This is a genomic window from Amycolatopsis sp. NPDC005961, from assembly GCF_040629235.1.
Taxonomy (GTDB): domain Bacteria; phylum Actinomycetota; class Actinomycetes; order Mycobacteriales; family Pseudonocardiaceae; genus Amycolatopsis; species Amycolatopsis camponoti.
Genome location: NZ_JBEXVF010000004.1, coordinates 221,596 through 265,497, shown reverse-complemented (window position 1 = coordinate 265,497; position 43,902 = coordinate 221,596). Strand labels below are relative to the sequence as shown.

General features: G+C 71.2%; 43 protein-coding genes, 1 tRNA gene and 1 other RNA gene (1 of these 45 only partly in view). 17 read left to right on the top strand and 28 right to left on the bottom strand.

Going from position 1 to position 43,902, the window contains the following annotated elements; all coding sequences use genetic code 11:
• On the bottom strand, positions 1-955 hold a 955-nt coding region (locus tag ABZ342_RS06075), incomplete at its 3' end, for an ALF repeat-containing protein (protein ID WP_360469214.1).
• 55 nt (positions 956-1,010) lie between these two features.
• Between ABZ342_RS06075 and ABZ342_RS06070 the strand changes: the two genes are divergently transcribed.
• A complete protein-coding gene (locus tag ABZ342_RS06070; protein ID WP_360469211.1) occupies positions 1,011-1,886 on the top strand; it encodes a fused MFS/spermidine synthase in 876 nt (291 codons plus the stop codon).
• Positions 1,887-1,990: 104 nt separating this feature from the next.
• Here ABZ342_RS06070 and ffs read toward each other — a convergent pair.
• From ffs to ABZ342_RS06015, 11 genes are all read right to left on the bottom strand, one after another.
• Positions 1,991-2,085: signal recognition particle sRNA small type (ffs, locus tag ABZ342_RS06065), an RNA gene on the bottom strand.
• 21 nt (positions 2,086-2,106) lie between these two features.
• Positions 2,107-2,706: an ATP/GTP-binding protein gene (locus ABZ342_RS06060; protein WP_155547891.1), complete on the bottom strand. Its 600-nt coding sequence runs from the start codon at positions 2,704-2,706 to the stop codon at positions 2,107-2,109.
• On the bottom strand, positions 2,684-3,037 hold the full coding sequence (locus ABZ342_RS06055) for a DUF742 domain-containing protein (protein WP_155549344.1): 354 nt from the start codon (positions 3,035-3,037) through the stop codon (positions 2,684-2,686). The genes ABZ342_RS06060 and ABZ342_RS06055 overlap by 23 nt, the downstream gene beginning before the upstream one ends.
• A complete protein-coding gene (locus tag ABZ342_RS06050) occupies positions 3,037-3,471 on the bottom strand; it encodes a roadblock/LC7 domain-containing protein (RefSeq protein WP_155547892.1) in 435 nt (144 codons plus the stop codon). The genes ABZ342_RS06055 and ABZ342_RS06050 overlap by 1 nt, the downstream gene beginning before the upstream one ends.
• The gene (locus ABZ342_RS06045; protein WP_360469207.1) at positions 3,468-6,128 is read right to left on the bottom strand and encodes a nitrate- and nitrite sensing domain-containing protein; all 2,661 of its coding nucleotides are present in this window, start codon (positions 6,126-6,128) and stop codon (positions 3,468-3,470) included. The genes ABZ342_RS06050 and ABZ342_RS06045 overlap by 4 nt, the downstream gene beginning before the upstream one ends.
• A gap of 25 nt (positions 6,129-6,153) precedes the next feature.
• Positions 6,154-6,942 (bottom strand): ABC transporter ATP-binding protein, encoded by a 789-nt coding sequence (locus ABZ342_RS06040; RefSeq protein ID WP_360469204.1) that lies wholly within the window; start codon positions 6,940-6,942, stop codon positions 6,154-6,156.
• On the bottom strand, positions 6,939-7,877 hold the full coding sequence (locus ABZ342_RS06035; protein ID WP_360469201.1) for an ABC transporter permease: 939 nt from the start codon (positions 7,875-7,877) through the stop codon (positions 6,939-6,941). Before ABZ342_RS06035 ends, ABZ342_RS06040 begins: the two co-directional genes overlap by 4 nt.
• Complete coding sequence (locus ABZ342_RS06030) at positions 7,874-8,842, bottom strand: ABC transporter substrate-binding protein (RefSeq protein WP_155549345.1); 969 nt, start codon at positions 8,840-8,842, stop codon at positions 7,874-7,876. The genes ABZ342_RS06035 and ABZ342_RS06030 overlap by 4 nt, the downstream gene beginning before the upstream one ends.
• A gap of 594 nt (positions 8,843-9,436) precedes the next feature.
• On the bottom strand, positions 9,437-11,299 hold the full coding sequence (locus ABZ342_RS06025; RefSeq protein WP_360469199.1) for a glycosyltransferase family 39 protein: 1,863 nt from the start codon (positions 11,297-11,299) through the stop codon (positions 9,437-9,439).
• Between the two features lie 86 nt (positions 11,300-11,385).
• Positions 11,386-12,897 carry a HAMP domain-containing sensor histidine kinase gene (locus ABZ342_RS06020; protein WP_360469196.1) on the bottom strand — a complete coding sequence of 504 codons (1,512 nt, stop codon included), beginning with the start codon at positions 12,895-12,897 and terminating at the stop codon, positions 11,386-11,388.
• Complete coding sequence (locus ABZ342_RS06015) at positions 12,875-13,624, bottom strand: response regulator transcription factor (protein WP_043776006.1); 750 nt, start codon at positions 13,622-13,624, stop codon at positions 12,875-12,877. Before ABZ342_RS06015 ends, ABZ342_RS06020 begins: the two co-directional genes overlap by 23 nt.
• Positions 13,625-13,799: 175 nt before the next feature.
• Between ABZ342_RS06015 and ABZ342_RS06010 the strand changes: the two genes are divergently transcribed.
• The 4 genes from ABZ342_RS06010 (at position 13,800) to ABZ342_RS05995 (ending at position 16,675) form a co-directional block, all read left to right on the top strand.
• On the top strand, positions 13,800-14,429 hold the full coding sequence (locus tag ABZ342_RS06010; RefSeq protein WP_360469193.1) for a hypothetical protein: 630 nt from the start codon (positions 13,800-13,802) through the stop codon (positions 14,427-14,429).
• A gap of 213 nt (positions 14,430-14,642) precedes the next feature.
• Positions 14,643-15,803, top strand: coding sequence for a histidine kinase (locus tag ABZ342_RS06005; RefSeq protein ID WP_360469190.1), 1,161 nt, complete (start codon positions 14,643-14,645; stop codon positions 15,801-15,803).
• Positions 15,800-16,465, top strand: a complete 666-nt coding sequence (locus ABZ342_RS06000) for a response regulator transcription factor (protein WP_155547899.1) — start codon at positions 15,800-15,802, stop codon at positions 16,463-16,465. The genes ABZ342_RS06005 and ABZ342_RS06000 overlap by 4 nt, the downstream gene beginning before the upstream one ends.
• 9 nt (positions 16,466-16,474) lie before the next feature.
• Positions 16,475-16,675, top strand: a complete 201-nt coding sequence (locus ABZ342_RS05995; RefSeq protein WP_155547900.1) for a hypothetical protein — start codon at positions 16,475-16,477, stop codon at positions 16,673-16,675.
• On the opposite strand, the gene ABZ342_RS05990 is transcribed toward ABZ342_RS05995, so the two are convergent.
• Positions 16,665-17,111: a nitroreductase family deazaflavin-dependent oxidoreductase gene (locus ABZ342_RS05990; protein WP_155547901.1), complete on the bottom strand. Its 447-nt coding sequence runs from the start codon at positions 17,109-17,111 to the stop codon at positions 16,665-16,667. The genes ABZ342_RS05995 and ABZ342_RS05990 overlap by 11 nt on opposite strands.
• Before the next feature lie 126 nt (positions 17,112-17,237).
• Between ABZ342_RS05990 and ABZ342_RS05985 the strand changes: the two genes are divergently transcribed.
• Positions 17,238-17,909, top strand: coding sequence for a TetR/AcrR family transcriptional regulator (locus ABZ342_RS05985; RefSeq protein WP_155547902.1), 672 nt, complete (start codon positions 17,238-17,240; stop codon positions 17,907-17,909).
• Here the strand turns inward: ABZ342_RS05985 and ABZ342_RS05980 are convergent.
• On the bottom strand, positions 17,906-18,391 hold the full coding sequence (locus ABZ342_RS05980) for a TetR family transcriptional regulator (protein WP_360469185.1): 486 nt from the start codon (positions 18,389-18,391) through the stop codon (positions 17,906-17,908). The two genes, ABZ342_RS05985 and ABZ342_RS05980, sit on opposite strands and share 4 nt — an antisense overlap.
• 52 nt (positions 18,392-18,443) lie before the next feature.
• On the opposite strand from ABZ342_RS05980, the gene ABZ342_RS05975 reads away from it, so the two are divergent.
• Positions 18,444-19,961: a 3-hydroxyacyl-CoA dehydrogenase gene (locus ABZ342_RS05975; RefSeq protein ID WP_360469183.1), complete on the top strand. Its 1,518-nt coding sequence runs from the start codon at positions 18,444-18,446 to the stop codon at positions 19,959-19,961.
• A 71-nt stretch (positions 19,962-20,032) separates the two neighbouring features.
• Here ABZ342_RS05975 and ABZ342_RS05970 read toward each other — a convergent pair whose 3' ends face one another.
• Together ABZ342_RS05970 and ABZ342_RS05965 are read right to left on the bottom strand one after the other, a co-directional pair.
• Positions 20,033-22,864 carry a PQQ-dependent sugar dehydrogenase gene (locus tag ABZ342_RS05970; RefSeq protein WP_360469181.1) on the bottom strand — a complete coding sequence of 944 codons (2,832 nt, stop codon included), beginning with the start codon at positions 22,862-22,864 and terminating at the stop codon, positions 20,033-20,035.
• A 111-nt stretch (positions 22,865-22,975) separates the two neighbouring features.
• Positions 22,976-23,623 (bottom strand): L,D-transpeptidase, encoded by a 648-nt coding sequence (locus tag ABZ342_RS05965; protein ID WP_360469179.1) that lies wholly within the window; start codon positions 23,621-23,623, stop codon positions 22,976-22,978.
• A 224-nt stretch (positions 23,624-23,847) separates the two neighbouring features.
• On the opposite strand from ABZ342_RS05965, the gene ABZ342_RS05960 reads away from it, so the two are divergent.
• Positions 23,848-24,357, top strand: coding sequence for a hypothetical protein (locus ABZ342_RS05960; RefSeq protein ID WP_360469176.1), 510 nt, complete (start codon positions 23,848-23,850; stop codon positions 24,355-24,357).
• Here ABZ342_RS05960 and ABZ342_RS05955 read toward each other — a convergent pair.
• Positions 24,347-25,237, bottom strand: coding sequence for a serine/threonine-protein kinase (locus tag ABZ342_RS05955; protein WP_360469174.1), 891 nt, complete (start codon positions 25,235-25,237; stop codon positions 24,347-24,349). The two genes, ABZ342_RS05960 and ABZ342_RS05955, sit on opposite strands and share 11 nt — an antisense overlap.
• Positions 25,238-25,245: 8 nt before the next feature.
• Positions 25,246-26,937 carry an N-6 DNA methylase gene (locus tag ABZ342_RS05950; RefSeq protein WP_360469171.1) on the bottom strand — a complete coding sequence of 564 codons (1,692 nt, stop codon included), beginning with the start codon at positions 26,935-26,937 and terminating at the stop codon, positions 25,246-25,248.
• Positions 26,938-27,014: 77 nt separating this feature from the next.
• Here ABZ342_RS05950 and ABZ342_RS05945 point away from each other — a divergent pair, with 77 nt between their 5' ends.
• Together ABZ342_RS05945 and ABZ342_RS05940 are read left to right on the top strand one after the other, a co-directional pair.
• Positions 27,015-27,779, top strand: coding sequence for a protein phosphatase 2C domain-containing protein (locus ABZ342_RS05945; RefSeq protein ID WP_360469169.1), 765 nt, complete (start codon positions 27,015-27,017; stop codon positions 27,777-27,779).
• Between the two features lie 46 nt (positions 27,780-27,825).
• A tRNA-Ser gene (locus ABZ342_RS05940) sits at positions 27,826-27,910 on the top strand.
• 284 nt (positions 27,911-28,194) lie between these two features.
• Here the strand turns inward: ABZ342_RS05940 and ABZ342_RS05935 are convergent.
• Positions 28,195-28,980 (bottom strand): hypothetical protein, encoded by a 786-nt coding sequence (locus ABZ342_RS05935; protein ID WP_360469166.1) that lies wholly within the window; start codon positions 28,978-28,980, stop codon positions 28,195-28,197.
• The gene (locus ABZ342_RS05930; RefSeq protein WP_360469163.1) at positions 28,977-29,882 is read right to left on the bottom strand and encodes a DNA-processing protein DprA; all 906 of its coding nucleotides are present in this window, start codon (positions 29,880-29,882) and stop codon (positions 28,977-28,979) included. Before ABZ342_RS05930 ends, ABZ342_RS05935 begins: the two co-directional genes overlap by 4 nt.
• A 1,087-nt stretch (positions 29,883-30,969) precedes the next feature.
• Between ABZ342_RS05930 and ABZ342_RS05925 the strand changes: the two genes are divergently transcribed.
• From ABZ342_RS05925 to ABZ342_RS05910, 4 genes are read left to right on the top strand one after another with little or no spacing between them, the layout of a single operon-like run.
• Positions 30,970-31,230 (top strand): hypothetical protein, encoded by a 261-nt coding sequence (locus ABZ342_RS05925; protein ID WP_155547915.1) that lies wholly within the window; start codon positions 30,970-30,972, stop codon positions 31,228-31,230.
• Positions 31,231-31,234: 4 nt separating this feature from the next.
• Positions 31,235-31,480 (top strand): hypothetical protein, encoded by a 246-nt coding sequence (locus ABZ342_RS05920; RefSeq protein WP_155547916.1) that lies wholly within the window; start codon positions 31,235-31,237, stop codon positions 31,478-31,480.
• A gap of 33 nt (positions 31,481-31,513) precedes the next feature.
• The gene (locus tag ABZ342_RS05915; RefSeq protein ID WP_360469159.1) at positions 31,514-34,243 is read left to right on the top strand and encodes an FtsK/SpoIIIE domain-containing protein; all 2,730 of its coding nucleotides are present in this window, start codon (positions 31,514-31,516) and stop codon (positions 34,241-34,243) included.
• Positions 34,240-34,644 carry a hypothetical protein gene (locus tag ABZ342_RS05910; protein ID WP_155547918.1) on the top strand — a complete coding sequence of 135 codons (405 nt, stop codon included), beginning with the start codon at positions 34,240-34,242 and terminating at the stop codon, positions 34,642-34,644. Before ABZ342_RS05915 ends, ABZ342_RS05910 begins: the two co-directional genes overlap by 4 nt.
• Here the strand turns inward: ABZ342_RS05910 and ABZ342_RS05905 are convergent.
• The 5 genes from ABZ342_RS05905 to ABZ342_RS05885 all read right to left on the bottom strand — a co-directional run bounded on the left by ABZ342_RS05905 (position 34,641) and on the right by ABZ342_RS05885 (position 40,149).
• Positions 34,641-35,009 carry a YbaB/EbfC family nucleoid-associated protein gene (locus tag ABZ342_RS05905; protein ID WP_360469156.1) on the bottom strand — a complete coding sequence of 123 codons (369 nt, stop codon included), beginning with the start codon at positions 35,007-35,009 and terminating at the stop codon, positions 34,641-34,643. The genes ABZ342_RS05910 and ABZ342_RS05905 overlap by 4 nt on opposite strands.
• Positions 35,006-35,575: a hypothetical protein gene (locus tag ABZ342_RS05900; RefSeq protein WP_360469154.1), complete on the bottom strand. Its 570-nt coding sequence runs from the start codon at positions 35,573-35,575 to the stop codon at positions 35,006-35,008. The genes ABZ342_RS05905 and ABZ342_RS05900 overlap by 4 nt, the downstream gene beginning before the upstream one ends.
• Positions 35,575-36,777, bottom strand: coding sequence for a putative T7SS-secreted protein (locus tag ABZ342_RS05895; RefSeq protein WP_360469151.1), 1,203 nt, complete (start codon positions 36,775-36,777; stop codon positions 35,575-35,577). Before ABZ342_RS05895 ends, ABZ342_RS05900 begins: the two co-directional genes overlap by 1 nt.
• On the bottom strand, positions 36,774-37,535 hold the full coding sequence (locus ABZ342_RS05890) for a hypothetical protein (RefSeq protein WP_360469149.1): 762 nt from the start codon (positions 37,533-37,535) through the stop codon (positions 36,774-36,776). The genes ABZ342_RS05895 and ABZ342_RS05890 overlap by 4 nt, the downstream gene beginning before the upstream one ends.
• A gap of 136 nt (positions 37,536-37,671) precedes the next feature.
• The gene (locus ABZ342_RS05885) at positions 37,672-40,149 is read right to left on the bottom strand and encodes an endonuclease/exonuclease/phosphatase family protein (RefSeq protein ID WP_360469146.1); all 2,478 of its coding nucleotides are present in this window, start codon (positions 40,147-40,149) and stop codon (positions 37,672-37,674) included.
• A gap of 126 nt (positions 40,150-40,275) precedes the next feature.
• On the opposite strand from ABZ342_RS05885, the gene ABZ342_RS05880 reads away from it, so the two are divergent.
• Complete coding sequence (locus tag ABZ342_RS05880; protein WP_360469143.1) at positions 40,276-41,214, top strand: CapA family protein; 939 nt, start codon at positions 40,276-40,278, stop codon at positions 41,212-41,214.
• A gap of 292 nt (positions 41,215-41,506) precedes the next feature.
• On the opposite strand, the gene ABZ342_RS05875 is transcribed toward ABZ342_RS05880, so the two are convergent.
• From ABZ342_RS05875 to ABZ342_RS05865, 3 genes are read right to left on the bottom strand one after another with little or no spacing between them, the layout of a single operon-like run.
• Positions 41,507-41,953, bottom strand: coding sequence for a limonene-1,2-epoxide hydrolase family protein (locus tag ABZ342_RS05875; protein WP_360469140.1), 447 nt, complete (start codon positions 41,951-41,953; stop codon positions 41,507-41,509).
• Between the two features lie 16 nt (positions 41,954-41,969).
• Entirely contained in the window at positions 41,970-42,890 is a 921-nt protein-coding gene (locus ABZ342_RS05870; RefSeq protein WP_360469137.1) for a TauD/TfdA family dioxygenase, read from the bottom strand.
• A 47-nt stretch (positions 42,891-42,937) separates the two neighbouring features.
• Positions 42,938-43,060 carry a hypothetical protein gene (locus ABZ342_RS05865; RefSeq protein ID WP_360469134.1) on the bottom strand — a complete coding sequence of 41 codons (123 nt, stop codon included), beginning with the start codon at positions 43,058-43,060 and terminating at the stop codon, positions 42,938-42,940.
• Between the two features lie 154 nt (positions 43,061-43,214).
• Between ABZ342_RS05865 and ABZ342_RS05860 the strand changes: the two genes are divergently transcribed.
• On the top strand, positions 43,215-43,634 hold the full coding sequence (locus ABZ342_RS05860) for a hypothetical protein (RefSeq protein ID WP_155547928.1): 420 nt from the start codon (positions 43,215-43,217) through the stop codon (positions 43,632-43,634).
• Positions 43,631-43,902, top strand: the start of a protein-coding gene (locus ABZ342_RS05855) for a hypothetical protein (RefSeq protein ID WP_155547929.1). It continues 301 nt past the right edge of the window; only the first 272 of its 573 coding nucleotides appear in the window; its start codon is at positions 43,631-43,633; its stop codon lies off the right edge, out of view. The genes ABZ342_RS05860 and ABZ342_RS05855 overlap by 4 nt, the downstream gene beginning before the upstream one ends.

The following is a 43,902-nucleotide window of genomic DNA, read 5'->3' as shown; positions in this document are numbered from 1 at the left end:
GGTCGGTGTCCTTCGCGACGGTCACCGAGATGCTGGTGTTCGTCCCGCCCCCGAAGCCGAACGCGCCCCCGCCGCCGACCTGCGCCGCGCGGGCGGCGGCGTCACGGGCCTGCTGCGCGGCGCCGGCGGCCGCGCCGGCCGCGACCTGGGCGTCGTGCTGGGCGGCGGCCTGCTGCGCGGCGAGCCGGTCGGTGTTCGCCTTCCGGGCGTCGGCGGCGATCTGCGTGGCCCGCTCCGCGGCGAGCCTCACCACGAGCGGGCGGTGGTTGGCCGCCGCCACCTTGGCCCCGTCGAGCTGGGCCTGGACCGCGGCGACCTCGGCGTCCCCGTCCGCGGCGACCTGCCGCCAGCGGGAAAGGAAGTACCGGACGTCGTCCGGGGTGCCGTCGAGCGCCGTCTGCGCGGCGGCCTGAACTTCCGGACCGCCGGCGGCCAGCGCCTGGTTCGCCGTGATCCGCTCGTCGGTGTCCCTGGCCTGCTGCAAGCCGGTCTCGAGGAACGCCCGCACGTCGGCGGGAGTGCCGTCGAGCGCCTTCTGGGCCCGGGCGTTGACGACCGGGCCGCCGGTGCTCATCGCCTGCCCGACCGCGATCCGGTCGTCGGCGACCCGGGCCTGGGCCTGGCCGGTGGCCAAGAAGGCGCGGACGTCCTCGATGGTGCCGTCGAGCGCCTGCTGGGCGGCGCGCTTGGTGACCGGGCCGCCGGTCGTGAGTGCCTGGGTGACCAGGACCCGGTCGTCGTCGTCACGGGCCCGCTGGCGGCCCGTCGCCAGGAAGTCCTGCAGGTCGGCCGGAGTGCCGAGCAAGGCCGCTTCGGCGGCTCTGGCGACGCCGGGGCCACCGGTTTCCAGGTACCCCACGGCCTGGGCCCGGTCGGGCAGGACGTCCGCGGCCGCCGGCGTCGCGAAGACACCGGCGGCGAGAGCCGCGGCGACGATTACTGCGTTCGCACGCAAGGAAAACCCCCTCGATCGATGATCGTTCCGCTCCCTTATCGCCGGGGCGGTCGGAATGTTTCCGATAGCCTCGGATTTCGTGAGTCGCACGCGAAAGCCCGGCCCGGTGGCCGGGCGGTACCCGGTCCGGTTCGGGACGGCGGAGCTCCTCCGCGACGCCGACCGGGCCAACGCCTGGCTGGTGTCGGTGGACGGGGTCGCCCAGTCGCACGTCGACCTCGACGACCCGGCCGACCTGGAGTTCGACTACATCCGGCGGTTCGCCGACGTCGTGGACCAGCTGCCGCCGGGCCCGCTGGAGGCGTTGCACATCGGCGGGGCGGCGTGCACGCTGCCGCGGTACGTGGCGGCGTCGCGCCCGGGGTCGCGGCAGCTGGTGTTCGACGCCGACGGCGAGCTGGTCGAGCTGGTCCGCGCCCAGCTGGGGCTGCGGGTGCCGGGCCTGCGCGTCCGGGTGACGGACGGCCGCGAAGGCCTCACGACGAGACGCGAGGACACGGCGGACCTGCTGGTGGTCGACGCGTTCGAGCGCGCGACCCTGGCCGGCGGCCTGGCGACCCTGGAGGCGACGCGCTCGATCGCGGCGATCCTGCGGCCCCCGGGCATCTACCTGGCCAACATCACGGACGGCGCGGGGCTCCCGTTCGCCCGCCGCTTCCTGGCGACGCTGCGCGAGGTGTTCCCCGAGGTCCTGCTACTGGCGGACCCGGCGGTGCTGAAGGGCCGCCGCTTCGGCAACCTGGTGTTCACGGCCTCGGCCTCACCGCTACCGACGGCGGAAATCGCCCGCCGAACGGCCTCGGCAGCATTCCCGACGAGGTGCGTGGAGGGCGCAGAGCTACGCAAGCTGGCAGGGAGAGCAACCCCCATCACGGACGAAAACCGCCCGGCATCACCCGAACCCCCAGCCGACATCCTGGGCCTGTTCTGAGCGGCAGACCGGCAAAGCCGCGAGCGAGGCACCGTGGGGGTCCGGGGGCTCGGCCCCCGGGAACAACGACGGAGTCGAGCGAAGGGCGAAGCCCGAAGCAGAGACGAAGGGGACCCCGCGCACCCGTCAGAGCCTGCTTATCCTTGCTGCCTTCCGGCCCTGGGGAGGTTCACAGGGTGGACGCCGCGCGGGGTCCGTGGATCAGTGTAGCGGGCCTGGCTCAAGCCCCCGCACCAGCCTGCGCACGGGCCTTCTTGAACGTGTTGTGCAGGACCGCCAGCAGCGCGTCCCGCACCGAAAGCTTCTGCCGCGCGTCGAACGTGATCAGCGGGACGTCCTCGCTGACCGCCAAGGCCCACCGCACGTCGTCGAGGTTGTGGCCCAGTGACCCGTCGAACATGTTCACCGCCACCACGAACGGCAGGCCCGCGTTCTCGAAGTAGTCGACCGCCGGGTAGCAGTCGTCCATGCGGCGGGTGTCCACGATCACCAGCGCGCCCAGTGCGCCGTGGACCAGGTCCTGCCACATGAAGCCGAAGCGGTCCTGGCCGGGCGTGCCGAACAGGTACAGCTTCACCTCGTCGTCGATGGTGATGCAGCCGAAGTCCAGCGCCACCGTCGTGGTGGTCTTGCGCGGGACGTGGCCGGTGCGGTCCACCGCGGCCGCCACCGACGTGATCGCGGCCTCCGTGGTCAGCGGCTTGATCTCCGAGATGGACGACACGGCCGTCGTCTTGCCCACGCCGAAGCCGCCCGCGATGACGATCTTGACCGGGGCCGGCGGGCGGGCCGCCGGTTCAGTGAATGGCTTCGAGTCCACGAATGACCCTTTCGATCATGCCGAGGTCGTGCGAGTTGGTGTTCGCCGGCCGGCGGACGACGACGTAGCCCTGCTCGGCGAGGTCGGCCACCAGCACCCGGGCGACGCCGATGTGCAGGCCGAGCACGGCGGCCACCTCGGCGACCGAAACGGTGCTCCGGCAGAGGGAGACGATCTCCTGCCGTTCGAACGTGAGCTTCGGGTGTGAAGCCGCCCCCAGGCGGGACGTCATGACCTGCGCCTCGATCTCGAGGCTCTGGTCGACCGGCTGGGCGCGCCCCGAGGTCATCAGGTACGGCCGCAGCAACGAGGTGTCCGGTTCCTCGGTCATCACGAACCTACGGTGTTCTTGAGCTCCTCGATCAGGCCCGGCGTCAGGACTTCGGTGGCGCGGTTGGCGAACATGGCCATCTCGTAGGCGATCGTGCCCAGGCCGGCCTGCTTGTTGGCCAGCACGCCCAGCGAGCAGCCGATGCTGATGGTGCAGACCAGCAGGTACCCGTGCTCCAGCTCGATGATCACCTTGTCGGGCGAGCCGAGCGGGTGGCTTTCGGAGACGCCGTGGGCGAGACCGAGCATGGCGGAGGAGATCGCGGCGAGGCGGTCGGCGTTGGATCGCTCGAGCTCCGAGGACACCGCGATCAGCAGGCCGTCGGCCGAGACCGCGATGGCGGCGATCGCGCCCGCGGTGTGCTGCGCGAAGCGGCTCACCAGCCAGTTGAAGTTCTGGGCCTCGACGCTGACGCCGGCTGCGGGGATGCTCATTTCCTGCTCTCTTCTCCTCGTTCCATCACACGACCGGCGGCCACGCCCCATGGCGGGCTGTCCGCCGTCACCACGTCCGCATTGGCCAGGCCGGCGGCGAACGAGTCGAACGCCGCCCGCTCGGCCGCCGGGTCCCGCCGGCCGCGGTTCGCGGCGGCTCTCGGGGCCGGCCTGCCCGTGACGGTCGGCGGACGCAGGCCGGGGGCGAGCTGGGCGCCGGGGACGCGGCGGACCAGGCCGTCCCGGGCCGCCGGGGCCTCGGCGACCGGTGTCTGCCCGAAGCTGTCGCTTTCGCGGAAAAGCGACACTTCCGAGGCGGCGGTTTCCCGGAGAGGTGGCGCTTCCGTCCCTCCGGCGGCCCGGGCGAAGGCGTCCTGGAACCCGTCCATCGCGGCCTTGGTCGCCTCCGGGTCGTGCCGCGGCTCGGGCGAAACCGGCGCGGTGGTGCCCGGGCTCGGCAGCTGGGCGCCGCGCACGCGCCGCTTGAGCCCGGCCCGGCTCTCCGGCTCGCGCTCGGCCGGGACGTCCGGTTCGGCGTCCGGCCACACCGGTTCCCGCTGGTCGAACCAGAGGAAGCCGTTGCGGGAACCGAGGAGCGCCGGGATCGCCGGCGCGGGCAGCTCGACCGGACGCGGCAAGTCCGAAGTGGACACAGTGGCCGCCACCGCGACGGCTTCCGCGGGACGCGCCTCGGGCACGGCCTGGGCCGGGATCGCCGGCGCGGGTTTCACGCGGACGTTCACGCGGTGGCTGAACAGCGACGGCGGGATCGTCAGCCGCGCGGTCACGCCACCGGTGGTCGGCGTCGCGAGCAGCTCGACGCCCAGGTCGTGGCGCCGCGCCAGGCGGCCGACCACGAACAGGCCGAGCACGCTGGTCGGCGCCAGCTCGAGCCGTTCGCGCTCCACGAGCCGCCGGTTCTCCTCGGCGACCTTCTGCGCGGTCATGCCGATGCCGTGGTCGACGATGCTCACCAGGCAGGAGCCGTCGGTGAGGAGCATCGTGTCGACCTCGACCATCGAACCCGGGGGCGAGAACGACGTCGCGTTCTCCAGCAGCTCGGCGAACACGAGCACCAGGTCGGCGCCGAAGGACGACGACAGCAGGATCTCCGCGACGACCCCGAGCTTGACGCGCTGGTAGTCCTCGATCTCGGCGAGCGCGGAGCGCAGCGCCGTGGACAGCTCGATCGGGCCGGCGATGCGCGTCTCGTCGCGGGTGCCGGACACGACGAGCAGGTTGTCGGCGTTGCGGCGCAGGCGGGTGGAGAGGTGGTCGAGCCGGTAGAGGCTGGCCAGCAGCCGGGTGTCCTGCTCGTTGCGCTCGACCTCGTCGATCAGCGCGAGCTGGCGGCCGACGAGGTTCTGCGTGCGCTTGGCGACGTTCGCGAACATCAGGCTGGTGTTGCGCCGGGTGAGCGCCTGCCGCTCGACCAGCTCGGCCGCGGTGGTCTGGACCCGGTTGAAGGCGGCCGCCAGCTCGCCGAGCTCGTCGTCCGAGACGACGTCGATCGTGGCCAGCCGCGGGACCTGCTCCTCGGCCTCCTCGGTGTCGGTGACGCGGACGAGCTCGGTGCCGGCGAGGTCGGCGACCGAGGTCGCCGCGGTGGTGAGCCGCCGCAGCGGCCGGGCGATCGAGCGGGACACCGAGACGGCCAGGAACGCGACCAGCAGGAACAGCAGGCCCGCGCCGACGCCGACCAGCCACGCCAGCCGCGTGCCGGCGGCCGCCCGGTCGTTCGCCGCGTCGGCGATCTCGCCGGTGACCCGCTCCTGGACCAGCTTCCGCTGTCCCGCTTGGCTTTCCGACGCGGTGAGGACGTCGGTGACGTACCGGCTGGTCGCGGCCGCGTCCCGCGGGTTGCCGATCTGGGCCGCGAGCTCGTCGATCCGGCGGCCCGCGTCGCTCTGCTCGACGTTGACGACCAGCGCGGACTGGTCGCGGTCGGTCTCGTCGTCGGCCTGCTGGACGAACCGGTCGGTGAAGATCGGCGCCTGCTGGGTCGCGTCGTCCAGGATGGACCGGCCGGCGTCGGGCGACACCGCTGTCACGATCAACGCCATGCCGCGCAACGAGTTCTCCTCGTTCGCGCGCAGCAACGCCTCCAGCGCGGTCAGCTCCCGCGTGCCCTCGGCGTCACTGGTGAGCTGCGGGACCAGCCGCAGTGAATCGATTACCGCGCCGATGACCGCGTGGTAGGTGCGCGCGACGCTGTCGAGCGCGACGCCGCGGCGCTGCGCGTTCTGCCGCAGCTCGTCGAGCGAACCGATCCGGGTCAGCGCCGCGGAAAGCTCGTCGGGCGCGTCGGCGCCGAGCGACGACCGGACGTCCTCGACCGCCGCGCTCACCGTCTTCTGCTGCTGCAGCATCTGGTCGGCGGGCATCGACGGCGTCGCGACGTACGCGCCGGTCAGCAGCCGTTCGCGCTGCAGCTGCCAGACCAGGCCGCCGAGCTGCTGGGCGTGCCGCGCCACCGTCGCCGACTGCGTCGCGGCCACGGCGCTGTTCGCCTGCGTCAGCACGAACGGCACCGACACCAGCACCACCGCGACCAGCGGGGGCAGGAGCAGCAGGTTCAGCTTGCCGCGAATGCCGAGCCGGGACAGGATCGCCCCGCCGCCGCCGGCCCGGTCCGCGGTCGCCTTGCCGTGCCTCATTCCCGCACCTCTCCGTCTTCCGTTCTCACCCGTCCGCGGCCACCCGGCCGACGTGGCCGCGGTGCTGCTCCCGGACGAGGTCCTCGATCCGGGCGCGCAGCGCGAGGAACCGCGGTTCGCGCTTCACCGCCAGGTCCCGCTCGGCGGGCAGCGTCACCTCGACGTCGGCGGCGATCCGGCCCGGGTCGGAGGCGAGCACCACCACCCGGCCGCCCAGGAAGACCGCTTCCTCGACGTCGTGGGTGACCATCAGCACCGTGGTGCCCGTGTCGGCCCAGATCTGGCGGATGAGCACCTGCATGTCCTCTTTGGTCTGGACGTCCAAGGCGCCGAAGGGTTCGTCCAGCAGCAGCACGTCCGGTTCGCAGGCGAGCGCCCGCGCGATCGCGACGCGCTGCTTCTGGCCGCCGGAAAGCTGCTTCGGCAACGACTTGCGCACGGAGTGGAGCCCCGTCTCGGCGAGGTACCAGTCCACGCGCTTGGCGCGCTCGCCCGCGTCGACCGCGAGCAGCTCGAGTCCGAACGCGACGTTCTTTTCGACGCTGCGCCACGGGTACAGCGCGCCGGCCTGGAAGACGAGCCCGCGGTCCGGGCCGGGGCCGGTCACCGGGACGCCGTCGAGCACGATCTCGCCCTCGGTCGGCCGGCTGAGCCCGGCGACCAGCGACAGCAGCGTCGACTTGCCCGACCCGCTCGCGCCGACGACGCAGACGAACTCGCCGCGCCGCACCTCGAGGTCGACGCCGTCGAGCGCGCGGGTCACCTTGCCGCGCACGGTGTAGTCCTTCGCGACGTTCCGCAGCTCCAGCGTCATGCCGCCCACTTCCCGACCCGCGTGCGCAGCAGGCGCAGCAGGACGTCGATGAGGAGCCCCGCGACGCCGATGACCACCAGCACCGCGAAGATCTTGTCGGTCTGCAGGAACCGCTGCGCCCGGACGATCCGGTAGCCGAGGCCCGCCGACGAGTTGATCAGCTCGGCGACGACCACGAAGTTCCACGCCGCGGCGGCGTTGACGCGGATCGCGTCGATCACGCCGGGCAGCGAGTGCGGCACGACGACCTTGCGCAGCACCTCACCCCGGCGCGCGCCGAGGGTGTAGGAGACGTCGAGGAGCGCGCCCGGGACGCCGCGGACGACGTCGGCGGTCATCAACGTGTTGAAGAAGACCGTCCCGATGAAGAGGATGGCGATCTTCGACGGCTCGCCGAGGCCGAGCCAGATGATCAACAGCGGGATGAATGCGCTCGCCGGCAGGTAGCGCAGCAGCCCGATCAGCGGCTCGAAGAACGCCTGCCCCGCGCTGAAGCCGCCCATCAGGATGCCGAGCGGCACCGACACCAGAATGGCGAGGCCGAAGCCTTCGAGCACCCGCTGGGTCGTCGCCCAGAGGTCGTCGAAGAGCTCACCGGTGCTCGCCATGTCGACGCCGGCCCGGACCACCGCGACCGGGGACGGCAGGAACGTCGGGTTGACGACCCCGCTGACGCTCAGCAGGACCCACGCGAGGAACGGGATCGCGAACGACAGCACCGCCAGCTTCCAGCGCGCCGACGCGGAAAGGGGCGTGCGCAGGGAAAGCAGCGCCGAGGTGGCCTTCGGCGCGGCCCGGCGCGGCAGCGGCGCCCAGGCCGGGCGGCCCCGGCCGGACTCCTGCGCTTCGGCGAGCCGCTGCTCGGCTTCCGACGCCTCGGCGGCCCGCTCGTCGGCCGTGACCGCCGGGGTGGTGCGCTGGGTCGGACCCGTCACTGCGGCGCGGCCTTCACGAACTGGTCGTCGAACAACCCGTCCAGCGACGGCCGCTGCTGGGCGAGCCCGGTGCCGACGATGAAGTCGACGATCTTGTTCGCCTGGAAGTCGAGGTGCTGCGCGGTGACGCCCGGGGTGAACGCGTCGAGGTTCTGCTGGCGCGTGAAGATCGTGGTGCCGGCGTCGTAGGACCGGTAGTCCGCATCTGACACACCGCCGCGCTTGGCCATGATCCCGACGGCCGCGTCCTTGTTGTTCTTGATCCAGGTCAGGGTCTCGAACCACGTGTTGACCAGTGCCTGGACGTCCTTCGGGTGCTCCTTGACGAGCTTCTGCGACGTGACGAGGTGGTCCGGGATGGCACCGGGGAACTCCGTCGACGTCGAGATCGCGCGGCTGCCCGGGCGCTCGAGGGCCTTCGAGGTGAACGGCGCGAACGCGCCCACCGCGTCGACCTGGCCGCCGACGAACGCGGCCGCGGCGGCGTCGGTCGGCAGGTTGACCAGCTCGATGTCCTTTTCCGTCAGCTTCGCCTCCTGCAGCGCGAGCAGCAGCAGGTAGTGGTCGACCGTCCCCTGCTCGACCGCGACCTTCTTGCCCTTCAGGTCGGCGATGGCGTTGATCCCGTCCCGCGCGATGATCTTGTCGTTGCCGGTGGAGTTGTCGTTCACCAGCACGATCGACAGCTTCGCGCCGCCGGAAGCCGAGGAGAGCGTGTCGTTGAGGGTCTGGCTGTTCGCGTCGATGGCCCCGCTGGAGAGCGCGTTGATGCTGTCGGTGTAGTTGTCGAAGTACTTCAGGTCGACGTTCACGCCGTTCTTGGCGAACAGGCCCTGCTCCTGCGCCACCTGCCAGGGGAACCAGCCCGGCCAGGCGCTGAACCCGAGCGTGATCTTGTCGCCGGAGCCGGTGGCGGAGCTGTCACCGCAGCCGGAAAGCGCGGTGACCCCGGCGAGGGTCAGCAAGGTCAGGAGCACCGTCAGCAGACGGGGGCGGGAAGTCACAGCGAAACTCCAAAAGGCGGGGAAAGTGGAGTGTTGCGGCGTCGAAAGCGCACAGTCATCGCTGTCCTCTTCCAGACGCACCTGATCGGGTCGCGGATGAGAGAAAGCGGACAAGGATCACCCACACTCAGTGATATCCGGCCCCTCAGCGCACCGGATCGGCTACCCCTTGTCCCTCACCCGGCGGGCAGCCTAGCGAGTGGCACAAGATCACCACAATGCCCGGAGGATGCGGCCGAACGAGTGATCCGCGCCGGGGCCAACCAGCGTCATCGACGCTTTCGACGACCCCTGCCGACCGGCTTTCTGTCGGCCGCCCGGCCAAGATCGCGGCCGGGCGGCCGTGCAGCCGCACGGGCTGTAGTCCCTAGTCGTTACCGCGCGCCTTGATCATCACCGAGCGCTACCCGGCTCCGGCGAACAATCGTTCGGATTGTGTCGTTCACCGAGGCGGGAATCGAACAGGTGTGCGCCCTCGCCGATATCGCACGAAGCCGGGATCCGGGAATGATTCCTCGACTGTTAACACGCCTGAAACAATCGGACGAATTTCGATCACGCGACAGATTTCGTGAGGTCGTAAATCGTCGTGCCGCCGACGGTCTCCGGCGTGAAGTTCTGCTCGACCCAGGCCTGGATCTCACCCGAGGTGCCGCGGCCGCCACCGAAGCCGCCGCGACCGCCGGCGACGAAGTAGCGGATGTCGCCGGCGGCGACGTACTCCTGGAACCGCGCGAGCGTCGGCGCGGGGTCGCTGCCGCTGAAGCCGCCGATCGCGAGCACCGGCCGTCCGCTCGCCAGCGCCAGCCCGGCCGACTGCATCGCACCGCTCTGCGCCGCGGCCCACTTCGTCGTGGTGTTCTTCAGCAGGTCGATCACCGCGGTGTCGGTCCGGCCTTCGCCGAAGCCGCCCCGCGCGCCGAACCCGCGTCCACTCGCGACCGCCGGTCCGGACGACGGCGTGCCGCCGGAGTGCGCGGTCGCCGCCGTGGCCAGGGTGAACGACGCGGTCCCGAGCAGCGCGCCACAGAGGCCGAGCGCGGCCACGACCGGGCCGAAGCGCCGGACCCGGTCGGCGCCGAAGAGCAGCGCCAGCACCCCGGCCGCGCCGAGCACGAGCAGCGCGTAGCGGATCCACGGCTGCCAGTCCGGCGTACGCGCGAGAAGCACGAAGCCCCAGACCGCGGTGACCGCGAGCAGCACGGCCAGCACCGTGCGGGCCGCGAAGTTCGACCGGCCGCGCCACAGCTCGCGCGCGGAGATCCCCAGCGTGGCCGCGATCCCTGGGGCCAGCGCGACCGTGTAGTACGGGTGGATGATGCCGCTCATGTAGCTGAACACGAGCGTCGTGACGACCAGCCAGCCGCCCCACAGCAGCAGTGCCGCGCGAGTCCGGTCGGTGCGGGGCGCGCGGCGGGTGAACCACAGCCCGGCGACCAGGCCGAGAACCGCGGCGGGCAGCAGCCACGACGCTTCCCCGCCGAACTCGCCGCCGAACAACCGCGTCAGGCCGGTTTCGCCGCCGAAGCCGCCGCCGAAACCACCCCCGGCCCCACCCGGCGGCGCCCCGCTGCCGCCCCGGCCCTCACCGAAGATCCGGCCGAGGCCGTTGTAGCCGAACGCCAGCTCCAGCACGGTGTTGTCGGTCGAGCCGCTGATGTAGGGCCGGTCCGCCACCGGCCAGAGCGCGACGACCACGATCCACCAGCCCGCGGAGACGAGCACCGCCCCGGCCGCGGCGAAGAGCTGGCCGATCCGGCGGCCGAGCGACGTCGGCGCCGCGACGGCGTACGCCAGCACGAACGCGGGCAGGACGAGGAAGGCCTGCAGCATCTTGTCGAGGAAGCCGAACCCGACGGCGACCCCGGCGAGCAGCAGCCACTTCGTGCCGGCGTGTTCCAGCGCGCGCACGACGCAGTAGGCGCCGGCGACGAGCAGCAGCACGAGGAAGGCATCGGGGTTGTCGTACCGGAACATGAGCGCGGCGACCGGCGTCAGCGCGAGCCCGGCTCCGGCGAGCAGGCCGGCGCCCGGGCCGGACAGCCGTCGCACGGCGAGGTAGAGCAGGCCGACCGAGGCGACGCCGGCGAGCGCGTTCGGCACGAGCAGGCTCCAGCTCGAGAAGCCGAAGAGCCGCCCGGACAACCCCATGACCCACAGCGAGAACGGCGGCTTGTCGACGGTGACGACGTTGCCCGGGTCGAGCGAGCCGAAGAACAGCGCCTTCCAGCTCCACGTGCCGGCCTGGGCGGCCATCGCGTAGAAGTCGTTGGCCCAGCCGGTCTTCGCCAGGTCCCAGAGGTAGAGCAGGCCGGTACCGACCAGCAGAGCGGTCACGGACGGTCTGATCCACCGCGGTTTCCGGGCGGCTTCGGGAGCGGGCTGGGCGTGCTCGGGCGCCGACAGCGTGGTCGTCATGGTCCCGACCGTGTCGTCGCCGCATGTGGTGAACTTGTGCCGAAGCTGTGCGCGCGCTGTGCATCCGGCCCGTTCGGGTGACCGGCCTAGGGAGCGGGCGCTTCCGCGAAGGTCATCTCGAACTCCGTCCGTCCCGGACGGCTCTGCACCCTGACCCGGCCGCCGTGCGCCCCGACCACCGCGGCCACGATCGCCAGCCCCAGCCCGGTGCTCCCCGCCGCCCGTGAGCGCGAGTTGTCGCCACGGGCGAAACGCTCGAACACGTCCGGGAGGATGTCCGGCGGGATGCCCGGGCCGTCGTCCACCACGCCGAGCCGGACCACTCCGTCCGATGTGGACAGTGTCGTCGTCACCGTCGTGCCCGCCGGGGTGTGCGTGCGCGCGTTGGCCAGGACGTTGATCACCACCTGGTGCAGCTGGCCGGCGTCGCCGAGGACGCCGATCGGCTCGCCGGGCACCTCCATCAGCCACTTGTGACCCGGGCCCGCGACGTGCGCGTCCGCGACCGCGTCGGCCACCAGCCGGCACAGGTCCACCCACTCGGGCACCACCGGACGGCCGGAGTCGAGGCGCGCGAGCAGCAGCAGATCCTCCACCAGCGTCGTCATCCGGCGCGACTCGGACTCGACGCGGCTCATCGCGAACGCGACGTCCGGCGGCACCTGCTCGCCGCCGCGGCGGGTCAGCTCGGCGTACCCGCGGATCGCCGCCAGCGGCGTGCGCAGCTCGTGGCTCGCGTCCGCGACGAACTGGCGGACGCGGTTCTCGCTCGCGTGCCGCGCGGTCAGCGCGTTCGCGACGTGCTGGAGCATCCGGTTCAGCGCCGAGCCGACCTTGCCGACCTCGGTGTTCGGGTCGGTGTCGGCCTCCGGGACCCGTTCCGACAGCGCGACCTCGCCGCGGTCCAGCGGCAGCTCGGAGACGCGGGTCGCGGTCGCGGCCAACCGGTCGAGGGGTTTCATGGTGCGCCGGATCGTCGCCGCGCCGACCGCCCCGGCCACCAGGATCCCGGCGAGCGCGACGCCGCCGAGGATGAACCCGAGCTGCCAGAGCGTCTCGTTCACGTCTTTGAGGGGCAGGCCGATGACCGTCTTCTCGCCGCTGGGCGCCACGGTCGAAACCACGCGGTACTCACCGAGGTTGCCGCCGAGGTCGACGCTGTGCTGCTTCCCGTCGGTCGGCACCGCCAGCAGCGCCAGCACCTGGCTCTCCGGGAGGCCGCGGAACGGCGGCTTGCGCTTCGACGGCACGCCGACGCTGGAGTCGAGCACGCTGCCCTGGGCGAACCGGCCCTTCTGGACCACGGCGAGCGTGCCGTCGCCCTGGCCCAGCGCCCGGAGCGGGTCCGGCGGCGGCGCGGCGTCGGGGTACTGCCACGGCGGCCGTTCCGCGCCGCGGAACGCGCGGTCGCTCGCCGCGGCGAGCCGCTTGTCCTGCTGGCCGACGAGGAACTCGCTCAGCGCGAACTCCGTCACCACGCCGACGACGAGGCAGACGAGCGCGAGCAGCGCGGCCAGCTGGACGATCAGCCGCCGCCGCAACGACCACGGCCGCTGCGCCCGGAACCGCCGCCGCTCAGCCCGCTGGCTTGAGGACATACCCGGCGCCCCGCATGGTGTGGATCATCGGCTCGCGGTCGGCGTCGATCTTCTTGCGCAGGTAGGAGATGTAGAGCTCGACGATGTTGGCCTGACCGCCGAAGTCGTAGCTCCACACGCGATCCAGGATCTGGGCCTTCGACAGCACGCGCTTGGGGTTGCGCATGAGGTAGCGCAGCAGCTCGAACTCGGTCGCGGTCAACGGAACGAGGTCACCGCCGCGGTGCACCTCGCGGCTGTCCTCGTCGAGGGTGAGGTCGCCGACGACGAGCGTCGACCCGCTCGCGCCGGTCACCCCGCCGGCCCGGCGCAGCAGCGCGCGCAGGCGCAGCGCGACCTCTTCGAGGCTGAAGGGCTTGGTGACGTAGTCGTCGCCGCCGGCGGTGAGCCCGGCGATGCGGTCCTCGACCGCGTCCTTCGCCGTCAGGAAGAGCACCGGCAGGTGCGGCGCCTCGGAACGCATGCGGCGCAGCACTTCGAGGCCGCTGAAGTCGGGGAGCATGACGTCGAGCACGACGGCGTCGGGCCGGAAGTCGCGCGCGATCCGGACGGCTTCCGTGCCGTCGCCCGCGCTGCGCACCTCCCAGCCCTCCATGCGCAGGGCCATCGACACGAGCTCGGCCAGCGTCGCCTCGTCGTCGACGACGAGGACCCGCACCGGGCTCCCGTCGGCGCGGCGCAGGTCGGCCTTGCCGGGGCCGGGTGACGTGGCGTTCATAGCGGTCATAGTGCCATCTTCCCGACGGCTCATCAGCGCTCACTGTGCTCGCGCTGTGCGTTTCCTGTGAGAGTCCTTCGTCCGGGTAAGGGAGCCACAGCGCGTGCTGACGCCTCGCACAGCTCAAACACAGCCTCGGCGGTGAGGCTGGCCTGGACCAGTGTGGGTACGACCGGAGGACACGATGACGACCGAGCCGACGCCGAACACGCCACCGCAGGGTGCACCGGCCCCCGCCAACTGGGGCGACCCGGCCCCGGCCGCGCCCAAGAAGGGCTGGTCCGGCAAGAAGACGGCGATCGCGGCCGGCATCGCGGTGGTGATCGCGGCCGGCGGCGGCGCGGCCATCTGGGCGGGCACCAGCAGCGCGGACAACGCGGCCCAGCAGGGCCCGGGCGGCTTCGGCGGCCGAGGAGCCGGCCAGTTCCCCGGCCAGGGCGGCCCGGGAGGCGGCTTCGGCAACGGGTTCGGCGGCGGAATGGCGGCCCTGCGCGAGGCGCTCCACGGCGACTTCGTGGTGTCGAACGGCAACGGCGGCTACACGACCGAGCGTCTCCAGACGGGCGATGTGACGGAGCTGAGCGCGACCTCGGTGACCCTGACGAGCAAGGACGGCTACAAGCAGACGTACACGCTCGACGGATCGACCCAGAAGACCGGCGACGTGAAGCAGGGAGACCAGAACGTGACGGTGGTGGCCAAGGTGGACGGCCAGACGGCCACGGCGACCTCACTGGGCCAGGCACTCCAGGGCCAGCGTCCGGGCGGCGGCCAGCGCCGGGGCGGCGACTACTCGGCCCGCCCGACGACCTGAGGCCCGGGCCACGCGAGCGGGTGGAACGTCATGAACGAGTCGTCATGACGTCCGGGCCACGCGAGCGGGTCACGAGCCGGGGTGTCCTCGCCGGGCCGGCCCCACCCGGCCACTGACCCTCCTGTCAGGGAGCGTCCCGGTGCCGCGGCCCCCTCCCGCCGCATCGGGGCGTTCCCGCCCACCGCTCCCGCCGACTAGGGCAGAGTTGCGGGTGTGCACGACATCAGCGGATCCCTGCGGCGCCAGTCGCTGCTGGTCGCGCTGGTCTGTGTCGTCTGCGACGCCGCCCTCTTCGGCCTTCGCGGCCCGCTCGGCGGGAGCGGCGCCGACTGGCGGGCGTGGGTCGTCCTGCTCGGCGGGGTCGCCGTCAACGCCGCCCTCGCCGGCCCGGCCCGGTACTCCGGCTGGGTCGCCCTCGCGCACGCCCTCCTCTTCGCCGGCTCGCCGCTTCTTCTCTGCACCTGCCAGGGGTACGTCGTCGGGAACAACGCCGGCATCCTGATCGCCGGCTACCGGGCCGGCGCCTGGCTGCGCCCGAAACCCGCCGTCCTCGCGCTGCTCGCCCTGCTCGCCGGTGTCGTCGCCGGGTGCATCGAAGGCGGTGGCCGCACCGCGGCCGACTGGCGGCTGACCGCCATCAGCGTGAGCGTCAGCGGCCTCCTCCCGTGGCTGGTCGGCCGGTACACGACCGCCCGGCGCGCCTACATCGCCGATCTCGAGCGCGAGACCGACGAACGGCGGCAGCACGAAGAAGAGGCCGTGAAGCGAGCCGTCCTCGAGGAGCGCACGACCATCGCGCGCGACCTCCACGACGTCATCTCCCACCACGTCAGCGCCATCGGCGTGCACGCCGGCGCCGCCCGCCTCGGCCTCCCGGACGGCGCCGAGACCGTGCGCAAGTCGCTCGGCGCGGTCGAGTCCGCCAGCCGCTCGGCGATGGCCGACCTGCGCCGGCTGCTCGACCTCCTGCACGCCGAAACCCACGCCGAGCAGCCCGGCCTGGACAACCTCGACGAGCTGGTCGAGACCGTCCGCGCGGCCGGCCTGCCGACCCGGCTGACCCTGCGCGGCGAACCCCGAGAGCTCCCCGGGTCGCTCGACGTCGCCCTCTACCGCATCGCCCAGGAAGCCCTGACCAACGCGCTGCGCCACGGCGAAGGCCCGGTCGAAGTCGAACTCAACCACGGCCGCACCGAGGTCGTGCTCACCGTGACCAACGGACTCCGCGCGGACCGCCTCACCGAGAACGGGCACGCGCACCGCGGCCTGGCGGGGATCCGCCAGCGCGTCACCCTGTTCGGCGGCCAGGTCTCCTACGGCGAGACCGGCGAGCACTGGCAGCTGCGCACGACCTTCCCGGTGGAGAGCACATGATCCGTGTCCTGCTGGCCGACGACCACGCGATGTTCCGCTCGGGGATGCGCGCGCTGCTCGACACCCAGCCCGACTTCACCTGCGTCGGCGAAGCGTCCGACGGCCGCGAAGCCGTCGCCGAGACCGCGCGCCTGCGCCCCGATGTCGCGGTCCTCGACGTCCGGATGCCCCGCCTCGACGGCCTCGCCGCGACCGAGGCGATCCTCGCCGCGCCGGGCAACGACACCCGCGTCCTCGTGCTCACGACCTACGATGCCGACGAGTACGTCTACCGCGCGCTGCGCGCCGGAGCGAGCGGGTTCCTGCTGAAGAGCCTGGCGCCGGAAGAGCTGGTCGCGGCGATCCGGGTGGCCGCGCGCGGCGACGCGCTGATCGACCCGTCGGTGACGCGGCGGCTGGTCGCGAAGTTCGCGTCGGTGCTCGAACCGGCGGCCGCCGAACCGCCCGAGCTGGCCCGGCTCACCTCCCGCGAACGCGAGGTCCTGCTGCTCATCGCCAACGCCTGCAGCAACGCCGAGATCGCGCGGCAGCTGCACGTCGGCGAGGAGACGGTCAAGACGCACGTGTCGCGCGTGCTGAGCAAGCTCGGCCTGCCCGACCGCGTGCACGCCGTCGTGTACGCCTACCGGCACGAACTCGTCCCGGGCGACCGTCCTGCCTAGACTGGCCGCATGAGGCGCTGGATCACCTTCGCGGTCGGGGTCGTGCTCGTGCTGGTCGGCGCCGTCTGGGTGCTGCAGGGCATCGGCGTGATCACCGGCAGCTTCATGACCGGGCAGAAGCTGTGGTTCCTGATCGGGCTCGTCGCGTTCCTGGTCGGCGTCGTGCTGATGGCCGCGAACCTGACCAAGCGGCGCAAACCTACTTCGTGAAGATCTCGAAGATCGGGTAGCCGGGCGCGATCTCGCGCAGCTTCTCGTCCGACGCCTTGGCGTCGACACCGTCGAAGAACACGCCGACCTCGAACTTCCAGCGCTTCAGGTAGGCGCGGAGGATGCCCGGCTTCTCGTCGTCGGCCAGCTCGCGGAACGTGAACCCCTCGACGCGCTTCCCGACGCGAAGCGTGCCTTCGCCGGCGAAACGCAGGTTGCGCACCCACTGCGTCTCGCCACGCGGGGCGACGAGGTAGCGGACGCCGTCGACGGTCAGCAGGTTGACCGGCACCGACCGCGGCTCCCCGCTCTTGCGGCCGACCACCGTCAGCACCCGGCTGCCCCAGACGCTGAAGCCCATCCGGGTCAGCCTCGCGACCAGCTCGTTGAAGGTGTTGGTCGACTTCTTCGGCTCGATGTAGCGGGCGGCAGTCATGGTGTCCTCCGGAGGTTTGGGAGAGCAGTGCTCTCGGTTAAGAGCAGTGAACACCCGAGCACTGCACCTGTCAAGAGCACTGCTCTCTATTTTGTGCGCCGCTCTCGTCGTGGCACACTGATCCCCATGACCGCGACCCGGACCGCGCGCGAACGTGCCCGCGCCGAACTCACCCAGGAGATCAAGGACGAAGCCCGCCGCCAGCTCGCCGACGTCGGCGCGCACGGGCTGTCGCTGCGCGCGGTGGCCCGGGAGCTGGGCATGGTGTCGTCCGCGCTGTACCGGTACTTCCCCAGCCGGGACCGGTTGCTGACCGACCTGATCGTCGACGCCTACAACGCGATCGGCGAGGCGGCCGAGCAGGCCGACCCCGGCAAGGGCGCCCCCCGCGACCGGTGGCTCGCGATCTGGCACGCGACGCGCGACTGGGCCCGCGCGCACCCGCACGAGTACGCGCTGATCTACGGCTCGCCGATCCCCGGCTACCAGGCCCCGCAGGACACCGTCGCCCCCGCCGGCCGGGTCGCGCTCGCCCTGGTCAAGGTCCTCACGCACACCGAGCTGCGGGCGATCGACGGCGAGGTCGCGCCCGAGCTGCGTGCCCAGGCCGAGACGCTCACGAAGATCCTCGGGATCGTGGCCGGGCCCGAAACCGTGACCCGGCTGATCATGGCGTGGACCCAGCTGTTCGGGGCGATCAACTTCGACCTGTTCGGTCAGTACGTCGGCAGCGTCGACCCGGCCGACGCCTTCTTCACGCACTCGGCGACGCGCATGGCGGAGTTCGTCGGCATCTAGGGGCGAAGCAGGAGGCGGACGGCTTCGGCGAGCGCGTCCGGCCCGGCTTCCGGGTTCAGGTGTCCGTGCAGCAGCAAGCCGTCCTCCAGCGCGCGGACGACCAGCGCCAGGAACGCCGGGCTCGCGGGTGGCGCCACCCCTCGCGCGGCGAAGTCCGCCCGCAGCCGGGTTTCGACGACCGCGCGAGCGGACCGTTCGTGCGCGTCGAAGTGCGGGCGGACGGCCGGGTCCCGGACCGCGTGCAGCACCAGCTCGGACCGCAGCACACCGGGCACCGACCGCTCCAGCAACGCGACGACCAGCTCGTGCTTGTCCTCGAAGTTGCCGTAGAACGCCCCGCGCGTGTACCCGGCGCGGTCGGCGATCTGCTCGACCGAGGTGCCGTTGACGCCGCGCTCGGCGAACAGCTCGGCGGCCGCCGCGAGCAGCCGGTCCTTCGTCCGCTCGCGGCTTTCCGCCCGTGTCAGCCGGTTCCCCGTCACGGCCGAGACGGTACCGTCGGCCCGACGACATCGGCGGGAAGGCGGGCACGACGTGACGGGGTGGGCCGGGAAGGTCGGCAGGATCCGGGTGATCGGGACCGGGGTGATGGGCCGCGGGATCGTCCAGCTCGCCGCGACGGCTGGGATGACCGTCGAGCTCGCCGACGTCCGGCGCGAGGCCGTCGACGAGGCGATCGAGTACGTCGGCGCCATGGCGGACAAGCTGGCCGCGAAGGGCAAGCTCGAAGACCCGGGGGCGGTCAAGGACCGGCTGGTCGCGGTGGACGCGCCCGACGCGCCGGCGGACGGCGTCGACCTCGTCGTCGAAGCCGTCCGGGAGGACGTCGGCACGAAGCGGGCCCTGTTCGCCGGCCTCGAGCGCGTCTGTCCACAGGAGACGATCTTCGCGACGAACACCAGCTCGCTGTCGGTCACCGAGATCGCCGCCGAGCTGGCCGACCCCGGCAGGCTGATCGGCCTGCACTTCTTCAACCCGGTGCCGCTGATGCGCCTGGTCGAGGTCGTCCCGGGCACGCGCACGCACGACTGGCTGCCCGCCGAAGCCCTCGAACTGGTCAAGAGCTGGGGCCACGAGCCGGTACTGGCGAAGGACGCGCCGGGCTTCCTGGTCAACCACGCCGGGCGCGGCCTGAACACCGAGGCGCTGCAGATCCTCACCGAGGCGCTGGCCGAGCCCGCCGACGTCGACCGCGTCGCGCGCGACGTGCTCGGCCTGAAGCTCGGACCGTTCGAGCTGCTCGACCTGACCGGCCTCGACGTGTCCCACGCGGTGCTGGAGAGCATCTGGAGCGGCTTCCACGGCGAACCGCGGCTGCGGCCGTCGTGGCTGACGCGGCCGCGGGTCGCCGCCGGGTTGTTCGGGCGCAAGAACGGTTCCGGCTTCTACTCCTACGCCGACGGGAAGCAGCAGGTCGCCGAGGAGCCGGTGGCGCCGCCGAGGCCGTCGGGCCCGGTGTTCGTGGCGGACGAGCACCTGGGCCGCGTGCTGTCGGCGGCCGGCGTGCAGGTGGTCCCGGACGCGTACCCGGACGCGGTCCTGCTCGTCCCGCTCTACGGCGAGTCCACAGTGGACGCGGCTACCCGCGCCGGGCTGCCGCTGGACCGCGTCGCCGGCGTGGATCCCCTGGGCGGATACGAGCGGCGCCTGACGATGTCCGTCCACCCGGGACTCGACCCGGTGGCGGGCCGCGCGGCCTGGGGCGCGCTGGCGGCGACGGGCCACCCGGTGACGGTCGTCCGCGACGGCCCGGCCCCGATCGCCCAGCGCCTCCTGGCGTCGATCGTCAACACGGCGTGCTTCATCGCGGGCCAGAACCTGGCGTCCCCGGACGACATCGACACCGCGGTCCGGCTGGGACTGGGGTATCCGCGCGGCCCGCTGGCCTGGGGAGACCTGGTGGGCGGCGACGTCGTGCTGCGGATCCTGCGCGGCCTGGCCACGTCCACCGGGGATCCGCGGTACCGCCCGAGCCCGTGGCTGACCGAGCGGGTGGCGCTCGGGTTGCCGCTGACGTCGACCGGGACGACGCCGGCGGACCTGCGCTCCTGAAAAGAGAAGCGGGCCGCCTCCGGAATCCCCGGAGACGGCCCGCGCCCGCGTTCACTTCCTGACGATCACGGTCACCAGGGGCGGTCGACCGCACCCGTCTGCGGCGTGTACGTGATGTAGCCGCCCTGGAAGTCGCTGCGGTACACCCCGTTCGTCACGTACTCGTCCGTCGTCGGGTACCGCAGGTAGGACCGCTCCCACCCGAGGGCCGCCCAGCGCTTGCGGATCTCGCCCTTGATCACGTGCGCGCCCGTCGCGTTCGTGAAGTAGATCGAGTGGCCGAGGCTGAAGTGGTTGAACCGGCCGATGCCGTCCGGCGTCCCGTCCTCGTCGTTCGTCGGGTAGCCGAGACCGCGCTCGTACCCGTACGCGGCCCACTTCTTCCGGATCTCGCCGTAGATCGCGTGCGCGCCCGTCTGGGGCGTGTAGTAGATCGAACCGACGTTGTTGCCCTTGAGGAAGTGGTTGAACCGGCCGATGCCGTCCGGCGTGCCGTCCTCGTCGTTGGTCGGGTAGCCGAGGATCTGCCCGAGGCCGAGCGCCACCCACTTCTTCCGGATCTCACCGTAGATCGTGTGCGCACCCGTCGCGGCCGTGTAGTAGATCGACCCGACGTTGCCGCCGTTGACGAAGTCGTTGAACTGCGCACCGTCCGCGGTGGTCGCGGTGTCGGTCGTCGGCGGGCCGAGCTTGGTGAGCCCGCCGATGGCGAGGTACTTGTCCAGCACCGGACCGGCGAGCAGGTACTTCGTCCCGCCCACGGCACTCCAGTACAGGCGCCCGTTGGCGTAGGCCCGGTAGTGGACCACGCCGTCGGTGACCTCGGCCGCCGTCGGCGCGCCGAGCTTCGCCTGCAACGCCGGGTCGGCGTTGTAGCGCTGGTCGATCGGGGTCGCGTAGTTCGCCGTCAGCGTCAGGTCGCTCGTGCCGACCGTGACGACCCACGTCGTGTCCGTGGGACCGCCCTGCCAGCCGGTGAACTTCGAGACGCCGTCGGTGCCCAGCGGCGCGGCCTCGACGTCGAAGCTGGCGCCCTCGGTCACCAGTGACGTGCTGACACCGCCCTCGACCGGGATGCTCAGCGCCGCGGGCTGCGTGCTGAGCAGGGTGATCCGGTGCTGGCGCGGCATCGCCGTGTACGTCTTGGACGTGGTGACGCCCGCGCTGTCGGTCACCGTCGCGGTGAACTCCATGCGGGAGTCCGGGTGCTCGGTGAACGGCTGCGCGAAGCTCGCCCCGGTGCCGCCGGCGCCGGGGTGCGAGTGGCAGGTCGCCTCGCTCGGGCAGTGCCGGACCGCGGTGGTCCACGTGATCGGCAGCGTGCCGTCCTCGGCGTCCGTCGCCGTGGCGCTCAGGCCGACCTGCTGGTTGACCGCGAACGTCGCGGTGTCGCCCGGCGTGGTCAGCGTGAGCTGCGGGGTGTGGTTTCCGGGCGCGACCTTGATGTCGGTCGTGCCGGTGAGCCCCAGCGGGTCCCGGACCGTCAGCTTCGCGGTGAACGACTCGGTGCCGGCCGCGTACTGGTGGCTCGTGGTGGGCCCGGCGTCGGCGGCGGTGGTCCCGTCACCGAAGTCCCAGTCGTACTTCAGCAGGTCGTTGTCGTAGTCGACCGACGTCGAGCCGTCGAAGGACACCGTGCGGGTGTCCGGGTCGGTGGTCGTCGTGGCCTTGGCGACCGGCGCGGTGTTGCCCGCCGAGTAGCTCAGCCGGCGCAGGTTGCCGCTGAGGATGTCGGCGAAGACGATGTCGCCGTTCGGCGCCGCCGCGAACTTGACCGGGCCGCCGATGCCGGTGAAGACCGGCGGGTTCTCCGGGGCCTGCGTGAGCGTGCCCTGGTCGTCGTAGCGCAACGTCCAGATCTTCTTACCGACGTAGTCGCCGAAGAAGTACGAACCGCGGTAGGCCGCCGGGTAGCTGGATCCGTTGTAGACGATCCCGCCGGTGACGCTGTTGCCCTGCATGGGGCCGTTGCCGTGCTGGTACTCGAAGATCGGGGCCTGGTTCGCCACGCCGGCGCAGCCCGCGAGCGCGCTGTAGCCCGGCGTCGGGTGGTTGCCCTCCCAGCAGGGCCAGCCCTGGTTGGAACCGCGCTGGACGACGTCGACCTCTTCCCAGGTGTTCCAGCCGACGTCACCCGCGACCGGCAGGCCGGAGTTCGAGTCGATCGTCATCCGGAACGGGTTGCGGAACCCGCGCGCGAAGACCTTGCTGGCGGTCGACGCCGGGTTGGCGGCGTCGTAGTACGGGTTGCCCGGCACGCCCTTGCCGTCGGCGGCCAAGTGGAAGATCTTGCCGTACGGCTGGTTGATGTCCTGCGCGCGCAGTGCGCCCGGGTCCACCTTCGTGAAGTCGCCGTTGTCCCCGATCGACAGCCACAGCGTCCCGTCGGCGGCGGGGATGACGCCGTTGATGGCGTGGACTTCGGAGATGCCCGGCACCTCGAACAGCGTCTGCTCACCGCTCAGCGAGGCGGGCGCGCCGGCCGCGTCCAGGCCCACGGTGAACTTCGAAAGCCGGAGGACGAAGCCGCCGGTGACGTTCAGCGAGCGCGTGAGGTAAATCGAGTGCGACGTCGCGTAATCCGGTGCGACGGCCAGCCCGACCAGCCCGATGTCACTGATCTCGCGGGTCGGCAGCGTCGCGATCGTCCGCGGTGTTCCGCTCGCCGGTACCCACTGGACGCGCCCGTCCTTCGCCGTCGCGAGCGCGGACTGGTCCGGCAGGAACGCGAAGTCGGTGAGCTGGTACTGCCCCGTTCCGGTGTTGGTGTCCTGCAGGACGAACCCCGGTGGGAGCGTGGTCGCCGCTGCCGCCACCCCCGTGGTCACGACGGGCAGCAGCGCCCCTGTCAGCACCGTCGCCACGAAGGCGTGACGTAGTGCTCTGAGCTTTCCCAAGGCCATTTGGCCCCCCTTCCCAAGCGATCACTTATCGCCTGAGCAGGGGGGCCAGTTGCACTCTGATGAGTGAATTTATCTGTTTGTAACCTACTGTCCGTGTTGGCCAGTGAGTGGTTACGGGACAACCTGCACGACGTCACCCACGTGCAAAGTGTTGAAGAACTTCAGGGACGCGCCCGCCGACAGGTGGATGCAGCCGTGCGAATACACCGAAAGGCTGCCGGTGTGGAAGGCGTCGCCCGGGTAGAAGAACACCGAATTCGGCATCGGCGCGTTGTCGAACTCCTTCGACAGGTGCACCTTCTCCTTCGACAGCACGTGGAACGTGCCGGTCGGCGTCGCGTAGCCCTTGCGGCCCGGCAGCATCGGCACCGACCCGTAGACGACCTTGCCGCCCTGCAGGATCCACGCCTTGTGCGCGGAGATGTCGACGCAGGCGGCGGTGCCCGACGCGGCGGCCGCGGCGGCGCACGGCACGCCCGGGTCACTCGCCGGGGCGGCCGGCTTGGGCTTGGGCTTCGGCTTGGCCGTGGTGCTGGTCGGCGCCGGCTTCGTGGTCGACGGCGCCGGAACGGGCTTCGCGCTGGTCGTCGTGGTGGGGGCCGCGGTGGTGCTCGACGTGGTCGGCGCCCCGCCCCCGGCACCGGCGGCGACGGCCCCGCCGCCCGCGTTCGGACCGCTCGGCGCCGTCCCACCCCCGGAACAGGCGGCCAGCACGAACGCGGTGGCCAGCGCGGCCGCTCCCGCCAGAAGCCTCTTCACGATCCGTTACCCCCATACTCGATCATCGCTTGTGGACACCCGTAAAGACGGCGGTCACCCGTCCGAGGTTCGTCCGCAAAGGTCACGATTTGGGTAGCCCGGACGGGTGGCGCCTCCACCTCCGGGTTGAGGCCCGGTTCCACCCGGACCCGATCCCCACGCCGACGAAAACCCGCCGCCGTTCGCCGAAACTGGGAGCACCTCGGAAACCAAGGAGCCCGCAAATGCCCAGCGCAGCGAACGTCCTGCTCTACGCGGTCATCGCCGCCTACGTCCTCTACAAGGTCGTCTACAAGCAGGTCCGCGGCACGTTGCTCGACCGCAGGACGCTGGTCGTGATGCCGCTGATCCTGGTCGCCGTCGGCGCCTACCTCGCCGCGAAAGCGCTGCCCGGCGCGTCGGCCGCCGAACTCGGGCTGCTCGGCGCCGACCTCGTCGTGCTCGCCGGCCTGGGGGTCCTGCGCAGCACCACGACGACGCTCACCGAGCGTGACAGCACGACGTTCCAGAAGGGCTCGGCCGTCACCGTCGGGTTGTGGCTGCTGACCATCGCCGTCCGGGTCGGGCTGGTCGCGCTGGGTACCGCGCTCGGGGCCGCCGGGCCGCTGACCACGGCGTCGATCGCGCTCACCCTTGGCGTCAGCATCGCCGTGCAGAACGCGACGACGTACTCCCGCATCCAGCGGCGCGGCCTGCCGCTGGCCGACCGGCGGCCGGCGGCGCTCAGCCGCTGACGCGCCCCAGCATCCGCGCGTACATCCGGCCCGGGCTCGGCACCGACGGCGGCACCAGGAACCCCGGCAGCGGGGGCAACCCGCCGACGAACGCGCCGAGCCGCTCGTACAGCGCGGCCGCTCCGGGCGGCCGCGCTTCGGGGTCCTTCGCCAGCATCTCCGCGAGGAGCGCGTTGAGCGGCTTCGGAACCCCCGGCACCGGCGGCGGCAGCTCCTTGACCTGCCGCTCGAACACGGCGTACGCGGTGGGCCCGTCGAAGAGCCGCTGCCCGGTGAGTATCTCGTGCAGCACGCACCCCAGCGCGTACAGATCGCTTCGCGGTTCGGCGCCGCCCCGCTGGATCTGCTCGGGCGCCATGTACGACGGCGTCCCGAGCAGCTGCCCGGCCCGCGTGAACTGTGCCGCGTCGGCTTCGCGCAGCACCGCGAGCCCGAAGTCCATCACCTTGACGCCACCGTCCGGCCCGAGCATCAGGTTCGACGGCTTGAGGTCGCGGTGGCACACCGCGAGCGCGTGGGCGGCGGTCAGCACCGCGCACGCCTGCGCCGCGATCGCCGCGGCCCACGGCACCGGCAGCGGTCCGTGCTCGGCGAGCAGGTCGGCGACCGTCACGCCGTCGACGAACTGCATGACCTGGAACAACCGGTCGTCGTGGGTGCCGTAGTCGTACAGCGTCGGGACGCCGGGGTGGTCGAGCGTCGCGAGAATCCGTGCTTCGCGCGCGAAGCGGGCTTCGAGCTCTTCGTCACGGCCAGGCAGCCTGAGCAGCTTGATCGCCACGCGCCGGCCCAGCCGGCGGTCGTGCCCGCCGTGCACCGCGCCCATCCCGCCGCGCCCGAGCGGCAGCTCGTCGAGCTCGTAGCGGTCGGCGATCAGCATCCGTTCCCCTATCGGCCCGGTCTGAGCCGTCCTTCGACAAGTCCCGCGAAGCCTAGCCGGACCAGCTCGCGGCCCGTTTCCGCCGTCTCGCGCAGGACGGCGTCGAATTCCGCCAGGCGCCGGAAGACCTGGCCGTACTCGCGCTGGACGCCGATCGTGACGCGCGGGATCCGCACGCGCCTGCTGTCGATGCGCGTCGACGCGGACGCGGCGGGCAGGTCCGCCGCGCGCAGGCAGCCGGCCAGGAAGTCCGCGTCCAGCCGCTCCGGGTCGACGCGGTACACGGTAAGCCCCGGACCAACCGCCTCCGGTGGTCCACTGTGGACGTACGCGGTCCCGGTCACGGACGCGACGACGTCACCCGCTTCGGCCGTCGGGTGGTCGGCGTCGGCGCGGGCCGCGTGCCTGACCTCGACGACTCCCGCCTTGACCAGCTCGCCGATCGTCGTGAACGCCGGTTCGGTGTCGGCGGCGTCCAGGGGCGGCAGCCGCGGCACCAGTCCGGCGAACCGGCCCCGCACGGCCTGGAAGGCCTGGCCGAGGTCCTCGTCGCGACCGCGTCGCCGGGCCGGCGTGAGGTCGACGTCGTCGTCGAGCAGGTCGATGATCCGGACGCCGGATTCGGGGTGCTCGTGGAACTCCTGCCACAGGTCGTCCACAGTGGACAGCTCGTCGCCCGCCTCCGCCAGCAGCACGGTGGACGGCGGGCGCTGCCCGGGCACCGGCCGCCGCAGCAGCCAGAGATCCGGCCCCGCCGACGTCAGCGTGACGACCGCGCGGACCGCGCCCGCGCGCAGCAGGTTGCCGCGGATGCGCTTCCCGCTGCGCCGCCCGGCCGCCGCGCCCGGCATCAGGATCGCCACCGCGCCACCGGGTTCGACGTGGGCGAGGCAGTGCTGGACCCAGGCGAGCTCGGGCTCACCGCGCGGCGGCAGGCCGTATTCCCAGCGCGCGTCGCCGACCAGTTCGTCGTGCCCCCAGGCCCGTTCGTTGAACGGCGGGTCGCACAGCACGGCTTCGGCGGTCCGGCCGGCGAAGGCGTCTTCGCGCAGCGCGTCGACCGCGTAGACCTCGGCTTCGATGCCGCGCAGCCGCAGCCGCAGCGTCGCGATCGACGCCGTCATCGGGTCGCTGTCCTGGCCCAGCACGGTTTTCGCGCCGCTGGCCAGCGCGAGCGCGCCGAAGCCGCAGGCGGGGTCGAGGATGGCCGAGACCGGTCCGACGAGCCGCGCCATCAGCTCGGCGACCGGCTCCGGCGTGGCCGACAACCGCCGCGAGTGCGCCTCGAAGTACCGGCGGCACAACAGTTCGAACGACTCGACCGGCCCGGCCCGGTGCGTCATCTCGCCGAGCAGGGTGAGCAGTTCGGGGTCGTCGAGGCGGCCGTCGAAGGTGCCGGGGACCCCGGCTTGGACGGCGAAGAAGCCGCCCGCGCGGCTCACGCGCTCGGCGAGGCCGAGGTCGTCGCCCAGGGCGCGCAGGCGCTGCCACGCGCGTTCGCCGGCGGACAGCTCGAACTTCTTGCCCCGGGCGCGAAACCAGCCGGCGACGGCGGACAGGCCGAACAACGGGCTCGACGCCGTGCCGCCGACGGGCGGCGGGAAGTCCGGGTAACGACGCCGCCAGTTGCTCACCGCGGCCCGGCCGACCCCGGCGAGCCGCGCGATGTCGGCCGCGCTGACCGTGGCGTCGTCGTCCATGGCGGGCACTCTATCGGAGAGTGCTCCATTCAGACGAGTTGCTTGTGAACTCAGTCAACCAATGCTTTTATGGGGGCATGACACACGATCGGTACGTCCTCCGGTACGCCGCGGGGTCGGACGTCGGCAAGCGACGCCAGGTCAACGAGGACTCGCTGTACGCGAGTTCCCGCCTGCTCGCCGTCGCCGACGGCATCGGCGGCCAGCCGCACGGCGAAGTCGCCAGCGCGACCGCGGTCGACGTGCTGCGCGAGCTCGACGTCGACCTGCGACGGGTCGACCTCACGAGCATCGACCTCGCCGCGACGCTGGCCGGCGTGGTCAAGTCGATCGACGAAAGACTGACCGAGGTCGCCTCCAACGAGCCGACGACCGAGGGCATGGGCACGACCCTGACGGTGCTGATGTTCGACGGCGCCGAGTTCGCGGCCGCCCACATCGGCGACTCCCGCGGCTACCTGCTGCGCGACGGCGGCCTGCGCCGGCTGACCCGCGACCACACGCTCGTCCAGGCCCTGGTCGAGGACGGCCGGGTCGCGGCCGAGGACGCGGACTCGCACCCGCGGCGCTCGCTGCTGATGAAAGCGCTGCAGACGACGGGCTCCAGCGCCCCCGACATCTGGACGTTCAAGGCGAAGCCGGGAGACCGCTACCTGCTCTGTTCGGACGGCCTGAGCGGCCCGGTGAAGGAAGCGACCCTGCGCGACGTCCTGGACGCGGCCACCGCCCCGGACGACGTGATCCCGGAGCTGATCCGCCTGGCCAACGAAGGCGGCGGACCGGACAACATCACCTGCGTGGTGGCCGACGTCGTGGCCGCGCCCCAGCCGGCCGACGGCTGAGACCCGCCTTCAAGTCCCGGGACGGCCATCCGGTATCGTCTCCTGCGGAGGATTGGCCGAGCGGCCTAAGGCGCACGCTTGGAAAGCGTGTTGGGTTCACGCCCTCGCAGGTTCGAATCCTGTATCCTCCGCCGCAGTAACCAGGCAAAACGCCGGGTGTCCCACTTAGGGGCCACCCGGCGTTTTCCGTCTTAGTCTCAATTCTAGTCTCATTCGCCCCTGGTTAGGCCACCTCTGGAGTCTCATCGTCGCCCTTCGCCGCGTCGTCCGGCGGTGCCCAGAGCAGCCCGTCGACACGGCCGGCCGCCCCGCCTGATGCGGTCGGTCACATGCTGGTACCTCGCGGCCATGGCCTTGCGGTGGTCGACCCCTCACAGCTCGCGTCGGCCTGGGCCTGACTCGCCGGCTTACGCGTTCATGATGGGCAGGATCCGTCATCGGTCCATGGGCACCAGGTGGGGTCGTAGTCCCTAGTCAGATGCTTCGCGATGAACTCCTTGTTGTCGCCGTAGGTTGGTTTAAAGTATCGAGCTAGCGACAGCACGGAGACAGTCGCCGCGCCAGCCTTTCGGACAGTGAGCGCCGCCGACTGCGCGTGCCCTCCAGAGGTCCAGGTGTCGTCGATAACGAGGACATGCGAGCCAGGCGGCAGACTCCCAACTGCCCGGAAATGATCGGCGCGGAACGCTCGGGGCGCGGTGGTTTTCGTCGCGGCAGTCAGCGCAAGTTCCGGCAGACGAGAAAGCATGGGGCTTACCAGAGCATGAAGCGGGTGCTCTCCCGATTTTGCCGGCAGGGAGGGGACCGTAGCCCAGTGCGTGATCCGTCTGCCCGCGAGCTGTTCGACACAGCGCATGTGGTGCCACAGCCCGACGAAACAGAGCAAGCTCACAATGTTCCAGTGTTCCTTGACGCGTACCGGCTGCGGTGCCTTGTAGCCACGCATGACGTAGTGCGACTGTGAGCTCTCGATCGCATAGGCCAGAATGCCGACGTAATCGGCAGTGGGGCGATCAGAGCCTGCAGACCGGTGGCTGGCACAGGGCCAGCAGTAGGTGTCACCGGGGTTAACGGTCGTGGTGCATATCAGACATGTCTCGCCGCGAATGCGTAGCGTGTTGCGCAGGTAACCACCAGTGGCGCTGACGAGCGTTGCTTCAAGCTGATGCTGCGGGTCTGATGCTCCGGACGCTTCGCTCATAGGGTGGTAAGCAGCTGCTTCATGGCGTCTGCGGCATCCCGGCGCTCGGAGATCACCTTGCGGACGATCTCGATTACGTCCTTCAGTCCGCTAACGCAGTGCACTCCGGGCCGACCTTCGAGCTTCTGGGCCCAGGTGTTCTGCTGAACCACCGAGTCGGTGAGGATCACCGCGCGGCCGTGTTCTACCGCCAGTCGTGCCTGAACTCGCGTCCCGCTGGTCTCACCCGCCTCGACGACGACGGTCGCGAGTCCGTAGCCGGACATGGTCGCGTTCCGCATGAGGAAATTGTGCCGCTGCGGCGGGGCGTCCGGCCAGAACTGCGACAACAGAAGCCCGCGCTGCGCGATCTCCTCCTGCAGATCACGGTTCGCGGCCGGGTAGTACTTGTTTATGCCAGTACCGATCACCGCGACCGTCCGACCGCTAGCCTCTAGCGCCGCGCGGTGCACTGCGGCGTCGATCCCTGCGGCGAGGCCGGCGACTGCGGTCATGCCTTCCTTGATGAGAGCGCGGCTGATCTCGCTGGCGATCCCCAGGCCTCGTTCGGAGGCGTTTCGCGATCCGACGACTGACACAGCGGGGTCCTTTGCGAGCAGCTGCCCGCGCCAGAAGAGTATGGGTGGGGCCTGGTGGATCCCGCGAAGCCGAGCCGGGTAGTCGGCATCAAGGACCGAGAGGAAGTTGACGCCAGCCTCTACCCACGACTCAAGTTGGCGATCGGCGGCCGCGAGGGCCTCGTGCTCGCCAGCTTCGTCGAACAGCGTGTCGGGCACGAGGTGGCGCCAGGTCTCCAGTGCGCTGCCGCTGGTGAGGACCTCTGCGGTGATCTCCTGCCAGCCCAGGCCCTCTGGACGGTGCTGAAGCAGCGCGACGAGCGCGGCGTGCTCAGAACGCTTCACGTTGCCTCCCTTCGTGGCACAACCCGTACAGGTGTCGCAGGGCATCGGCACCTGCGCTACCAGTATCGAACGCACGTACGACATTTTTGCTTCGCGACACCGGTGACCAGCAAGGATGTTACTCTGGCGAGCATGACAACTGGGTGAGTTGCCATACTCGCAGTGTGGATCCTTGCACAAGCAGGCGAGATGCGTCGGCCACCGGTTGCTCGGCTGAGGACATCACGAGGTGACGTCGCCTCGTGATGTATCGCGCATCGTCAGCCGCTCGACGTCGCTGCTCACATACGAGCGGGCGAAGCCCAGCCCTCGCGCTCCCAAGCACGGTGCCCCACGCCCGCACGCCATTCGCGGAAGGGCGCTCGGCTGTGTTACGGCCGCAAGCCTAGTCTCATTCGGTCCGGTTCAGGGAGGTCCGGTGATGTCGAGATATACCTCTGAACTGGGACTTCACCACCCGCAGACGCCGATGAACACCCCCGTGCAGACTTGGAAAGCGTGTTGGGTTCACGCCCTCGCAGGTTCTAATCCTGTATCCTCCGCACTTGAACAGGCGAAACGCCGGGCCGCGCGCCCGGCGTTTCGTCGTTCCGGGCCGGAAACCGGTGGCCCGTCCCGAATCCCGGGCCGCGGCCGTGCGGGCACCCTGCGCACGAGCACGTTCCCGTGCGGATGCGAGCGCGAGTCCGTCCCGCCCGGCCGGCCGTCCGAAATGTGAAATGTCTTTCGAGCGATTGCCGGACAAATTTGGTCGCCCACAGGGAGTTACGAGCAGGGCTGGACGCAGCCCGCTGCTCCGGTCGCGCTAGTCTCACCCCAACCCGAGCCCGACGCTTCCAGAAAGGCCAGCAGTGGCACGAAAACCGCTCTGACCTGGGGTAGCGCTGGCCAGCGACTTCAGTGTGCGTCATCCGTGCCAGGTCAACCCCGGCACGCACCGTGATCGGCCCGGCCCCGGACGTTCCCACGTCCGGGGCCTTGCTGATTCCGGACCAGTGATCACTCCGCACAGTCAGATGATCACGCTGAGTCGTTGGATCTGTTTCAATAGAAATCCGCCCCCGTACGACCGAGGAGTAGAGGCCCGATGGCCGGAGTCGAAGAGATCCGCGCTGGCATCGCGCTCGCCAATGAAAAGGCGTCCGCGAGCATCGCCGCCCTGCAACAGGCAGCGCAGTCTCTCGAAGAAGCCCAGCAGTCGCTCGCACAAGCGACGCAAGGCAGCAGCCAGCACGAAGTGAGTCAGGCACACGGCCTTCTCGCACAAGCCCTGCACGACATCAGCGGCCTGCAGAGCACGGTCCAAGCAAGCATTTCCTCCGCCGACTCCTACTCGGCGCGTCTCTAGCCGGATGACGCTCGCCGATCTCCACCAGCTGCTCACCTCCGTCGTGGCCGGGCTCGCCGACGCACGAGCCCACGCCGAGCGGGTCACAAGCCTGCTCGGAGAGGCCCGGCAAGCACTCGTGGACGCCCAGGCCAAGGCCGATCCCTGGCTGCCTTCGCAGTACGCGCAGGCCGGCGAGGGGCTGGACCAGCTCCTCGTCCGCCTGGCCGCTGCCGAAGATCTGGTGAGCGGATACCGGTCGCGCCTGTAATCCTTTTGGGGACACCTTTTCTTGGGGACGCCGATGGCCAACAAGTCAGCCGAGCAACGCAACCGCGTCGAGACCGCACTCGACCGGGTCCGCCACCAGATCGGGCTGGTCCTGGGTGCGGCGGCCGGAGCACGCCAAGCCGCGGAGGCCGACCTCGCCAAACTCGAGCTGGAACGCGAGATCGTCCGCGTCGGCATGAACCACGCCACCAACGAGCAGCAGCACGAGTGGGCCAAACACCCGGCCGCGCACGAAGTGTTCGGCGCGCTCGGCAGTGTGCGAAGCGCTTTCTACACCGACTGGGGTCAAGGCCCCTCGACGCTGCGCGAGCTCGTCTCGCAGAACGCGCCCGGCCCGGCGGGGCTGCCCCCGGGTGACTGGCTCGGGCGCGTCGGTCACAACGCGGGCATCACCTCGCCCGGGCTGTGGCGCGTCGGCTCCGCGACGGCGGCCGGCGGCGACGCCACCCGCACGTTCGACGTCGCCGTCCCGCTCCTCGACGAATCGCACCTGGCGATCACGTCGGCGCCGAAGACGCGGCCCACCATCGACGGCATCGTGCAGAACCTGCTGATCCGCGTGCTCTCGACGTTCGAACCGGGCGCGGTGCGCGTGCACCTGTGGGACATCGGGCAGCTGACCGCGATCCTGCCCGACCTCTACCCGCTCAGCCGCACGAGTGCGCTTTCCCTGTACGACCCGGGCCGGCTCGAGGACCTCCTCGACGAGCTGGCCGGGCACATCCGGCGCATCCACGCGACCGGGATGCAGGCGGGGCACACGTCGCTGCGGGAGCTGCGCATCGACCGGCAGGAGCGGGTCGAGCCGTTCCGGATCGTCGTGCTGTACGGCAACGGCGAAACGCTCGAGCCCGAGCGCGCCCGCGATCTCAAGCGCGTCGCGAGTGGAGCGCTCGCCGCCGGGATCTGCCTGATCATGATCGACGTGCCGACCGCCGTGAGCGCGTCGGTCGAGACGCTCAGCCTCATCGACGACCGCCACGCGATCAGCAGCATGACCGGCACCGACCTGGTCGTCGACCTCGATCCGCCGATGCCGTCCGGCCAGGTCATCCGCGCCGCCGACCGGATCGCGGCGGCGCTGATCGCCAAACAGGGCGGGCCCCGGTCGTTCGACGACCTGCTGCCGACGGAGATCGGGCACGAAAGCTCGGCACGGGAGCTGCGCGCACCGGTCGGGTTCTTCGAGGGCGAGCCGGTCGAGGTCGTCATCGGCGACGCGAGCCCGCACGTCCTGATCGGCGGACCGTCCGGCTCGGGCAAGACGAACTTCCTGTACGCGCTGCTCGGCAGTCTCGCGGCGCGGTACTCGCCGGACGAGCTGGCGCTGTACCTGCTGGACTTCAAGGAAGGCGTGTCGTTCGCCGGGCTGGCGCCGGGGCGCAAGGACGCGAGCTGGCTGCCGCACGCGCGGCTCATCGGCGTCAACGTCAACACCGATCGTGAGTTCGGCCTGGCGCTGTTGCGGTTCCTGGCCGACGAGCTGCGAAGGCGGTCGGCGGCGGCGAAGGAGCACGAGGTCACGAACCTCGCGGACCTCCGCGAAGCCGACCCCGGCGGGCACTGGCCGCGGATCGTCGCGGTGATCGACGAGTTCCAGTACCTGTTCGCGGGCCGCGACCAGGTGACGGCCACGGCGACGCAGCTGCTGGAGGACATCGCGCGACGCGGCCGGTCGCAGGGCATCCACCTGGTGCTGGCCAGCCAGGACGTCGCCGGCATCGAGGCGTTCTGGGGCAAGCCGGCCGTGTTCGAGCAGTGCACGCTGCGCATCGCGATGCCGAAGGCGCGGCGCGTGCTGGCCGAGACGAACAACGCGGCGGTGTCGGCGCCGAAGTGGCACGGGGTGATCAACCACGACTCCGGCGTCGCGCACGGCAACCAGCTGGCCCACATCCCGGACGCGAGCAGCAAGAACGTCTTCGTGCGGCTGCAGCACCGGTTGTGGGAGGAGTACCAGGGCCGGTTCCCGCGGCCACGCCTGTTCGACGGCGCGCATTCGCCGATCCTGGAACAGTTCCCGGCGTACCTGGACCTGAAGCCGAACTCACGGCCGCGGGCGTTGCTCGGCCAGTCGATCGACGTCACCGAAGCCGCGTGCGGCGTGGAGCTGCCCCGGGCGCCGGGCCGCAACGTCGCGGTGCTCGGATCGGCCACCGCCGAAGCGCTGTCCATCATGGACTCGGCGGCGCGCTCGCTGTCGCGGCAGTACGAGCCCGGCGAGATCGAGTTCCTGCTGAGCTGCCCGATCGAAGCCTGTGCCCCGGCGGCGCTGGAGCTGACCGAGCGGCTACGCGCCGACGGCCACGCGGCCACGCTGGTGGAGGACCTGACCGGCGTGCTGGAGTCGATGACGGGTGCGCTGTCCGGCGGCGCGAAGGTCCTGCTCCTGTACGGCGTCGACGCGGCGCTGCCGTCGCTGGAGGTCAAGGCGGTCGGGCAGCTGAAGAGCGGCCTCGACCACCTGCGGATGGTGCTGAAGCAGGGCCCGGGACACGGCGTCCACACGATCGGCTGGTGGCGCAGCATCGCCCGGCTGAAGGACACGCTGGGCTTCGGGGGCACCGACGACATCGGCACGTGGGCGGCGCTCGACGTCCAGGGCAACGAGCTGGCGCCGTTCGCGGCCGGCCAGGTGGTGCACTGGTCGCCGCGCCCGGGCCGCGCGTTGTTCTTCGACCGCACGACCCACGGCGCCCCCGAAGTGATCATCCCGTTCCAGCGCCCGGAGAACGCACAGTGACCGACGACGGCGCCACCGCGGCCATGCGGTACAAGGAAATCATCGCCCTCTCCCGGGGCTCGGCGGAGAACCTGCGCGCCTGGGAGCTGGCGCGCGCGGAAGAGCTGGCCGGGGAGATCGAGGAAGCCCAGACCGCCATCGAGACGGCCGCGGAGCGCGAAGCCCGAGCGGCCGAGCGCGCGACCCGCTGGTGGAAGATGGCGCTGCACAACATCCAGGGCCTGCTCTGGCTCGACCCGGGCGACGAGCCCCGCCCGGTCCTGACCGCGCGCCCGGCGTACCTGGAGCGGTACCTCGAGGAGGTCAAGCCCAGCTACCAGGAGCTGGTGCAGGCGGTGCTGGCCCTGGGATGGCGAGCCAAGCGAGCGGCTGCGAAGCGCGGCGAGCAGCCGCCGGTCTAGACATCGAACACCGTGTCGTAGGGCTCGTCGTCGTCCGCCGGTCCCGGCTTCGGTCCCGGCTTCCGTCGCGGCTTCGGCGGTCGAGGTTCGGCGAGCTGTCCGGTGGCGGCGACGGCTTCCCGGACGGCGGCGGTGATGGTCCGGCTCAGCGTGACGGCGTCGAACCGCATCGCTTCCGGCGCGAGCCGCACTTCGCTGACGACGCCGCCGGGCCCGGCGAGCACGGTGACGACCCGATCCGGCGAGACGACGGTGGTGTGCTCGCTCCCGGCGATGCCCGCGAGGATGCGCTGGTTGTCGGCCTTGCGGTCGTCGATCCGCTTGAGCTGCCAGCGCATTTCCTCGATCAGCTGCGCGTTGTTCATGCCACGTCCTGACTGCGGAGGCTCCACGCGACCTTCGCCGTCGCCTCGGCGACCGCCGGCCAGGCGTCTTCGGACTCCGCCACCACCGACAGGATCACCACGGACCGGCCGTCCGGCAGGGGGATCTGGTACTCCGCCTTGATCTGGGTGCGGACGTCGCCTTCCGGCAGGTGGAACTCGCCGCCGCTGATCGCGGCGATCGCCGGGCCGATCGGGAGCCGGACCGGCTTCACCACCGCGCGCTTGTGCCGGCTCCGGTACTCCTCCGCCATCGCGGACACGAGGGCGTCCTGGTCGGCGGGCGCGGTCTCCGGCCACTGCGCGACGCCCAGCGTCAGGGTCGCGACGTCGCCCTTGCGGCGGCCGACGGCGAACTTGCCGAACACGCGGATGCCGTTGGCCCGCATGGACGGCACCAGCGCCATCAGGTAGCTGCCGAACTCCTGGATGGATGTCCCGGACGCCAGGTTTTCCGCGATGGTCCAGGCGTGACCGCGGTTCATCTTGTCGTCGGTGCCCACCGGCATGCCCGCGAACCCGGGCGGCAGATCGATCTCGAGAGGCATCAGTTCCACACCTCGTCTTCGGCACGTTCACGCCGGCGTTGGAGCGTGGTGTCGGCCTGGGTTCCGGCGTCGATCGCGTTGCCGAACGCCACCGCCGCCCAGGCAGCGGGCCCGGCGACGATCGACGTGCCGGTGACCGCCCACTGGGCCGCGTCCTTCGGCACCCAGTAGTTCTTGAAGTCGTCCACCGGGCTCTCGAAGCCGGCTCCCGCCGCTGCTTCGCCGCCCAACTGGCCGGCCAGCGCTCCGTAGGTCGCGACCTTGATCACGCTGTCCGGCATCATCGGGTTGATCCCGGCGAGCGAAGTGACCGCGCCCGCCACGTCGAAGATCAAGGTCTCGGGTGCCACATCGGCTCCCGCCGCCTTGGCGACCGCGTGACCGCCGAGCGCGCCCAGGCCGAAAGTGGTGGCGAGGAGACTCGTGACCTCACCGGCCGGTGACGGGAGGACGTCGCTCAGGACACCGAGGCCGTTGCCGATGTCCCCGACCACGTCGGAGACCTTCGACAGCACCTCCGCGTGGTCCTGGACGAAGTCCCACGCCTGATCCACGCCGTCGGCGAGGGTGTTGCCCAGGTCGGTCAGCGCCCCGCCGACGGCGTCGGTCAGCTGGTCGAGGACGTCCGGCTCGTCCGGCGCCAGGTCCTTCGCCTTCCGAAGCGCTTCCGCGACGCGGGCCGCCGCCTCCGTGTGCTCCTGCTGGAGCTGCTTCGCCGCGTCTTGGACGTTCTGGCAGCCGTCGATGGCGGACTGGAGCTGCCGGCCGGCGTCGTCGAGCAGGCGCTGGGCGATCCGCAGCGACGGCTGGTCCGGGAACGTCCGGTCGGCCAGCGCGAAGTCCGGGTTCGCGCGCGCCTGCTCGGCCGCCTCGGCCGCCGCCTCCGCGCGAGCCTCCAGGTCGGCCGCGCGGTGCTGCAGGTCGCCGAGGTCGCGGGACCACCCTTCGAGCGCGTCCGCGGCTTGGCCCATCGACTTCGCCGCACCTTCGAGGTACTGCGGCAACGGGCCGACGCGCCGCGCGAAGGCCTCGCTCGCCTCGCCCTGCCAGATGCCCTGCTGCCGGACGATCTGCCGGAGCGAGTCGTCGGCCTCGGTCAGGTCGCCGCTCACCGTCCGGTACTTGCCGGCCAGGTCGGTGACGCCGTCGAGGTCCCCCGGCGCGGGGTCGAAGCCCAGGGCCGGGAAGTCGCGGACGCTCACCGGTCGAGGCCGTTCAGGAGGTCGGTGATGCCGCCGGTCGCGCCGCCGCCCACCATCCCACCGCCGGAGCCACCGGCCAGGTCACCCAAGCCCGGCGCGCCACCAGCAGGCCGGTCATCGCCACCGCCCAGGCCCCGCACACCGCCACCAGCAGGCCGATCGCCGCCACCGCCCAGGTCACCGATGCCCGCCGGACCATCGCGCCCGGCCAGGTCACCGATGCCCGGCACGCCCCCGGTCACCCCGCCCCCGACCTTGCCGTCATCCCCGCCCAAGTCACCGATACCCGCCGGACCATCGCGCCCGGCTAGGTCACCGATGCCCGGCACGCCCCCGGTCACCCCGCCCCCGACCTTGCCGTCATCCCCGCCCAAGTCACCAATGCCCGCCGGACCATCGCGCCCGGCCAGGTCACCGATGCCCGGCACCCCACCACCGACCTTGCCATCCCCACCAAGCACCGCCGAGCCGAACTTCGCCAGCTCATCGCCGAACTCGGCCTCGATCCGCTCGTACTTCTGCTTCGCCTGCTTCAGCCGCTCACTGATCTCCGAAGCCGCCTCGCCGAGCCGGCCGATCCCGTACCCCCACGCCTCCTCGAACTCGATACCCGCCCGCCCCAGCTCCGCCGTCCCCAGCGAGCCGAACGCCCCACCGCCACCGAGCTTCCGGTTGGCATCCGCCATCCTGTCCGCCGCCGTGCCGAGGTCGTCGATGAGCTTGCCCAGCTCGCCGGCCTTCACCGCGTACCCGTCCACGCCACCCTCCCCTGTGGTCCCGTCACCAGTAAAGACGGCAGCACCCGCGATGCGGTTTCGCTGTCACCCCAAGGAGTGAACAGAAAAAAGGCCACCACCGAGCGGACGCCCGGTGGTGGCCTCGACGGAGACAGGCTTACGGGAAGTACTTGCCCAGCAGCTGCTCCAGGTAGTCGAGCAGGTCGTTGATCCCGTCCTGGATCGCGTTCCCGGTGCTCGGCCGGAACCGGATCACCTGCGGGTCGTGGTCGCTGGCCTGGTCGGCGAACTCCGCGTTGATGTGGACGACGTCGTAGTCCACCCCGCGCGGCGCCTTCGACGCCAGGATGTGGTCCAGCACCTGGGACTGACCCTCGAACACGTAGCTGTACCGCTCGGCCTCGGGCACCGAAGCGATCAGGTCCTTCAGCGCGCCACCGGCGGTGAGCGTCTGGACCGCGGGCGAGAACGGGTAGTCGTTCAGGTCACCGGCCACGACGATGTTCGCGTTGCGATCGGCCGCCAGCAACGAATCGACGAACCCGCGCAGCACCGTCGCCTGCTTCGCCCGCTGCACCTCGGAACTGCGCACCGGCGGCTGGAACCGGCCGTGCGTCGGCTGGTCGCCGCCCTTGGAGTTGAAGTGGTTGGCGATGACGAACACCGTGCGGCCCTTGAAGACGAACTCGCCGGCGAGCGGCTTGCGGCTGCTTTCCCAGGCTTCGTTCGTCGGGTCGACGCGGCCCGGCGACGCCGTCAGGTGCGTCTTCCCGCGGTCGCGGACAACGCCAACGGCCGAAGTCGACGTCCCGCCCGGCTTGTCCACAAAGGACACGCGAGCCGGGTTGAACAGGAACGCCACGCGGATGTTGCCGCCCGGCTGGCCGCCGTCCTGGTCGTTCACCGGGTCGATCGAGCGCCACTGGTAGCGCGGGCCGCCCTTGGCGACGATGGCGTCGGTGAACTTCTGCAGCGTCTGGTCCGCCGCGACGGTGCCGTCGTCGGTCGCGCCCGTGTTGTCCTGGATCTCTTCCAGGGTGACGATGTCCGGCGTCGCCAGGTGCGTCACGATCGCCTCGCCGAGCCGGTCGTACTTCGCCTGCGGGTCGCCCGGCGCCAGGTTCTCGACGTTGTACGTCGCGACGGCCAGCTCGCCGGACCGCTGCTTGCGCGTGGTCTCGGCCTGCAGCCCGTTGTCCTTTTCGGTGCCCAGCACGCTGGCGAACAGCGTGTAGCCGCCGAAGTTGCTGTACTCGACCGGGCCGGACGTGGTGCCGGTCAGCACGTCGCCGACGTTGAGCTTCGGGAACGGCCGCTGGTCGAACGGGATCAGCGACGACACCTTCATGACGCCGCTGTTCAGCTGGTCGTACCCCAGGTAGACGCTGCCGCCGCGCACGGACTCGTGCTGGTCCGGCTTGGACGTCACGTACAGCTCGTTGAAGGAGTTCGACGGACCGACGACGCGGGCGTCGCTGACCGAAACGATCTCGCTCTCGTGCGACTCCCAGAAGTCCAGCGCGTACTTGGTGGGCTCCAGCGTGAGCGGCTCGATGTTCCCGCCGGGCGACGGCGCGTACGTCGTCGGCACGGTGTCGGGGTTCAGCACGGTCGGCGCGGGCAGCGCGTTCCCGTGCGAGCCGACCGTCCACTGTGCACTACCCAGCTCGGTGAGCGACTGGTAGTTCGACGTCGCCGGCGCGTCCGGGTAGAACTCGCGGACGGTGCCGGTCGCGGTCACCGCGTCGCCGACCGCCACGGCCGGGCTGGTCGAGCCGGTGAACACGAACAGGCCCTCGCTGGTGCGCGGGTCGTTGTCCGGGTTCGGGTCGGTGAGCCAGAAGCCGCGCACCGAGCCGAACGTCCGGGTCGCGGTGACGACGCCGGTGACGTCGCTGACCTTCTTGTCCTTGAACGGCGAAATGCGCGTGGTGCCCTGGATTTCGTGGATCTTCGCCGGGGTGCCCGGGTCACCGGGGGTGCCGCCGCCGGTCGTCTCGCCCTTGGTGTTCGTCGGGGACGGGTCGCCGACCGTGAAGTCGGCCGCGTTGTCGTCGGTGTCGGCCAGGGCCGTTCCCCGCGCGACGGACGTCGAATTGGACGGCGCGGCCGTCGGGTTGCCTTCGCGCACGGTCGCCGTGCCGAACCCGACGAGGTCCTTGATCCGGGGTTCGGCGGCGCAGTCCGCGGCGGTCTTGCAGGTCAGCGCGGTGGTGCCGGAGACGAGGGCGATCGTGCCCGCGGACGCCGACATCGCGATCGTGCCCGTCGCGTCCGGCGTGGGCAGCGCGACGGTGCCGCCGGTGCCCTTGCCCTCGGCCACCAGGTAGCGCCCGCCCGGCGCGACGCTGCCGGCCAGCTGCGTCACCTGCCAGGTGCTGGACGCGCTCGGCGAGCCGGGCAGGTATTGGACGCTGAAGCCGTCGACGCTCGTGGCGGCAGTACCGTGGTTGGCGAGCTCGACGAAGTCGTTGGTCAACGTGGCGCCGGAGTTGCCGCCACCGCCGTAGACCTCGGCGATGACCGCGTCGGCGCTGGGTGCCGCGGACGCGGCCGGTGCGGCCACTCCGCCGAGCACCAAGCCGGACGCGACAGCCACCGTCAGCGCGGTCTTGGCTCTGTGGGTCTTGATCACCCTGAGTCCCCTTTGTGCTTGAACAGTCGTGGCATAGTCCCCCGAACAGATGAGGAGGAGGAAGACAAAGGTGCAACGATTCGTAACAACTACTTTCGTCGTCACTCTTTCGGCAGAGCAGGTTTTGTGATCACGCTGGTACTCGGCGGAGACGTCAACGTTCAGGGGCGCGCGACGCCGTCGGCGGCGTTCGAGCGGCTGGAACCGCTGCTCAAGGGCGCCGATGTCCGGTTCGCGAACCTCGAGGGTCCCCTCGACGCGGCGATGGCCGAAGCGCTGACGTCGGGCGGCATCGACGTCGTCTCGTGCGCCAACGACCTCACCGTGCTGACGACGCTCCCGGTCCTCGACCAGGCCGGGATCGCGCACTGCGGCGCCGGCCCGGACCTCGCCGCCGCGCACGCGCCCGCCGTGCTCGAACGGGCCGGGGAGAAGGTCGCCTTCCTCGCGTACACGTCGCTTCGCCCCTACGGCTCGCATCTGGACTTCCCCGGCGTCGCGCAAGCGTTTGCGACCACGGCCTACCAGCCCGATCCGCGCGTAGCGGAGATCCCGGGCCGCCCGCCGCTGGTGCGCACGTCGCCCTTCCCCGAGCACCTCGACCGGCTGGTCGCCGACGTCAAACAGGCCAAGGCGGCCCATGACCACGTCGTCGTCTCGATGCACTGGGGCCTGCCGGGCCCCGAACTGGCCGAGTACCAGGTCGCCTACGGCCGCGCCGTGATCGACGCCGGCGCCGACCTGGTCGCGGGGCACGGGCCGCACACGATCCAGGCCGTCGAGGTCTACCGCGGCCGCCCGATCCTCTACAGCCTCGGCAACCTCGTCTTCGACTGGCCGGCGATGCGCGGGCGGCACGTCGACGGGCTACTGGCGGGCTGCATGTTCGGCGACGAACCCCGCCTCGAGCTGATCCCGGTGCGGCGCAACGCCGACAACGAGTGCGTACCGCTCGCCGGGGACGAAGCGGGCAAAGTGCTGCAGTACGTCGCGGATCTTTCGGCCCGGCGCTCGACGTCCGTCTCCATCCGGGACGGAATAGCATCAGTAAGCGTTGGTACGTAACTGATCGCGTGCGAGCTGTTACAGGATGCGGTGCGACTGTCACCCATCCGGCGCATCTGCCTTAAATGCTCCCTAAGACCCGGAACAACCCGCGTGAAGCGGCGGTACGGTCTGCGAGAGCCGCCGGAAAAGTGGCACAGACCACTCTCGACAGCTCTCGACCAGCACGAACACGTGGGGGAGGGAGAACCATCATGTGGGGGCTGATTGTTCTCAGTTGCGTGTTCGTGCTGGTGCTGGGGATAGCCGCGGTCGTGGACCTTCGGGACCACGACCGCGGCGAACACCGCGTCTAGCGCACAGACTGCTTCGCCTTGTAGCGGCCGAAAAGCGTGCGCGCGCCGGCCAGCGCGACCCGCCCGGCGCCCTTCGCGCTCGCGGCCAGGAACGTCGTCCAGTCGAAGTAGTCGCGCCACAGCACGATCCGGCCGGCTTCGACCTCGAACGTGCCGCACACCCAGAACTCCGCTTCCCACGCGCCGCGGCGCAGCACGTCGGTGCGTTCGGTGAGCACGACGTTGCCGTCCGCGGCGATGTGGTGGGTGCGCGCTTCGAAACCTGAGCCGTACTTGGCCATGAAACGCAGCTGTTTCTCGACCGCCGCGACGCCGCGGGCGGGCGGCAACGGCACGTTCTGGTACACGATGTCGCTCGCTGCGAACGTCAGCGCGCGGTCCACGTCGAGGTCTTCGAGGGCTCTGAGAAAACCGGTCACCACTGCCTGGGGTTCATCGGTCATGCCCTCAGGCTAAGGGTCAGAACGGCCGGTCGCCCGCGATGGCGACGCGCTCCGCGATCCGGACGTGCGGGTGGTAGTCGTTGACCGCGTAGTGCTGCGTCGCGCGGTTGTCCCAGAAGGCCACCGAGTTCCGCCGCCAGCTGAACCGGACCTGGAACTCGGGCGTGTGGGCCTGCAGGAACAGGTACCGCAGCAGCCGGTCGCTCTCGTCGCGGTCCATCCCGACGACGTGCGTGGTGAACGCCTGGTTGACGAACAGGGTGCGCCGCCCGGTCTCCGGGTGCGTCCGGACCACCGGGTGCTCGACCGGCGGGAACTCGTCCTGCCACTGCGCGAGCAGCGCGGGATCGGAGAACCGGTCGAAGCCGGGGAGGTAGTCGTGGACGGCGGTCAGCCCGTCGATGCGGGCGCGGACGTCTTCGGGCAGGTTGTCGTAGGCGGCGGCCATGTCGGCCCACAGCGTGTCGCCGCCGACGGGCGGCACCTCGATCAGCCGCAGCACCGAGCCGAGCGCCGGGTTGGGCCGCCAGGTGACGTCGACGTGCCAGATGTTCTCGTAGCCGGGCATCGCCGCGGTGCGCTCGAAGCGCGTGACAGCGTCGTCATCGCCCTTCGGGATGAAGGGGTTGGTCTCCAGCTCACCCCAGTTCGCGGCGAACGCGCGCTGCTGCGCCGAGGTGATGTCCTGGTCGCGGAAGAAGAGCACCTTCCACTCGAGCAGGGCGCGGTTGAGCTCCTCGCGCAGCTCGGGCGTGAGCGGCTCCCGGAGGTCGACGCCGTCGATCTCCGCGCCGATCACCCGGCCGAGCGGGCGGATCCGGAAGAGTTCGTAAGCTTCGCCTTCGCTCCGGTGCAGGACACGCGGACCTTCGAGGAGGCCGTCGGGCGGGGTGACGGCGTCGCGCAGCGGAATCCGGGCAGGCAGGTCTACGGACATGGCTGTGCTCCAAGGGTTTTCGGAGGAATCGGGACGCCGGGCTCGCGTCAGGCAGGAGGCGAGCCCAGGCGGCCGCGGCGCAGCAGGAGCTCCACGGTGCCTTCTCCGACCGACCGCTTGGAGGCGCGGCCGTGCCACCGGATCGGCGTGCTTTCCGAGGTGGCGGGCATGTGCTCATGGTGTTCTTCCTCCCGCCCTGCGGTCAAGACGTCCACTTGGTGGAACGCGGTCAACGCCGCAGGTCACCGCGATGCGGGTGGCTCGGGAGCATGAGGCAAGATCTTCCACGATCGGGTGAGCGCCCTTGGACGACGGAGGTCCCCCATGCCGGAAGGCAGAGGCTCGCGGATCGGCAGTGCTATCCCGGAGCTCCGCCCCGGGGCCGGGGGTCCGGCCACCCGGAACCCCCCGAAGAAGGGGGGTGACTTCTCCGGGCTGCGTCCTGGGAGCCCCTCGAAGCGGCCGGAGCGGCTGCGCGCCGCCGCGGACCTGCTCGACCAGGCCGCGGCCGCCGACGACAAGGCAGCGGGGAGGTTCGCCGAAGCCCGCGTCGACTCGACGCCGTTCGGCATCTCGCCGCAGGCCCGCGAGCTGGCGGCCCGCTGGTCGGCCGCCCTCGCCGCCCGCGAAGCGGACGCGCGCGTCCTCGGCGACGCGACGTCCGACCTGGCCGGCCGGCTGCGCATGGCGGCGGAGAGCACCCGGAGCACCGGCTTCCGGGGGCGGATCGCGGTGGCCCCGTGACGTCGCCCGTGTTCGAACACCCCGCGTTGACGTCGGCGGCGGTCCGGTTGGCGTCCCTGCGCACGGCCGCGGGCCGGATCGGCGCCCCGGACCCGGTCGCGGCCCTGCGGCACCTCGACTGCTCACCGTCGTCGATCAGCGCGTCCGCCTCGGCGGTCGACGCGGGCGCGTCGCTCGTGACGTCGGCGTCCACGGAGTTCCGAGGCGGCGTCGAGCACGGCGAAAGCGGCGGCAGCGCGGAGACGTTCGGCATCTGGGCGGACACAGT

Coding starts and splice junctions, on each gene's coding strand:
- ABZ342_RS05900 (WP_360469154.1), bottom strand. CDS start 35,575: ATGCCTCTCGAGATCGATCTGCCGCCCGGGTTCGCGGGCATGCCGGTG.
- ABZ342_RS05905 (WP_360469156.1), bottom strand. CDS start 35,009: ATGAACAACGCGCAGCTGATCGAGGAAATGCGCTGGCAGCTCAAGCGG.
- ABZ342_RS05915 (WP_360469159.1), top strand. CDS start 31,514: ATGGCCAACAAGTCAGCCGAGCAACGCAACCGCGTCGAGACCGCACTC.
- ABZ342_RS05865 (WP_360469134.1), bottom strand. CDS start 43,060: ATGCCCGCCACCTCGGAAAGCACGCCGATCCGGTGGCACGGCCGCGCC.
- ABZ342_RS05950 (WP_360469171.1), bottom strand. CDS start 26,937: ATGGACGACGACGCCACGGTCAGCGCGGCCGACATCGCGCGGCTCGCC.
- ABZ342_RS05875 (WP_360469140.1), bottom strand. CDS start 41,953: ATGACCGATGAACCCCAGGCAGTGGTGACCGGTTTTCTCAGAGCCCTC.
- ABZ342_RS06055 (WP_155549344.1), bottom strand. CDS start 3,037: ATGACCGAGGAACCGGACACCTCGTTGCTGCGGCCGTACCTGATGACC.
- ABZ342_RS06025 (WP_360469199.1), bottom strand. CDS start 11,299: ATGACGACCACGCTGTCGGCGCCCGAGCACGCCCAGCCCGCTCCCGAA.
- ABZ342_RS05935 (WP_360469166.1), bottom strand. CDS start 28,980: ATGAGCGAAGCGTCCGGAGCATCAGACCCGCAGCATCAGCTTGAAGCA.
- ABZ342_RS05970 (WP_360469181.1), bottom strand. CDS start 22,864: ATGGCCTTGGGAAAGCTCAGAGCACTACGTCACGCCTTCGTGGCGACG.
- ABZ342_RS06070 (WP_360469211.1), top strand. CDS start 1,011: ATGTTTCCGATAGCCTCGGATTTCGTGAGTCGCACGCGAAAGCCCGGC.
- ABZ342_RS05985 (WP_155547902.1), top strand. CDS start 17,238: ATGACCGCGACCCGGACCGCGCGCGAACGTGCCCGCGCCGAACTCACC.
- ABZ342_RS05990 (WP_155547901.1), bottom strand. CDS start 17,111: ATGACTGCCGCCCGCTACATCGAGCCGAAGAAGTCGACCAACACCTTC.
- ABZ342_RS06010 (WP_360469193.1), top strand. CDS start 13,800: ATGACGACCGAGCCGACGCCGAACACGCCACCGCAGGGTGCACCGGCC.
- ABZ342_RS05870 (WP_360469137.1), bottom strand. CDS start 42,890: ATGTCCGTAGACCTGCCTGCCCGGATTCCGCTGCGCGACGCCGTCACC.
- ABZ342_RS05920 (WP_155547916.1), top strand. CDS start 31,235: ATGACGCTCGCCGATCTCCACCAGCTGCTCACCTCCGTCGTGGCCGGG.
- ABZ342_RS05925 (WP_155547915.1), top strand. CDS start 30,970: ATGGCCGGAGTCGAAGAGATCCGCGCTGGCATCGCGCTCGCCAATGAA.
- ABZ342_RS05955 (WP_360469174.1), bottom strand. CDS start 25,237: ATGCTGATCGCCGACCGCTACGAGCTCGACGAGCTGCCGCTCGGGCGC.
- ABZ342_RS06015 (WP_043776006.1), bottom strand. CDS start 13,624: ATGACCGCTATGAACGCCACGTCACCCGGCCCCGGCAAGGCCGACCTG.
- ABZ342_RS05960 (WP_360469176.1), top strand. CDS start 23,848: ATGCCCAGCGCAGCGAACGTCCTGCTCTACGCGGTCATCGCCGCCTAC.
- ABZ342_RS05860 (WP_155547928.1), top strand. CDS start 43,215: ATGCCGGAAGGCAGAGGCTCGCGGATCGGCAGTGCTATCCCGGAGCTC.
- ABZ342_RS05945 (WP_360469169.1), top strand. CDS start 27,015: ATGACACACGATCGGTACGTCCTCCGGTACGCCGCGGGGTCGGACGTC.
- ABZ342_RS05995 (WP_155547900.1), top strand. CDS start 16,475: ATGAGGCGCTGGATCACCTTCGCGGTCGGGGTCGTGCTCGTGCTGGTC.
- ABZ342_RS06045 (WP_360469207.1), bottom strand. CDS start 6,128: ATGAGGCACGGCAAGGCGACCGCGGACCGGGCCGGCGGCGGCGGGGCG.
- ABZ342_RS06040 (WP_360469204.1), bottom strand. CDS start 6,942: ATGACGCTGGAGCTGCGGAACGTCGCGAAGGACTACACCGTGCGCGGC.
- ABZ342_RS06020 (WP_360469196.1), bottom strand. CDS start 12,897: ATGTCCTCAAGCCAGCGGGCTGAGCGGCGGCGGTTCCGGGCGCAGCGG.
- ABZ342_RS06000 (WP_155547899.1), top strand. CDS start 15,800: ATGATCCGTGTCCTGCTGGCCGACGACCACGCGATGTTCCGCTCGGGG.
- ABZ342_RS06050 (WP_155547892.1), bottom strand. CDS start 3,471: ATGAGCATCCCCGCAGCCGGCGTCAGCGTCGAGGCCCAGAACTTCAAC.